Raw genomic sequence first — 56,966 nt, 5'->3', positions numbered from 1 at the left:
AAAATCATAAAACGGCAAAGCGCATCAGCAGACGAAACAGGGTGTTTTTCCCCAATCTGGGTAAAGCTTTCGAGAGCGGTTATTCTCCTGCCCGCAACGTCGGATTCTGGCCGCTTGTTAAGTGAGTTCAGGACATTCAATACTACTGTTTGTAAAATTGTCGGGCTTTAAGTTTTATAGAATCCTGCGGACGCGGGAGGAATCAGTTGTTATTTAAGAAATTTGCCAGCACGTTCCATGAGTTTCAGATTATCCGTGATCCTGAGCTGTGTATAGACTGCAAGGTCTGTATCAAACAGTGTTCTTACGAAGCCCATTTCTGGGATGAGGCTCGTGAGAAGGTTGCTCACGACAGTCGTAAGTGTATCGGGTGTCACCGCTGTTCTGCCCTGTGCCCGACCGCGGCATTGACCATTAAACTGAGTGAGGCTGATTTCAGGCCCAACGCTTCTTGGCAGCCCAATTACCTGAGGAACATTTTCAATCAGGCTGAATCCGGCGGGGTACTGCTTGCCGGAATGGGCAGTCCTTCAGATATACCTGTCTACTGGGACAGATTGCTGCTGGATGCCAGTCAGGTAACAAATCCCTCGATTGACCCCCTGCGTGAGCCGATGGAATTGAAGACCTTTCTCGGTGCCAAGCCGGACCGTGTGAAAGTCGACTTTGATTCAATGGGTGTTCCCTCCCTTGCTGAAGAAGGTTCTCCTCAAATAGAACTTGATATCCCTATAACTTTTGCCGGCATGTCCTTCGGTGCGATCAACTTCAACCTCCATGTAGCCATGGCCCGCGCGGCAAAAGAGCTGGGTACGGTTTACAATACCGGAGAAGGTGGTCTGCATAAGTCCCTTTATGAATATGGACAGTGGACAATTGTTCAGGTCGCGTCCGGAAGGTTCGGGGTTCACAGTGATTATCTGAATGCCGGGGTGGGTATAGAAATCAAGGTCGGGCAGGGAGCCAAGCCCGGCATCGGAGGTCATCTGCCCGGTGAAAAAATAAATGAGAAAATATCCGAAACAAGGATGATTCCGCCCGGTTCCGATGCAATTTCTCCTGCTCCACATCATGATATCTATTCCATAGAAGATCTGCTGCAGCTTATTTTTGCACTCAAGGAAGCCACTGAGTACCGGGTTCCGGTCGCGGTGAAAATTGCCGCGGTCAACAATGTGGCCGCAATTGCTTCAGGTGTAGTCAGGGCGGGAGCTGATATTCTGACAATAGATGGAATGAAGGGCGGAACAGGAGCTGCTCCGGCCATGACCCGCGATAACGTGGGGCTTCCGTTGGAGCTTGCTCTGGCAAGTGTTGATCAGCGGTTGCGTGATGAAGGCATACGCGCCAACGCCTCGATAATAGCAGGTGGTGGAATACGCTGCAGCGGTGATATCATCAAGGCTATCGCGCTCGGAGCGGACGCTGTGAATATCGGAACGGCGGCTTTGATTGCTGTCGGATGTACTCTTTGCGGTCGGTGTTACACCGGGAAATGTCCATGGGGAATTGCGACTAATGATAAGAAACTGTCCAAGAGGCAGAATCCGGAAATAGCGACTGAAAGGCTTGTTAATCTTGTTCGGGCATGGTCGCATGAGATTGAAGAAATGCTCGGCGGTATGGGGCTTAATTCCATAGAAAGCCTTCGTGGCAACAGGGATAAGCTTCGCGCGGTAGGCCTTTCTGAGATTGAAATGGACATTCTGGGTGTGAAGCATGCCGGACGTTAGGGGGCGGATCGGACTGCGGGATCAGCTTTTAACCTGAGGATGTTGTGCCGGAGCCTTCATAACTGGATAGATATGGTTAACAAATTCTTTGTGTTTTGATTTTTCTGTAAACCTGCAAGGTGGCAAAAGACCGGTTCCTGTGTTGCCGGAAGCAGTATTCAGTTCGATCATGGAGCAGGGTTTTAATATGATTTGTTTATGCGCCTGGATATTTGGAGATATTTGAATATGAAACGTGTTTACCCGAATAAAGAGTTCTGCATGGGATGCAGGCTGTGTGAACTTGCCTGTCTCGCTGCCCATTCGCAAAGCGAGGATATTATCCTTGCATACAGGCAGGAGCGGGCCAAAGGGTTATCTGCCTGCAAACGTGTTTTTGAGAACGCGGATGAATGTGTGTCCATCAGTTGCCGTCACTGTGAGGAACCGCTTTGTGTCCCCGTTTGTATTTCGGGGGCTTTGAGCAAGAATTCCGATACCGGTATAACAGTTTATGACGCAGATAAATGTGTGGGCTGCTGGGCCTGTTTAATGGCCTGCCCTTACGGGGCTATCCAGCGCAACGATCTGGAAAACAAAATTATCAAGTGTGATCTTTGTTCAGGTAGAGATAACGGTCCCGCATGTGTGGAAGTATGCCCCAACCGAGCTCTTAAATTCGAGGAGCGGTAGTTTATGAAGTACGTGATCATTGGAAACGGTATTGCTTCACTCGGAGCCATAGACGGGATCAGGAAGCATGATAAAAAAGGTTCCATCACAGTGATCGGAGCTGAAAATACTGCTGCTTACGGAAAACCACTCACTTCCTATCTTTTGGCCGGACGAATTACCCCGGAACGTTTGTCCATCCGTTCTGAAGATTATTACGAAGGAAAAAACGTCAAACTGCATCTTGGAACAACAGTGGTGGATATAGACACTGAAGGCCGTGAGATTCTTACTTCTACCGGGGAGAGAATCAGTTACGGCAGGCTCCTGATTGCTACAGGCGGCATTCCTTTTTCTCCCGAAGTCAAGGGTCTTGAGGGGGCGGATGTATATAATTTCACAGCGGTTAAAGATGCTTTCGTACTGATGGCAGTGCTGGAGAAGCTTAAAAAGGCAGTCGTTATCGGAGGGGGGCTTATAGGTCTTAAAGCTGCGGAAAGTCTTTATAATCGGGGTGTGCAGGTCGCCGTTGTTGAGGAGGCCCAACGCATCCTGCCTCTGGCTTATGACGAGGAGGCTGCCGGGCTTGTTGAAGCGCGCGTGAAAGAGGCCGGCATGCTGCTGAGGTGCGGGGTGCAGGCTAAAGAGATTATCCGTGACAAGGAAGGAAATCTGCGGGGTGTGCTTCTTGATGACAAGTCTTTTCTTGAGGCGGATGCGGTTGTTGTGGCCATCGGGGTCCTGTCTAATTCAGCACTCGCCCGGAATGCCGGAATCGATGTCGCTAAGGGTATAGTCGTCGATGAGAATATGCGTACCAGTGAGAAATTTATTTATGCGGCCGGCGACGTGGCTCAGGCAAAGGATATTGTGTTTGATAAAAATATGGTCGTCCCTATCTGGTCCAATGCTTATACTCAGGGGTACTATGCCGGGAAAAATATGTCCGGTAATGACTCCCGGTATCCCGGAACGCTGTCGATGAGTTCAATAAGCTTTTTCGGACTTCCGACAATATCTGTAGGGGAGGTAAACCCGCCTGAGGATTCGGGGGAGTACGAGTCATATACTTTTTTCAGCAAACCAAAGCAGAGTTACCGCAAGCTGGTTTTCAAAGGGGATCAAATGGTGGGATATGTGCTGGTCGGTGATATTGATTTTGCCGGAATGTATACCTCTTTTATCAAATTCAAGTTCAATGTTGATGCCCATACCCGTAGAAAACTCAGCGAAGGTGAGCCTGATGTACTGATGTGGCCGGACGATTTTTTCAACAAAGCATGGAATCCGGAATAATAGGTTCAGTCAGTCTGTAGTCCGCCGGAGGTGTATATATGAAGGCTCCTGAAAAATATTATGATTTCGAGAAAGATATCTCCGGTTGCGGAGTGTTCGGTGTAATCAACCGAAGACGTGAATGTATTCCGGGGGAAGTCCCGATCAAGGCTATGGCCTGTATGCATGACCGGGGAAATGGTCTGGGCGGGGGCTTCGCCGCTTATGGAATTTATCCGGATTTTGCAGATAAATACTGCTTCCAGCTTTTATGTGATGACCAGTACGGCCTTGATAAGGCTGAAGAGTTGATAAAGATCTTTTTTGATATCCACGAAGCCGAACCTGTTCAGACACGTAAAGTGCTGGCAATCCCTGACCCTCCGATTGTCTGGAGATTTTTTGTCAGTCCCAAGGAACTGCTGCCTCCGGCGCCTTTCAGCGGCGGAGATGAGGCGGACTATATCGTTGGTGTGGTAATGAAAATCAACAAGGAGATTCCGGGGGCATATGTTCTTTCATGCGGAAAAAACATGGGAGCTTTCAAAGGCGTAGGCTATCCAGAAGATATTGCAGATTTTTACAGGCTGGATGAATACAAGGCGTATATCTGGACCGGACACAACAGATTCCCCACAAATACTCCCGGCTGGTGGGGTGGGGCCCATCCGTTCACCATACTGGACTGGTCCATAGTTCATAACGGTGAAATTTCGTCTTATGGAATCAACAGAAGGTACTTATGTACTCACGGGTATGAATGTACCATGGGAACTGATACGGAAGTTGTTGCCTATTTAATAGATTTACTGGTACGTAAGCACGGTTTGAACAGAAGACTTGCATCATCGGTCTTTGCTCCCCCTTTCTGGGAAGAGATAGAGAGAATGGATGAGCGGGATAAAAAGCTTTACACCGCACTTAGAACCACATACGCAAGTGCGATGCTTAACGGTCCCTTCGCTATTCTTGTCGCGGACCGTAACAGCCTGTGGGGACTTAATGACCGGATCAAGCTGAGGCCCCTTGTTGTAGGGCGCAAAGGTGATGTGGTTTACATGTCCAGCGAAGAAAGTGCTGTCCGTCTGGTGTGTTCCGAACTTGATGAAGTATGGATGCCCAAGGCCGGGGAGCCGGTGATTATTGAGACTCTGGAGGCGGATAATGTCTGACAAAAGAGTTGTTATAGACGCTTCCGGGCTCGACTACCGCAGGCTGAATGAAATTGTAAGAGATAATGTGCGAAACGGTGTTGATGAATTCGTTCTCGACAATGTTATCGGACAAAGGTACATAGCTACAGCTTTGAAGGGTGAAATTGATTTCACCGTCAACGGCACGCCCGGACAGGACATGGCCGCGTTCATGAAGGGCCCCCGCATTGTTGTTAACGGCAATGCACAGGACGGGGTCGGAAACACCATGGACGAAGGCCGTATTATAATTAACGGTATGGCCGGTGACGTATTGGGATACGCCATGCGTGGCGGAACTATTTACGTCCGGGGCGATGTCGGGTATCGGGTAGGGATTCATATGAAATCGTATATGGATCAGCAGCCTGTAATCGTAATCGGTGGTAAAGCCGGAGATTTTCTGGGTGAATATATGGCCGGAGGCGTTATTTTGCTTCTGGGTATGTTTTCTGGTAAACCGGAAGCGCCCGTGGCCGGGATGTCCCTTGCTACGGGAATGCACGGCGGAGTCATATACGTTCGTGGTGAATTGCCGCAGGGATCTGTGGGAGCCGAAATAAGCTCCGGGCCTGCGGATGCGGGCGATATGGAGGCAATTGCCGATATCGTTCGTGATTATTCTGAGGAAATCGGTGCTGATGCGGAAGAAATTATGGCTTCGACATTTACGAGGCTGTCCCCCCGCTCGCACCGCCCGTACGGGAATATGTATGTTCCCGTGTAATAGGCGGATTGTTTTATTCGTACACAGTCTTTTCAGGAGGACGTAATGTTTTTTGCAGATATCGCTCACGCGATGGGTGCGGCCGGTCAGCAGGGCCAGGCAGGGCCCGCAGGCGCACTCGGTTCTTTTCTCCCCCTTATTTTGATGTTCGCAATTTTCTATTTTCTGCTTATCAGACCTCAGCAGAAAAAAGCCAAAGAGCATAAAGCAATGCTTGCCGGCATTCAGAGAGGGGACCGTATCCTCACCGCAGGTGGTCTTTATGGCCGCGTAATGGCAGTAGATGGCGATGAGCTCTCCGTAGAGCTTGCTGAAGGCATGCAGGTAAAAGTCGATAGATCCTACATTGCCGGACTTGCCAACCCTGCCAAGAAAGCTGAAAAAGAAGAAAAGAAAGACAAATAGATTTTTTTGTTAAGTGAAGCCTTACAAGGCAAGTCACTTTCCGGCCCGGTCCGGGGGTGCTTGCCTTTTTGGTGTTTTTGTAACCCATCCTATTTCTAATTATAAGGGAGAGGAGATGAACGGGAGTCTTCGTTGGAAAATTGTCCTGACCCTGCTTGTTGTTGCGTTTGGAGTTACCTACCTCCTTCCTTCACTGCCTGCGGTTCAGAATTCAGGCCTTGCTCGCATGCTGCCTGATGACAAAATCAGTCTGGGTCTTGACCTTAAAGGCGGAATCCACCTCACACTCGGTGTGGACATGGAAAAAGCCTTGGATAACAACCTTTCACGCATGGGGGATGATCTCAGAGCAATCGCCAGAGAGGACGGAATTATCGTTCTCAAACCCAAAGTGCTCAAAGGTGAAAGAGTTGAAGCAACTCTGCTCAAACAGGAGCAGAAAGATAAGCTTGAAGAACTGGTCAGGAAAAGTTTCAGCAATCTTACTATCATCAGCACCGCTGTTAAACCGGACGGAAAAGTCACTTACGTTTTTGCTCCTACCGCGGAATACAAAAAGTACCTGACCAAGCTGACCATGGATCAGGCCATCAAAACCATCCGTAACCGTATTGACCAGTTCGGCGTGGCTGAGCCGGATATCAGAAAGCAGCAGGGCAACCGCATTCAGGTGCAGCTCCCCGGCATGCAGGATCCGGAAAGAGCCATCAAAATCATCGGCAAGACAGCTCACCTTGAGTTCAAACTTGTTGACGAAGCCGCTGATCTGGAAAAAGCCCAGAAGGGTATTGTGGCTCCCGGTCGTGAAGTTACAGTTATCAGGCATAGACTTCCTGACGGAAGCTATGTTGAAAAGCCGATCGTTCTTATGCGTGAGGCCATGCTTACCGGTGAATACATCACTGATGCCCAGACCCGCTTTGACCAGTTCAACCAGCCTTACGTAACCCTGAACTTCAACAACAGGGGCGCGAGAATTTTTGAAAGGGTGACTGGCGAAAACATCAAAAAGCAGATGGCTATCGTTCTTGATGGAAAAGTTTATTCCGCTCCGACAATTCAGGACAAGATCTCCGGCGGTCGCGCTTCCATTACCGGCAGCTACACCACCGATGAAGCCCATGACCTTGCCATTGTGCTGCGTGCAGGTTCTCTGCCTGCTCCTGTTGAAATCCTTGAGCAGCGCACAGTAGGCCCTTCTCTTGGACAGGAGTCAATCGACAAAGGTATTACCGCTGCAATCGTGGGCAGTATCGCGGTTCTCGTTTTCATGCTTGCTTACTACGGTTTTGCAGGTGTGGTCGCAGATACCGTTCTGGTACTCAACATTGTGCTGATACTCGCCGGTCTGGCCGCTTTCGGTGCCACCCTTACTCTTCCCGGTATCGCGGGTATTATTCTGACCATCGGTATGGCTGTTGACGCGAACGTCATCATTTTCGAACGCATACGTGAAGAACTCAGAAGAGGGCTGACTGCAAGGGCTGCTATTGTTGAAGGTTACAGCAGGGCGACCCTGACCATTCTGGATGCAAACATCACCACCGTGATCGCAGCTATTATTCTTTACCAGTTCGGTACCGGGCCTGTGCGCGGATTCGCGGTTACTCTTACTCTGGGTATTATTACCTCGATGTTTACCGCTATTTTCGTTAGCCGCATCTTGTTTGAACTTTACACCTCCAAGCGTGACGCAGATGCGCCGCTTAGCATTTAAGGAGAGTGAATAATGGGATTACAGATAATCAAACCCGATACCAAGATTGATTTTATCGGATTCAAACGCACTGCGTTTCTTATTTCCGCAGTGCTGATTCTGCTTGGAATTGGCTCCCTTGTCATGAAGGGCGGACCCAAATACGGCATCGACTTTGCCGGTGGTATTGTGGTCCAGGTCAAGTTTGACAAGCAGATTGATGTTAAGGAAGTAAAAGGGGCTTTGAAAGCAACTGAACTTCCGGGATTAGTGGTTCAGAGTTTCGGTCATGAAGACGATCACGAAATTCTTATAAGAACTTCTTCATCAGAGATTAGTTCTTCTGATGTCCGTGACAGGATTTCAAGTGAGTTCAACGCCAATCTCAATGGGGCGCAGTTTGAAATTCAACGCCTAGAAATGGTCGGACCCAAAGTCGGTGCGGATTTGAGGACAAAAGCTCTTGAAGCTCTGTTCTATGCCGTACTGCTTATCGCCATTTACATCTCGGGACGTTTTGAGCAGCGCTGGTTCGCTGCGGCAATCATGGCCGGTGGACTTTTTGCAGGTATCACCGCTTTGCAGATGCTTGGGATGTCTACCGTGGTTCTGATCTTTGGAGCTCTGTTCATCACAGTGGGGCTATGCTGGTATCTTAAGCTCAACTACGCGCTTGGAGCCATTGTCGCTCTTATTCATGACCTGACTATAACTGTCGGTGTGTTCTCCCTGCTCGGCAAGGAGTTTGACCTGACCATTATTGCTGCACTGCTTACCATCATCGGTTACTCCCTGAACGATACCATCATCGTTTTTGACCGTATCCGTGAGAATATCAATGGCAAAATCAGTGACAGTCTTGCTGAGACCATTAACATCAGTATCAACCAGACCTTGAGCCGTACCATTCTGACTTCCGGAACCACCTTGCTGGTTGTGGCTGCTCTCTTTGCCCTCGGCGGCGGAGTTATCCATGACTTTGCATTGGCTCTGCTTGTCGGTGTCGGTGTCGGTACTTATTCCTCCATTTTTGTTGCCAGCCCCATCCTTCTCGGATTCGGCCCCAGCAAAATTGAAGAGGGTCCCGAAGGAGTTGAAGCGGCCTAAAACCGCATCTTCAAATTTGGCTATTCAGTGGCAGGAGCAGACATATGTCAGCTCCTGCCATTTTTTTATTCATGGACTCCACTGGAGCAGTGGTGGAATAAGTGTTATTGCAACTGTAATTAATAAGGATTAACAGTTGCTTCAGGAAGGTATAAACATTGCCTGCCGGTTTAGATGGCAGAAAATATCATGTTGTACGAATCTTAATTTGAATGTTAATTTGTCTTTGCCGGAATAGTAACCTGAAGAGCGTCATTGCTGAGTTGTAATCAATAAGGAGTATGTTTGCGTAATCCATTCTTTTTTCTGCATATTCCAAAAACTGCCGGAACAACGCTCAACCGTATTTTTTCAGCTAAATATTCTGAAAAAGAAATATGTTCCGTCTACTCAAGAGAAGAAAATGATTCTTTTGCAGCTCTTGTATCTGATGATCTTGAACAGATAAAACTAGTGCAAGGTCATATTTTTGTTCATGATTTTGATTCTTTTTTTACCGGTCCATTTGGGAAAAAAACTTTCACTTTTTTGCGTGATCCGGTTTCAAGAGTCGTTTCGGAGTATAATTTCCTGCTGAACTGGCCGAAAAGTCAACTTTATGCATATCTGAATGATTCAGAAATATCTTTGACGGATTATGTTACCAGCATGAGTCCTGAACTCGTATACAGAGGCAAGAATCAGATGACCAGATCACTTTGTGGTGATGGTGACAGCTCACCCGAGGCAATGCTTGAGAGGGCCAAGCACAATCTGCAGAGGATGCTCTTTTTCGGAATTACGGAAAAATTCGATGAAAGCCTTCTGATACTTAAAGACTTGATGGACCTCGAAAATATTTTTTATGAGAGAAGTAATGTCAGAAAGAAGAAAAGTAAGGTCACCGAGCAGGAACTTGTTGTTATAAGGGAGTACAACGAGCTGGATATAAAACTTTACAGCTTTGCCCGTGAGCTTTTTAAGCAGCGGGTTGATGACCTCGGTGATGATTTTAAACAGGTGGTCAGTCGTTTTAAAATAATGAATGACAGTTACCAGCGAATCGCGAAACTTCTTATGCAAAAAGAAGCTGATAACAATGTTGATTTTATAAACAGCAAATGATTAATGGGTAAAGTTTGTATTAGGTTTGCCTGGAAAGTCTAACACGGTATAATGTCATAAAATATCAAGATAGTCCGTGTTATTGGGTCTTAGTATAAAGCCTCCTTTAAATTATTTTTGGTTTCACTGTTTTTTTAAGCCGTTACATCAGGCTATCAAGCGAGATGACTCCTTGTTATGCAGTTTCTTGGCAGATGTTGTTTTATAAGCAATAAAGGGTGGACAGATTATTACCTGTCCACCCTTTATTGCTTTTCTCGGAATTAATATCTGAAAATCCAGGGTTGAATGAACACAGAAAAAAAAGTCCATACCGTGTAAACGGGTAGAAAATTACCTAACAATTTTTCGATGTCATTGAGAGATCCTTTATTAAGCCAATATCGTAAATAGCCATATCCCATCATTGCAAGGTTTCCGAACACTACTATATTTGAGCCTAGCACTGCGAAACGGTTGGAGGTGATCCCGAATTCGCTGATTCGCCAGCCGATAGCGTAAATGGCTATAAGGTCAAGGATCAGGGTTGATAGAATCATCAGGCTGATGACAGACGTTTGAAGCCGTCCCGACTCACGTTCTCCTCTACCTGTTAAAGTGAAAACCGCAGTTGCAAGTACGCAGAGCAGGAGTATGTTGTAAATCAGAAGTGTTGATCGCTCTTCAAGCAGTTCATGCGTATTCAGCGCCATTGCTCCCATGTAGAGTACTGTCAGTGTAAGCAGCAGTGGGGAAAAAATCTGTGCAAGCAGAGGCACGAGCTTTCTTGCAGCGGAATATGTGTCTGTGGACCATGCCGCAATAAGCGGAATAGAACCAAGCCCGTAAATTGCCATATACTCCAGAATCCATGCTTCTGACAGGTTAAGCATGGTGAAAACTCCCCCGGTGAGCAGCAGCAGAATGGAGCCTCCAATCATAAAGAGCCCGGAATGTATTATTAGTTCACCTGTGAACCTTAGGTATTCGATCCTGTCCTCATGCGAACGCCACTTCCCGCCTAGTCTTGCAACTCCATAGCCAGTCCAGAGAAGGAACGGGAGACTGAAACAGGCCAGCTCATAAACATCATCCCATTTGTCTGGAATAATCAGTATATTGGCTGTGCAAATGCCAATGAAAGCACAGCCCGCCAGAAGTCTTTTCCGAGGCCACTCACGCATATACATTGTAAATATAAACATTGCAGATAAGGGGATCAAAGCGGAAAACCTTGGATAAAAATCTGCTTCATTCACCGAGGTCCACTGGGGTATTTTTAGGAGACTACCAGCAATAAAGCAGATCAGAAGCATTATTGCTAAATCTTTGTAGCTGAGTTTCCGAACTTGATTCTTCGTATATTCCAGACGTGCTTTCCATGCGCGCAGCAGGATGGAGTCAGGATTGTCTTTCAGGACTTTAAGGTAGGTCTTTTGGAAGCTCCCGGAGTTATTTCTATATAAGAATTCCATTTCTTCCGGGTTATCAATGGCATCTTCAATTTTGGATTGGATTGTCATCTTCAGTTCCAAGAGGTTTTTAATAGGTTTAAAAGCTTAGTCCTCTTAATTATTATCCCCGGATGAATGAAAACGTCAATCATACTGATCAATTTATGCATCTACTATTGAGGGGGCATCTTTTCAAATAATGTGCTACCTGTAAAATGCCTAAAGAGAGTGTAATATTAGTGTTGTATTTTGAAATAGATAATAATTTGTATTGTAATTTGGTACTTTTGTATTTAAGTTCTGTGTATATTGGTCTTTTAAGGTAAAAATTTGCATCATATTTTTTAATATGTCTTAAATGATATAATTAATTTTGTTATGTGCTTACAGGGATATAATTTAAAATCTTTGACAATGTATTGGCTGCGTATATACTTGGCTCACTTATTAACAAAATTGCTTTATTGAACAGAAGGTTGGTTTTCTCTAATTTTTAAAAGTTCATGGAGGGTAAGATGCCCAGAATCCTCAGAATTAATACTCGTACCAAAGAGTTCAAATTTGAAGAGCTCGGTGACTATGCAGGCCTTGGTGGCCGCGCACTGACTTCTCGTATTGTAAATGATGAAGTGCCTGCTGATTGTCACGCACTTTCCGCTTCCAACAAGCTTGTGTGGGCTGCTGGTATCCTTGCAGGGTCCGGTGCTGCAAACTCAGGCAGAATTTCCTGTGGAGCTAAATCTCCGCTTACAGGTGGTATCAAGGAAAGTAACTCCGGTGGACAGTTTGCTCAGGTGATGCCCCGTCTGGACATTCTGGCTATCATTTTTGAAGATAAGCCCGAAGAAGGTGCAGGTTTCTCAATTGTTGAAATCTATGCGGACAAGGTTGAATTCAAGGATGCCGCTCCTATCGTAGGCAAGGATAACTATCCCGCACACGAAGAGCTGAAAAAAATGTATGGCGACAAAGCTGTAACCGCATTGGCCGGTCCTGCTGGCGAACAGTGCCTGGCAGCTTCAACCATTCAGTTTTCCGATCCCCATCTTAACCCTGCACGCTCCGCCGGACGTGGTGGAATGGGCGCAGTAATGGGGTCCAAAAAAATCAAGGCTGTCGTGCTTGATCCTGAAGCAAAAGGCCGTATGCAGCCTGCAGATCCCGAGAAGTTCAAAGCTGCCCGCAAGCGCTGGACTGAAATTCTCATGGGCCACCCTGTAACCAGTGAAGGTCTGCCCGCATTCGGTACTGCTATTCTCGTTAACATCATCAACGAAGCCGGTGCTCTGCCGACCAAGAACTTCCGTGATGGACGTTTTGAGCATGCAGCCGAGATTTCCGGTGAAAAGATTGCTGAAGTTATCGAGTCCCGTAATGGTAAGACCAAGGAAGGCTGCCACACCGGTTGTGTTATTCAGTGCTCTCAGCGTTATAACGACAAAGATGGCAACTACCTTACTTCCGGTTTTGAATATGAAACCGTTTGGGGTTTCGGTGCAAACTGCCTGGTCAAAGATATTGATGACATCGCCACAATGGACCGCATCTGTGACGAAAAGGGTATAGACACCATTGAAATGGGTTGTACCGTTGCTGTTGCAATGGATGGCGGAATCATTGAATGGGGTGATGGCAAGGCCGGAATCGAGCTTCTCAGTAAAGTTGGTACCAACGATCCCATGGGACGTATCATCGGTAACGGAACTGATATGGCAGGACGCGCTTTTGGTGTAGACCGCATTCCTACCGTTAAAGGCCAGGGACTGCCCGCATATGACCCCCGCTCCGTAAAGGGTATCGGCGTTACTTACGCAACCACCCCCATGGGCGGCGACCATACTGCTGGTTACGCTGTAGCTACCAACATCCTGAAAGTTGGTGGAGACGTGGATCCTCTTTCCAAGGAAGGCCAGATCGAGCTCTCCAAGAACCTGCAGATCGCTACCGCATCCATTGATGCTCTGGGCCTTTGTCTGTTTGTTGCTTTCGCAGTTCTGGATACTGAAGATGCAGTTCAGTGCATATGCGACCTTGTCGCCTCGGCACACGGTATCGAGTTCACCGCAGACGATTTCATCGCTCTGGGTGTGAACACCCTCAAGGATGAACTGGATTTCAACGCGAAAGCCGGATTCACCAAAAAGGATGACCAGTTGCCCCGCTTCTTCAGTGAAGAAAAGCTTGAGCCTCACGGTACTATCTGGGATTACTCTGTAGAAGATCTTCAGGCTGCTAAAGTATAGAGTTTGAAATGATTTGACGAAGGTTACCTGAGTATTTCATGAGCTGAATTCAGGGGTATGGAATTTATCCGGCTAACTTTCGTGGAGTTATAAGAATACGAAATTATTAAGCCCGGCTGAAAATTTTCAGCCGGGCTTGATTTTTTATTTGTTTTTTATGACGTGAACCGAAATAGGGGACTGTTTAATAACCTTGTCGGTAACACTGCCGATCACGTCCGATGCAGCTGTTTTCTTCTCCCGACCGAGTCCATGACTTGATAAAATAATCAGGTCAGCATTTTCCTTGTCAGCATGTTCCAGAATATTCTTTACCGGATCTCCAAGAGCAAGTCGGAGTTCAATAAGCGGACACTCCCGCAATTCTTCTTCACAAAGTTTATCCAAAGAGTTCCTTGCTTTCTCTATTTCCCAGTCCCTGAAGTCGTTCAGCCGGTCCTTATCAGGATAGTTCCCGTACGCCGGGAAGTAGGAGCAGAGATCAACAGCAGAGTAAAGAACTACAACTTTTGCTCCATACAGCTTCGAAAGGGAGACCACCTCGTCTATTGCTTCCTTAGAATAGCGGGATAGGTCTGTAGGCCAGAGAATTGTTTTAACTGACATGGTTTTCCTCCATGTTTGAATTTTGATTCATATTTAATGCTTATAATATCATTTTTAATTTAAAATACCAGACATAAAAAAAGCTGAACCGTTTCGGTTCAGCTTCATAATGATCACTTTTTTGAAATATAGATCTATTTACCCAGTTGCATGTAGTAATTTTTCAACATTTCAAGAGGGTAAGGTGAATCCCAGTGATTGGTTATCTTCGCCGCAAAGTAGTAAATCAGTAAAATCAGAAGGGAACCGACAGCAATTATGTACCACGGAAGTTTAATGCGGCTGAGCCGGTCGGTAACAGTGATACATCCATCAACCGGACAGGCCTCGATGCATTGTGTGCAGCCGACACATTCAGCGGAATTTATGGTTTCTTTCAGTTCAACTTCAATACCTCCGGGACAGGCCTTGTTGCATTTACCGCAATTGATGCAGCTCTCCTGATCGCGTTTGACTGCTACAGGGGAGGCTTTGGAAATTACACCAAGCAATGCTCCGTAAGGGCACAGGAAGCGGCACCAGAAGTAAGGAATAAATATTCCCAGTATGAGAATTGCACCGATCACCAGAGCGGCCGTTACGCTCAAATCTGAGAAAAAGAGCATCATCCTGGCTTCGGCTGTGAAGTTGTAAGGAGTGTGAATGAACGCGTCGATTTCCCGGCCGCCCATTTTTATGAAAACCGTATATACGAAAAAGGTCATCGCTACATATTTGGGAATGAGTAAGGCAAATTCAAGCTTACCTTTTACAGTTACGGTCTTTTTGATCTTACGGCCTATTTTATTGAGCAGATTGTGGATGAATCCAACAGGGCAAAGGTAGCCGCAAAATCCTTTACGAACGATGAGAGACATTACAATCACGGCAATAAAGATAGTCAGGCCGGCGGGATGAACTTCGTCAAAGATGCCCTGAGTTATAAGTTTCTTCAGTGATAACAGCGCGCTGATAGGCAGGAATCCTTCAACTGCACCGGGCTTAGTGACCGCAACTTCAGACTGCCCGGTCATGAATTCATAAAACAAATAGAAGCGGTAGCCAATCCAGATGCAGAAAAGAGTCATGCCAAGCTGAATGGTCTCCCGCAATTTTTTAGGAGATATCTTAATCATAGTGTTTTGGTATAATTTAAATATGTGGGTTCAGTCGCTTATGAAACTACTGGCGATGAACATAATTATTGTGCCGCTGGGGCAGCGTGATAACTTTTGGACTTGCTATTCTTCCAGAATATCACCGATGTCATTGTAGATGTAGTCCCTCAAAGCCTGTACCCACGGGCGGGGAGTAATTCCGGTGACATCAGTCAGTTTTGAAGTGTCCAGCACAGAGTAGGGCGGTCGTTGAGCTTTAGTGGGATATGCACTGCTCGGGACAGCGTCAACTCGGCAGTTTATTGCAGAGCAGGATATGGCTTCGGCGGCAAGTTCACACCACGAGGCCTTGCCCGAGTTCACCACATTGAAGATTCCATTGGCATCTTTTCCAAGCAATGCAATTGTGTATTCGGCAAGATCCGGAGTGTAGGTGGGGGAGCCTTTCTGGTCGTGAACAACGGTAAGAAATTCACGTTCCTTGGCCAGATTAAGAATTTTGAAAACAAAATTGGATTTGAAAGGTCCAAAGAGCCATGCTGTCCGGATAATCAGTACATTTTTGTACTTGAGATCAAGAAGTTTATTCTCTCCGGCAAGTTTTGTTTCTCCGTAGACTGATTGGGGATTGGTCCTGTCCTCTTCTGTATAAGGAGAGTCTTTTTTACCGTCAAAAACGAAATCGGTGCTGAAATGTATGAGTTTGCAGTTCCGCTGCTTGGCTATACGGCCAAGGCTTACAGGAAGCGTCGTGTTCAGCAGATGCGCCTGATTCTCTTCATCTTCAGCCTGATCAACCATGGTGTAAGCAATTGTATTGAAGATGAAATCAGGATTCTCACGGTCAAGCAGGCGGTTGAGGGCATCCTCATCAAGCGGATCGAAATCCGAGCGGGACAGGGGGATAGCGATCACATCGTGCTTTTTCAGCTTTTCAGTGAGGATCTGTCCCAACAGCCCGGTTTTACCACCGAGGATTACCGCTTTTTTGCCTTTGATTTCAATCATTTTCGTTCCCCATACCATTGGTCCATGAATTCGCGGTAAGCGCCGCTTCGTACATCTTCCAACCAGTCAGGATTATTTCTGTACCACTCAATGGTTTTCCGGATTCCCTGCTCAAAAGTCATGGCAGGACGGAACCCCAGCTCTTTTTCCGCAAGGGAGAAATCCATTGCATAGCGCATGTCATGTCCAGGACGGTCCTTAACATAGGTGATAAGGGATTCGTCTCTGCCCATGATGGACAGCAGTTCCCTGACAAGTTCAAGGTTGGTCTTTTCTGCTGCTCCTCCGAAGTTGTAAGCCTGTCCGGGGCGCCCTTTTAGTAGAGTGAGTTCGACTCCAGTACAATGGTCATCAACGTATATCCAGTCCCTGATGTTCGAACCATCGCCGTAAATAGGCAGCTGTTCACCAGCCAAAGCCTTGATGAACATCAAAGGGATCAATTTTTCGGGAAATTGATATGGGCCGTAGTTGTTGGAGCATCTGGTAATGGTTACGGGAAATTTGTATGTTTCGAAGTAAGCCCTCGCCATAAGGTCCGCTCCGGCTTTGGATGCGGAGTAGGGGCTGTTGGGCTCAAGGGGGTTAAGCTCTGTAAAAGCTGGATCTTCGGGGCCGAGAGTGCCATAGACTTCGTCCGTTGAGACATGGACAAACTTATCAATCTCAGCCTGACGGGCACATTCCAGAAGGTTTTGGGCTCCCAGTGTGTTCGTAGTAAGGAAGGGAGCCGGGTCATTGATGGAACGGTCTACATGAGACTCGGCAGCGAAATTGACAATTGCATCAATCTTATAGTCATTTAAAATTGAGGTCACAAATTCTTTATCGCAGATATCACCGTGAAGGAATGTGTAGCCGGACTCCTCGTCCTGTTCAAGCTCTATAAGATTTTTGCGGTTTCCGGCATATGTCAGCTTGTCCAGGTTGAAAATTTTCCAGTCCGGATGCCTTTCTTTCATGAGGTAGATGAAATTTGTTCCGATAAAACCGCATCCGCCGGTAATAAGAAGTCTCATATAATCTCCAGAATGAATTTTTATATCAGGGGCAACATACCCCTTGCAGAAAGGTTATGCAAGAAAGTGCATTGTGCAGCCTACAATTATTTCAGGGTGAGGTTATGCTTTTGAAATTAATTAATTCCAATGAAAATTTGTATTTTACCTTTCAAAAGCGACTTCAGTATCAAGGCAGGAAAGAGCCTGATAGAGAATGATCCCTGCTGAGGTAGAGAGATTGAGGCTGCGTATATTCCCGTTGATTGGAATATTTACAGCGTGCTCGAAATCCTTGAACATCCATTCAGGGAGTCCTCTTGTCTCCGGTCCGAGAACGAGGTGATCTCCGGGTAAAAAACTGAATTCAAAAAGAGGTGACCCGCGTTTGGCACTTGTTGTCACCAGACGTTTCGGCTGGGCATTATCTTTGTATTCCTGCCAGTTTTTCCAGACGGAAAGATTGACACTGGGCCAGTAGTCCAGTCCCGCGCGCTTAAGATGTTTGTCGGAAATGGAAAATCCCAGTGGTTCGATAAGATGGAGCGGAGTATCCGTTCCCGCACAAAGACGTGCAATGTTGCCTGTGTTCGGGGGGATCTCGGGCTCGAAGAGCACTATGCTGAAAGGATTAGTGAATTTTTCCTGCTTCATGGTTGGAATCGATAGCAGGAGATTTACAGTAGGGCAATCTGTTTGAGGGCATAAAAAAATGTCCGGATCAATCGCGGGAGGGAGGCAGAATCGCTTTTGGTATATTATTCTATTCTAAGCTGTTCGTTTCTGCCGTTTCCTGCACTCGCCTATTAGTCCAGAGCATTTTTTAAGACGATTTTAAGAAGGACTCTTATTTTTAGTGGCTTTCGCCTTAATTTATATTTTGTTTAGTCTCTTCTTTTTGTCGTCTTGAATGTTATAAAGCATTTTACATGCCATAATTTTAGTATGGTCTGTATGTGGCTGTTATTTTGATTGAAAAATTTTAATTGGACCCTTTGAATTGAATAAGGGGATTTGTTCTTAGAAAAGAAGACATGTTTTTGACCTTTATTTTGTCAAAACTCCTCGGAGTGTTTTTACTTAATTGTATAGGAGATGAGACTTGAAAGGGCTCACGGGCTGCTGATGAAGTTTTTTGCGATGGTATTAGTTATTTATCGAATGATCTTGGATCCCAAAGGATTATACGTGTGCAGTATCCAGCAAAAAAAATACTGAAACTTACGTATGTCTGACTACGCTTTGTTCCAGTATTTTCTTACGTCTACATCTGGTGCTGTTTTCAACAGGCTGGAGATTTTGACTTTGTCATCAAACTCGCTTTCTGGAAAACTATGACACGGTCAAGTGAGGCGGATGTTTTGATTACTGCTTTTAATTCTTGGATAAAGTTATCAGATAGCAGCAATACATTTAATTTCAACAAGCCCTCCTTTAGGGAGACCACTTACTTCAATGGCAGCGCGTGCCGGTTTGTGGCCGGAAAAGTATTCAGCGTAGATGGTGTTTACTTTTGCAAAGTCATTCATGTCAGTCAAAAAAACGTCAACGCAGACAACTTTGGTGAGAGCTGAACCACAGGCTACGATGATAGATTTCAGGTTCTCCAGAGCCTGACGTGTCTGCTCTTCCACTCCGCCCTCAACAAACTCACCGGTTTTAGGGTCAAGGCCGAGCTGTCCACTTACATAAGCCTGCCCGTTGCAGATGGTAGCCTGTGAATAGGGGCCGATTGCCGCGGGAGCATTTTCTGTGTTTACGGTAGTAACGATCATTTTATTATCCTTTTGGTGTCTCGAGATTTTTGGGGTTTCCCCACAAATATTTATCGGAGAATGACTCCGGAATTATTTTGGTCAGCTGAACAAGGGCTGCAACAATAAGAATCGAAAAAACAAGGCGGCCCCAGAAAAGTCCGGAGACATGCCCTCCGATCATCATAAGCAGCAGTGTGTCTTCAATTATGCTGTGGCACAGGCTCATCAAAGTCAGCGAATAGAAAACATCCTTTTTGTTTATACGGCCTGATTTTGTCTCATGGATTATCATTCCGCCGCCATAGGAAAGGCCCATTGTCAGCCCAACAACAGTAAGGGCAGAGGCTTTGGAACCTATTCCCATAAGCTTGAGCAGAGGACGAAGAAGGAAATCCATAGCCTGCAGAATACGCAGCTTGGTCAGGATTTTCATCACTACCAGCAAAGTCAGGATTATTCCGAAAATGGAAATGAGATTCTTGATTTCTCCAAAAGCCCATTGCGGAATTGTTTTTTCGATCGCCGAGCTGTCCGGGGTCAGCAGAATATTGGCGGGTTCCTGTAATAAATTGAAATTGTCATAAAGCAGATGCAGAACAAAGCCCATGAGCAGGGCCGCTCCCATTCTGATAAGCAGTTGAAAGCATAGCCTTGGTCCGGAGCTTTGTACTACGCGCAGTTCCACGGGCATGGAGTGGGCTACCAGTATCATGGTTCCGAGGACGGTTGCCTGTGCCGCGCTTATCGGCTGATCCTGTACCAGACTTAAAAAAACAATAAGTCCGCTGTAGATGTTGTTGATGAGTGCTGTAGCCCACACAAGTCCCATCTCTCCCGGTAAGCCGACAGTCTGCATTACCGGGCTGAGCGGAGCCGCGAGCCAGGAGATCAGTTCCAGTTCCTGAAGAATCTTGACTGCAATGACCACCGGGATCATTATTTTAAACAAATCAAGACTGATACGCGCAGCATCTTTAACTGTGGTGACAGCTGAGGAGAAAAGGGAAGTTTGGTCAGACATGGATTGCTGCCTTATTTGGATTGGGAATAAAAAAACCGGGCAAGGCTGAAAGAGCCGGCCCGGTTCGGGAGAAGCAAAAAGTTAGGACAGCATTTGCTGTTTAAGGCCTTCCACCGCTTCATCTTCTGTTTCGTAAAGTTCGAAAACCTTATGCAGCGCAGCGATATCAATGATCTTTTTTATACGGTCGCTGATGTTGAACATGGCGATCAAGCCTTTTTCCTTCATCAGCTTGTTGCGCAGGGTGATGAGCGTGCCGATTCCCATGCTGTCCATGAAGTCAACGGCTCCCATATCGAGGGCTATGATGAATTTTTTTTCATCGAAAACAGGACTGATCTGACGCTGGAAATCGTGACTGACCACGTGATTCAGTTCTTGTGACTTGATTTTGACAACAGTTATTTCATCAATCTGTTTAAAGCTGAGTTCCATTTTTCTTCCTTATTATGATTGAGTCTTCTGAAAGTATCACGAGCGAAAACTACACCGGGTTTTAATTTCAATCAAGTCTCCATTTGCAGGGGAAATCTTATTTTTATGGTGGCTCCGTTATTGTTGCTGAGTGAAATTTTTCCGTTAAGCTGCTGTGCTAAAGTCTCGACTAGTGTCATGCCCAGTGTTTTGGTGGAACCTATTGTGAACTTATCAGGCATTCCAATCCCGTTGTCAGACACAATGAGCTCAATATCCCCGTCGATTTTGTCCATTGTGACGGAAAGTGTTCCGTTGTCCGTTTCCGGATACGCATGGCGCAAAGCGTTGGAAACCAGCTCATTAATGATAAGCCCGCATGGTATTGCGGCGTCTATTCCTAAATGAATATCGCGTATGTCAAAACAGGGTGTGACTTTACCGTCAATTGAATATGAACGCATAAGAAAATTAATCAACGTAAGGGTATATTCGTTCATATCTATTCGTGAAAGGTCCGCTGAGCGGTAAAGTTTTTCATGAAGTATGGACATCGAGCGCACTCTGTGCTGGCACTCACGCAGGAGATTCCCAGCTTCAACGTCTTCGGTGTAACCGCTTTGCAGACTCAGCAGGCTGGATATGACTTGCAGGTTGTTTTTGACCCGGTGATGGATTTCCTTGAGCATCACTTCTTTTTCGGCAAGTGAAGCCCTGACAAGCTGTTCTGATTTTTTGCGCGCGTTAACTTCTTCGGAAAGGACTTTGTTAATTTCCTCCAGTTCTTCAGTGCGCTGGCTTATTTTGCGTTCAAGTTCTTCCTTGTATCTTTCGTTCTCAACAAGAAGTCTTGCCCGTTCACGGGTTCTTTCAATGGAATCTTCCAGCTCGGAGAGATCTGTTATAGGCTTTGGTATATAATCCCATGATCCCAGCCTCACCGTTGCAATGACGTCTTCAAATGACCCTGTGCCTGAAACTATAATGGTGGGAGTCTGTGGGGCTTCCTGCCCAAGGGTTTTCAGCACGGAAAGACCATCCATTTCAGGCATGCGTAGATCCAGGAGCACGACATCCGGATTTTCTTTCCGGAAAATGTCCAGTCCTTCTGAACCGTTGCAGGCCTGAAGAACTTCATAACCGCTATCTTCGAGGTAATGTGCTATGGAAAGTCTAACACTTTCGTCATCATCGATGGTCAATATTACAGGAGATTCTTCCATAGTATTTCAGTCCATTTGAAACTGGATATTAACCCGGATATTCGGGGAAGCAGACAGTTAATTTTAAGGAATAATTTTAAATAGCTTTAAAAAAATCTTTTGAGTTAGTCTATAATAATGCTTTTTTTCTTTTAATAAGTATATATGGTAATAGAAGGTTAGCCAAGTACAGATTTTTTTTGGAGGTCATCTCAAGAGTGGAAGAGCTAAGAGTTGTTCTGATTTCAGCTCCCGGGGCGGGGAGAGAGGCTTATGTTAAAGCCTTGAGGTCTGTTGGTATTCAATTTGATGTGTCTGAGTCTTTGACCGGGCTTTTGGATATGCATGGGCAGGTGAAGTATAACGGTTTTCTTATAGATGTGCCTACCCTGCTGAGGGCGGGGGCAGCTGATAAGACCGAAGCAAGTCTTCTGATTGATAACTTTCCTGTTCTGCGGCTGAACTATAAGTCTGCAACCGGTATAAGAGGCATACCTTCCGGAAGGTTTTCCGGTACTTCCGGTGATCTGGAAATTTTTTTAAAGGATAGCTGCAAGAATTTTCCCGGTCGGTCTCTTCGTGGAACCAAAAGGGCAAACAAGGTATTGAATGTTCTTCTGAGCAGAGACCTTAACTCTCCCGGCAGCCAGATTGAAAAAAGTGTAACTCTGAACTTTTCCATTGAGGGTGGGTTCTTCTATTCTGTTGCAAACTGGAAAAAGGGTGACTATGTCTGGATTGTGATTAAGGAGCTGGAGGATAAAACTCCGATCAAGTCCCAGGTCAACTGGGTTGTTCCATGGGGAAGGTCTGACCATTTTCCGGGAGTGGGAGTGCATTTCGTCAGCATTACGGATTCACAGGTTAACCAGATTGATGAACTGATACGAGGTAAGAAAAAATAAAATGAGTGAAGAGAAGATAGGAAAGAGCGCTGAGCGGATGCTTGAGAGTGTTGCGAGAGGTATTTTGGTTGGCGGCTCCATCGGGGCGATTGCGGGGTGGTTTTTCATGGATTTCCAGCGCGCGCTGTTTCTCGGGATGCTGGTTGGATGCATCGGCGGGATTACAATGAAGAATGTGAGAGATAAAAAAGAATCCGAAAAAGATAAGTGAATTTCTAAAAGAAAAATGCCGATCTGAATATTGTCAGATCGGCATTTTTTCTGGCGCGAAAGTTTGTCTTTTTAAAGAATCTGGTTCAGAAAGAGTTTCGTGCGGTCAGATTCAGGGTTGGTGAAGAAGTGCTCGGGAGTTCCTTTTTCAATTATCATTCCCTGATCCATGAAAAGAACTTCATCGGCCACTTCTCTGGCGAAGCCCATCTCATGGGTTACAACCACCATGGTCATTCCTTCTTTGGCCACAGTTTTCATAACATCCAGAACCTCTCCCACCATTTCGGGGTCAAGTGCTGAAGTCGGCTCATCAAAGAGCAGAACTTTCGGGTTCATTGCCAGAGAGCGGGCTATGGCTACACGCTGCTGCTGACCGCCGGAGAGTTGAGCCGGGTATACTCCTGCCTTGTCATGAATGCCGACTTTTTTGAGCAGGGACATGGCAACTTCGGTGGCTTCCTTTTTGCTGCGGTTACGTACCACTGTCTGGGCAATAGTAAGGTTTTCCAGAACTGTTTTATGGGGAAACAGGTTAAAGGACTGGAAGACCATTCCCACTTCTTCCCTTACCTTATTGATGTCGGTTTTAGGAGAAAGAATATCAACTCCATCGATGTAGATGTGTCCCGCATCAGCATATTCAAGCCTGTTAAGGCAGCGCAGAAATGTGGACTTACCAGATCCGGAAGGACCGATTACAACTACAACCTGTCCTTTTTCCACAGTGTGCGAGACATCTGAAAGAGCCTGCACTTCATGGGGGACGTAGAATGTCTTGTATATGTTTTTTACTTCAATCATTATCTCTGTACCATTCTCTTCTCAAGGTACTGAACAAACATCGAGAAGGTAAAAGTGAGCAGCAGGTAAAGCAGGGCGCAGAGGAACCAGAGCTCAAAAGGCTGCAGGCTGGTTGATACTGCTTCTCTGGTGCCCTTTGTCAATTCCCTGATCGCGATTACACCAAGCAGGGAGGAGTCTTTGATCATGCTGATGAACTGTCCGGCAAGGGGAGGGAGGATTCGTCTGAATGCCTGCGGGAGAATAATATGCACCATTGCCTTGGCTTTGTTCATGCCAAGGGATCTGGCCGCTTCCATCTGGCCTTTATGCACAGACTGGATGCCAGCCCGGACAATCTCGGCAACGTATGCACCTGCAAAAATGGCAAGGGAAAGAATACCGAACCATAAAGGTGGAATCTGTGAGATATTGTACTGGGCAAGGAGATTGTTTATCAGGGTTCCGAGTACGAAATACCAGATAAACATCTGAACCAGCAGCGGAGTTCCACGGATAAGCTCGATATAAGTGATAGCGGTAAGTCGTAATGCCGGGTTCTGGGAAATTCGTGCCAGCCCGGTAAAAAGTCCCAGAAGAATTCCGAAAACTATGGCTATGGCGCTGACCTTGAGGGTAACCATCAGTCCCTCGAGGATTACCCCCATTTTCCATTCTCTGTATACTCCAAGCGAGTCTCCAGCGAAAACGATATCGTCTTTATAAACTTGCAGGCCGTCAGCGGGAACTTCATATTGTTCGGAATCATGACTCTCACCTGTTACAGTGACAATGGCATTGTTTCCGTTCTGTTTGATGGAGGTTATATTTCCTTCTATCGTGGAGGTAATATCGATTTCATCCTGATAGTAGAAATAGTTGGGGATGCGCTCCCAGCGCCATACGTAGTCAACCTGCTGAGTTGCCCAGTAGAGACCGGCAATACTTAGAAAAAGGCCGACAACGAAGACCGCTTTCCAGAAAAGTTCGTAATTTCGGCCTTTGCCGGGAGCTCGTAAAGTTGTTCCATTCATAATAAAACTCAAGCCAATTTTTTAAATTTACTATTCATAATAAAAACCGAGGGGGCGGACATCTCCACCCCCTTGGTATGCTTATGCATTTTTTCAACTACTGGATGTTCTTGCGCCATGCGGAGCTTTCAAACCATTTATGATAGAGTTTGTCGTAGCGTCCGTCGTTTTTGATCTGGTGCAGGAAGTTGTTCAGGAAGTTGAGGAAGTCGGGATCACCTTTGCGGATACCCCAGCCCAGAGGTTCGTACGTGAAGGGCTTATCTATAAAATAAAGCTTACCCTTGCCTTGTTCTGCCATGAAAATAGCATTGAAGGGGAGGTCGTAAACCATTGCATCGGCCTTACCGTTCTGAACTTCGAGAGCTGCGTCTGTTTCGAGGTCAAAAGATTTGTAATTTGCCTTGGGCAGGAAGCGTTTTGCTGCCTGTTCGCCTGTGGTTCCGAGCTTGGATACAACAGTATACTCGGGCTTGTTCAGGTCTTTGTAGGACTTGATTTTACCCTCGTGTTTTTTGTTGACCAGAACAGTCTGTCCCACAACCATGAAAGGTTCTGCGAAGTTGATCTGCAGGTTGCGTTCCTGGTTGACGGTCATACCGGCGGTAATGATGTCAATTTTATTGGTCAGGAGAGCGGGAATAATTCCGTCAAATTCCATGTTGACGGGAACGAATTTAACGCCCATTGCCTTGGCCATCTGACGGGCGAGGTCAATTTCAAAACCTACAATACGACCCTTTTTGTCAGTCATCTGAAAAGGAATGTATCCGGATGCGATACCGCAACGCAGTTCTCCGTTTTTCAGGATGGAGTTGAGGGTTGATTTCCTGGCCAGGTCGATGTCTGAAGCGTTGGCACTCATGGCAAAACAGAGCACCAGCATGAGCATCATGCAAATTCTTTTCATAGCTTTCTCCTTTGATTTCTTCTGCGATTAAGTCATAACACCAATAACTGGGCAGGCTAACCGTATTTTCCTTCTGTGAGTACTTCCTTTACAATCATTTCAATCTTGCATACCGGACAGGTCGGCATGGATTCTCTGGGAAAGTACACAATGCGGGTTTCCCGACATTTGGGACAGATGACCTCTACGGCTTCCTGTCGCTCATTATTGACTTTGTTTTTCATGACTTCAGCCCCTTTGAAAAAATAATCTGGCAAGCTAACCTTATTGTGAATAAACTTCAAGAATTCATTTTTTTACACGCAAAATAACGTCTTGAAAACTAAAAATGTTCATTAAATGTCGCATTGACATACTTTGCTATTTGTATAATTTTCATCGATGTAATTTAAGGGTATTTTAACTTTTTTGGAGGAATATTATGTTGAAGAGGATTGTAGTTGTATTGATGCTTGCTATGCTTGTTGCCTGTTCCGCTGAAGACGGATCCAAAAAATCGGAGCCTGCTAAAGAGCAAAGCGCCAAAAAGGTGATTACTGTTGCTTCTGACTGCACCTGGCCTCCAATGGAGTTTGTCAATAAAGATAAACAGATTGTGGGTTTTTCTGTTGACCTCATGAAAGCAGCGGCAAAGGCCGGCGGTTATGAAGTTGATATCAAAAACGTTGCCTGGGACGGAATTTTCGCGGGTCTCGCTGCAGGTAAGTATGATTGTATCTGCTCATCTGTAACAATCAATGAGAAGCGCAAAAAAACAATGGATTTCTCCGCTCCTTACTTTGAAGTGAAGCAGGCCGTTGTTACCAATAAAGATTCTTCTGCAACTTCCCTTGACGCTTTCAAGGGCAAACCGGTCGGAGCGCAGATCGGTACTACCGGTTTTTTTGCCGTGAAAAAGATTGAGGGCATTGAATCCAAATCCTATGACGAGATCGGACTGGCTATGGAAGATCTTTTCAACGGACGCCTTGCCGCGGTTGTATGCGATGATCCCATTGCTGCTGACTTCGCTCTTCAGCAGGAAGAATACTCCAAAAAACTTAAGATCGCATTTACTGTTAAGAGTGATAAGCCCGAGTATCTCGGTGTTGCTGTAAAGAAAGGCAATACTGAAATTCTGAGTCTTATTGATAAAGGTCTCGAAGCAGTAAGAGCTGACGGCACTTACGATAAAATCAAGGCCAAATGGTTCGGCAGCAACTAAAGCTGAGTCAAAGCAGGCTTGAGTGAACATACAAAGGGCCGGGATCGGAATCGTTGACCGATCCCGGCCCCTTTCATGCAATCCGGGTGAAATAAATGAAGAAAGACAAAAAAGTAAAAATTGAAGTAACTGACGGTGCAAGCATCCCGGACAGTGAAGACAAAGGACTTCTTAATGCGTGGTGGGTCTCTTTCATCGGTGCATTGGGGATAATCGCTTATCTGGTAATTGTCAGGCCGGATCCTTACAGAGAGATTCTTCTTTTCATTCCTGACGGAATTATCGTGACTTTTGAGGTTACAGTCTGTTCCATTCTCGGGGCATTGGTGATCGGGCTGTTTACCGGGCTGGGCAGAATTTCCAGTAATAAGGTTATTAATCTTATTGCTTCGACTTATGTTGAGATAGTCAGGGGGATCCCTTTACTTGTCCAGTTATTTTATATTTACTATGCGATGGGCCGTGTGCTTCAGGTTCCGGATATGCTCTCAGCCGTGATAGCCATGAGTGTCTGCTACGGGGCGTACATGGGAGAAGTCTTCCGCGCCGGCATTGAATCCATTGATGACGGGCAGACTGAAGCAGCAAGATCCCTTGGTTTTGATAAAAGGCAGACCATGTTTCTGGTTATTCTGCCTCAGGCATGGAGGACCATTCTTCCTCCGGTAGGTAATGAATTTATTGCTTTGCTCAAGGATTCATCCCTTGTTTCCATTATTGCTGTAGCCGATATTCTCAGGCGCGGGCGCGAATTTGCAGCTGAGAGTTTTCAGTATTTTGAAACATACACCATGGTTGCTCTTGTTTATCTGGTGATTACCCTGATCCTTTCCAAAGCCGTGAGCCATATGGAAGAGAGGTTGAACCACTATGACCGCTGAACCGATTATTGAAATCAAAAATGTATATAAGTTTTTTGGAGATCTGGCCGCACTCAGTGATGTTTCACTGGATATCAGGCCGGGAGAGAAAGTTGTAATCATCGGTCCATCAGGGTCCGGTAAGAGCACACTCCTTCGCTCTATCAACCGCCTTGAAGAGATCAACAGAGGGTCAATCGTTGTAGATGGTCTTGATGTTCATGATAAAGACAACGATATCAATTCCATCAGACAGGAACTGGGCATGGTTTTCCAGTCTTTCAACCTTTTTCCGCACAAGACGGTTCTTGAAAACCTGACAATGGCTCCGATCAAACTGAAAGGGATGGATAAAGAGGAGGCAAGAGCTGTGGCGGTGGATCTTCTTAAGAAGGTTGGAATCCGTGAAAAGGCCAACGTTTACCCTTCAAAATTATCCGGCGGCCAGCAGCAACGTGTAGCTATAGCTCGTGCATTGGCTATGAATCCCAAAATTATGCTTTTTGACGAGCCCACTTCAGCTCTCGATCCCGAGATGATCGGTGAGGTCCTCGATGTAATGAAAAATCTTGCTCTTGAGGGAATGACTATGGTTGTAGTCACCCATGAGATGGGATTTGCCCGTGAAGTTGCTGACCGGATTGTGTTCATGGAAGAGGGCAGAATGATAGCATGTGCTCCTCCGGCAGAATTTTTCAATAATACGGACCATCCCCGTCTCCGGCAGTTTTTAGATCAGATTCTTTAATTTTTTACAGCAGCCTAAAGCCGGTTCTGATGTTTTCAGAGCCGGCTTTTTTTTATATAATTAATAAAGAAGCCCTTTGCTTTGTATGTTTTTTTACTATATCCAACAGTAGATAGTTAATTTAGATGGTATTAATGGAGTTCTCATGGCTGGGAAGCGTATTCTTGTTGTTGATGATGAAAAAATTGTGAACCTCGATATTCAGGCAACTCTGCGCCGACTGGGTTACCTTATTGTCGGTGATGCTGTTTCCGGGCAGGAGGCGATTGATAAAGCCACAGAATTCAAACCCGACCTTGTTTTAATGGACATTAAGCTCCGCGGGAGCATGGACGGTGTTGAAGCTGCCAACTATATAATCAAATCCTTTGATATACCTGTAGTTTTTCTTACTGCATATTCGGATGATCAGACCCTGAACCGGGCCAAACTTTCCGGACCGTTCGGTTATCTTTTGAAACCTTTTGAAGAGCGTGATCTGCGGTCCGCCATTGAGATTGCCCTTTATAAACACGCAATGGAGCAGGAGTACCGTCAGGCCGTGCAGGACGCGGAGGCTGCCAATGAGGCCAAAAGCTCTTTTCTGGCGACCATTAGTCATGAATTACGTACTCCCATGAACGGAATTCTCGGACTCAGCGAGATTCTGCTAAGCACTAAGCTGGAATCCGAGCAGCGGGAATATGTTGACCTTATAAAAGGCTCCGCAAACTCATTGCTTCGTGTTTTGAATGATCTTTTGGATTACTCCAAGATCGAGCGTAGAATTCTTGAGTTGAGAGAAGGTATCTTTGATATTTACAAGACTTTGGGGCTTGTCGTTAATACACATAATAACTCAGCCTTGAAGAAAGGGCTTAAAATAGAATGTTTCATTCACCCTGAAATTGCAGGCGAGCTGCAAGGTGATTCCGGGCGCCTGACTCAGATTTTGAATAATCTGGTCAGTAATGCGATCAAATATACTGACAATGGCGGGGTCTGTGTTGAAGTGATGCCCGATGATTATGATGAAGAGCCTTATCCGGAAGGGGCTGTAAGGCTTCTATTTATAGTCAGTGATACAGGAGTAGGAATTTCGAGGGATAAGGCTGATGCCATTTTTGACAGCTTTACCCAGGTTGAAGATTATATGACCAGGAAACACGGCGGACTTGGTCTCGGCTTGTCTATTTCCTACCGTCTTGTGAATTTGCTGCAGGGGGTCATGTGGCTTGAAACCAGACCTTCTTACGGCAGCAGTTTTCATTTTACGGCGGTATTTAAAACCACCGGTGAGCATCCTAAAGTTGAGGAAAGTGAAGACAGGGATTCTGAATGTTCTGTATTTTGTCAGGACAGAAAGATACTTCTTGCTGATGATAACATAATCACGCGCAGGGTTGTTTCAGCGTTTCTTGAGGATGCCAATTGTACACTGGATATTGTTGAGAATGGCCGTGATGCGCTTTATTTAATGCAGCAGAACGAATATGATCTTGTGATAATGGATGTTCAGATGCCTGTCATGGATGGTTTGGAAGCCACTATTTTGATCCGTGACGGTAAAGTGGATGGGGTTGATCCTGCTACTCCCATTCTAGCTTTAACAGCCCATGCCATGAAAGGAGACAGGGAGCGCTGTCTTAGAGCGGGTATGAACGGTTATCTTTCCAAGCCTTTCAGATCGAGTGAACTGCTTGATGCAATGAACAGTGTCCTTGATGGCTGCGGGGGGTCAACAAGCCTGGACGGTGAAGCTTCGGGGGCAGATGATGAAAGTGACTATCTTGACCTGCGTGGAACCATTGCCCGTTTGGATGGTAATGCCGCATTGGTTCGGGAAATATACAGTCATTTTCTGGAGTTGGTTCCCCGGCATATTAAACGGATAGAGGAATGTGTTTACAAATTTGATGTAGAAAGACTTAAGGATGAAGTTTTGGTTTTAAGAGGGCTGGCTTTAGACGTGGGTGCTTATAAAATTTGCGCGATGACTGATGAAATTGAGCGTAACCTGAATCGGGGCAATATCGCTTCAGTGGAAGACCTTGTTTTAAGGATGAGAAGTGAGGCTGACAAGACTCTGGCTGTAATGACAGACTACATTTTTAAATCTACCTGATTTTAATTGTGTTGCGGTAGATAATCTGAAAGTATGAACATTGATTTTTAATTAACTCAATACGCTATAAAGGCTACCGCCATGAACTCTCCGGAAAATGAGATTATAAAATCTCCGGCCATCTATACTTTTTTTCTAATTCTCCTTCTTGTTTCAGCAATTGCTCTGGGGTATTCAGTTGCAAAGCCTTTCCTGAATACTATTGCAATTTCAGTTGTCCTGACAGCTATTTTTTATCCTCTCACCAGCCGACTTAGCAGCCGCCTCGGCAACCGAAACGGTCTGGCGGCATTTTTGACCGTATGCATAATTGTATTTGCAATAATAATCCCAGCTGTCATCTTCGTTTTCGGACTTATCGGGCAGGGAGTCAATTCCGTAACCGCTATTAATGAGTGGATACGCTCAACTGATTTTTCTGCTCTTTTAAGCTCTGACCATTACAGCAGGTATCTTGAATGGTTTGAGAAGACTTTTCCATTCATAGAAATCAGCTCTCAGGATATACAGTCAAGGATTCTGGAAATCTCCAGAACTTTTGGACAGTCAATGCTGACTTCCGGAACCTGGCTTGCAGGAAACATGGCCAGTCTTGTTGCCCATTTTCTGATTATGACTTTTCTTGTTTTTACTTTTCTCAAGGACGGCAATCAGTTTTTTGCCCGACTCAGGTATCTGTCTCCGCTCAAGGTTGAGCAGGAGGATTTTATTTTGGACAGTCTGCGCAAAGTCTCAAAGTCTGTTCTTTTCGGAAGCCTGTTTATCGCTGTGCTGCAGGGAATTGTCGGCGGAATCGGGCTGGCAATTGCCGGAATACCGGCTCTTTTCTGGGGAACCATGATGAGCTTTACTTCTCTTATTCCCGTGCTTGGAACCGGTTTGATATGGGTTCCTGCTGCAGTTTATCTGATTATTGTCGGCAAGCTCAAAATGGCTGTTTTTCTTTTCATCTGGTGCGGTGTGTTGGTTACAGGCATTGATACGGTTTTGCGCCCTGTCATTGTGCGGGAGGCATCCCGGATATCTACAGTGTATGTCTTTCTGTCCATTCTGGGCGGGATCAACGCTTTTGGGCCTTTGGGTATTCTTTACGGACCGCTTATCCTGACTTTTCTGATGGTTATGTTGAATATCTATGGTCAGGAATTTCAGGATGTGCTGGGTAATAAAAAATAGTCTTATTTAAAATATATCTTCTGTCTGCCGCTGCAAATTTTTTGCAGCGGCTTTTTTTATAAAATGTGATTTTGTTCATGTCTTCAGGGGTATATATTTACTTTTACTGATTTTAATTAATGGCGATACATGGTCATTATTAATTGAAATAGGGCATGCCTTCACGGTTGAATATCACCGGTTTGCTGTCAATCTCTATCATTTTCATATCAAGCAGTCCAAATTTAATGACATCCCGGACTCTTATGAAAGTGTCAACCCTGCCGGAGGCTTCTTTTAGGCTAATGTAGCCGTCACCTCCGCTGGCAAGGTAGGAATTGGTTGTGACCGAGTATGTTTCTTTTTCCCGGATAGGCCGGAAGATTCCATTTCTATCCATAACTTTGATGCCGGAAATCCGGTTTCCGGCCTGTCTGATTCGTACCGGCTTTCCCAATTCATTGATCTCAAGCTCTTGTGGAGTGGCTGTGATATCCAATGTATATTGAAGCCCCGATGTCTGTAGAAAAGCTCCCGAAGGTGCTGGGAGTTTGTGCACCGAACGTTCCAATATCTGTTTAAGAGTTTTTCCACTGACTTTCAGAACGGTGATAGTATTTCCGAAAGGGAACATCTTGTTGATATCGCGTCCTGTAATCGGACCTGCCGGAATAACTTTATCTCCTCTGATTCCACCGCTGTTCTGAAATGCTATGTCTGTCTTAAACCTGTCCCGCATTATTGAACTTACCAGTCTACCTATGGGAGCTTCTCTGGTTCGGATAAGCGTTACACGCGTATCAAGTACCGCCGGAGATTCGGTGATTATTTCATTTGAGCTTCCTTTCAATACTCTGGAATCAAGATATTTTTGCAGGTCGGCATCAGTGCTTGTGTTATCCGTTACCGGTATAATGGTCCATTCGTGCTTTGAGGCGATACCGTTTTTCACACTGAGTTTCAGAACCCCCACAAACCTTCCCTGACTGCCGCATTGGACCAGGATCCCGGGGCTGTTTGCATTTCTTGCAACAATTTCCTGACCCGGCAGGATATCTTTATGATTCTGCCCGCCGCAGATCACATCTATCTCTGTTACTTCTTCGATTATTTTTTGTTGATCTTCATAGTCGAGGTGGCTGAGCAGGATGACGATATCGGCTCCTTTTTCGCGGAGTTCTTTTGCTGTTTCCCTAGCTGATTTTACAAGGTCAGATGATACGGAAATCCCCGGTCCCGGGTTGGATAGCATAGAAAGCTCAGGCAGAATCATGCCCATAAAGCCTACTTTTAAAAAGTTTATTTCAATTATTTTATAAGGTTGAATGAACTTTTTCAGTTTGTTCCCTCTTGAAGTCTTCAAGTTGCTTACTACAGTCGGAAAATTTTTGTAATTAAGGGATTTGATAAGAAAGTTTGTTCCGCGGTCAAATTCATGGTTCCCGAGAGTGGAAATATCAAAGCCCATTTTATTCATGGCTCCGAAAACTATTTTCCCCTGCTCATTTGTTAGGGATTCACCCATTAGATCATCACCTGTGGCAATGGTCAGGCATATGCCCGGATGTTGCTCTCTATATGACTTAAATATTGATTGAATTCTTGCAAATCCTCCGAAAGTCCGTACCATGCCATCAGAGTTATGCTCGTTTTTTTCTCTTGCAGGAAGCAACTGGCCGTTGAGCCCGGATGTAGTAAGAAGCACTAGATCCCATCTTGCGTAAGCGCTTGAAGTACAGGTGAAAATAATTATGATGATTGTGGTAGCGACTATGTATATACGCATGGAACTACTCTATTGATTTAGCGTTTTTATGATCCCGCAAACCGGAGCGGTTAATATAATATATTTAAACTTGATATAAGCCAGTTTGTGATAATTTTCCAGTATCTTTAAAATATCATGTTCGGAGTTTTTTATATGCTCAAAATGAATTGTTCTGTTCGTTTTGTCGTGGCTTTTATATTAATTTCAGTGTCCTCAATTGTAACAGGCTGTGCTACCAAGACTCCACCTGTGAGTTCTCCAAAAGGCTACATAAGAGTAGACAGCTCAAGGGTGGAAGGATTGGTAAACAGGCTTTATACTCAGGCTGATCCCGAGTTCACATGGCTCAGTCTCAGAAAAGGTATTGAGCATAATCTGAAGTATATTAATCGCAGAGCTGGCAAAAAGATCGCGGCGAGATACGGCGGGTTTGATATTACCTGGGAGATGTTGCGTAGGACAAATGAAGAATTTCTTGAGATTTTGCCCCGGTTGGAAGATTCCCCGGAATTATTGAAAGAAAATTTCGTCTGGTTTGAGCTTTCCCCGAGAACTCTGCTCACCGGATACTACGAGCCATACCTGGAGGCTTCCCTTACACCGGATCCGGAGTACCCGTATCCATTGTACAGTGTTCCTTCGGATATAAAAAAACTTGATCTCGGAAAATTTCATCATCGCTGGAAAGGGCAGACCCTTCTTTATCGCACCGAGAATGGTGAAGTCCTCCCGTATCATGACCGCAGGGATATAGACTTCGAGGGGGCTCTTGATGGAAAGGGGCTTGAAATAGCCTGGGTGAAGGACAGAGTTGATATCTTCATGCTTCAGGTGCAGGGGTCGGGAAGGCTCGTTCTTCCTGATGGAAGCGTCAAACATGTTCTCTATGCAGGAAAAAATGGCCTTAAGTATGTCTCTCTTGGTAAGGAACTTATTAAACGGGGGCTGTTGCCGAGGGAAGGCATGAGTATGCAGAAAATAAAGGCCTTTCTTAAGGAAAATCCTGATATGATAGAGGAAATGCTTACCACGAACCCGAGTTACGTGTTTTTTAAACTGGACGATGAAGGACCGTTCGGTTCCATGGCAGCACCCTTGACACCGATGGCAAGCGTGGCAACAGATACCAGAGTGATTCCTCATGGGGCTCTCGGATTATTGACCACCCGTCTTCCCATGCAGGGCCAGGATATCAAAAGGGCGGTCGCCAAGATTGTGATGGCTCAGGACCGTGGCGGAGCCATTAAGGGAACCCGTGTCGACTTGTTCTGCGGCTCCGGTAAGGATGCTGAATTTCTGGCCGGACATCTTACTTCGTGGTCACATGTATATTTTCCCGTCAGCCGGGCATATATAGAGGAAATAGAAGCTCAGTAGGTTCTCATGCAGGTCTGTATTACTCATATTTTTCATAATTGTTTTGTTCTGGATATTGGCGATATCAGCTATGTTTTTGATATTCCTGCGGAGCGTTTCAGAACTTCAAAAGCTTTGGATTCTCTCAGAAATGCAGTGCTAGGGCGGGATGTAATCGCTTTTTTTACTCATAGCCATTTTGATCATTTTGCCCCGGATTATGCCGAAGTATGCAATACTGCAAACTCTTTGAAGTCTGTTATTTCTGATGACATAGAAGAGATGTATCCGGATATCCCATATAAAGATGCCCTGATTGTTGAACCGGATGCAAAGTATGAATATGCCGGACTTGAAGTCGAGACATTGATGTCAAATGATCTGGGGGTTGCTTATATTTTCAAGACCCCGGAAAATATCAAAGTATATAACGGCGGAGATCTGGCTTGCTGGGATTGGGATAACGCGTCACTTGCCGAGCGCAATTTCACCAGAAATTTTTTTAACGACGCGGTGAGTAAAGTCGCAAGGGAAAAAGTTCAGGTGACATTTTCCAATTTGGACAAACGGCTTAAAAATCTGGCAGGCGGGCCCCAGTTCATTGAAAAAGTTAAACCCCAGATTTTTGTGCCTACCCATGCATTCGGAAGAACTGAATGGCTTGAGGGGATTCACAAAAAGCTGGGGATCGACTCTTCTAAATGTTTTTCTTACAGACGTGCGGGGGACAGGGCCTGCTTTGAAGTAAGTCCTTAGATTTTTTAACTGAGCTTTAGGTCCTTTTTTAACAGCGTAATTTCTTTCTTGCTTAATTCACGCCACAGTCCGCGTTTGAGATTACCAAGTTCAACGCGGCCCTGGCGGACTCTCTGTAGTCTGAGTATCGTTTTGTCGAAATCATCAAACATTCGCCTTATCTGACGGTTGATTCCCTGATGGAGAACCATTTCATACTTAGTGGTTTTCCCGACACTTTCAATTGCTTTTATCTCAACAGGTGCCAGCGGATCTCCACCATCAAGAACCATTCCTGACTTCATAATTGATAACTGCTGTTGGTTAAGGCTGTCTCTGATCGTCACATGATACACTTTGGGCAGGTGCCAGCGAGGATGTGTCATGCGGTTGCAAAGTTCTCCGTCCGTAGTCAGGAGCAGGAGACCTTCGGAATAAAAATCAAGCCTTCCGACAGGGAATACCCGGCGTTTGATAATTTCCGGTGAAAGCAGATCCATAACGGTTTTTCGGCCCTGAGGATCTTTGGCGGTTGTTACAACTTCAATGGGCTTGTGAAGCATTATATAAAGATCTTCCGCTTTTCGATCGGATTTAACTGGCTTATTTTCAACTATGACCTCATCATTCTCCGGATCAACCTGTATGCCGGGTGAATCGGCAACTGAGCCGTTTATTTGGACTTTACCCTGCTTAACCAGCTCATCGGCTCCCCGGCGGGAAGTTATGCCTGCTGAAGCTATAAATTTATTTAATCTGACGGTTTTATTTTCACTCATATTATTTAGAAGAATTAATGTTCCAGAGTTTACGGGTTTATTTATCAGTTCCATGATGGCAATAAGGCCGCAAGATAATAGTCTCATAATCCCGGCTAGTCCGCAGCAGGAAAAAGGCGTAATTTTTTGAAGCCGCCCCGGCATCAGTAGAGCCGGGCGTGTTTTACAGCAGGTAATAATGTGGATGGAGATTTGTCATAAATCTCCATCCACAGGCTGCCGATGGCAACCTTTATGCTTTTATTACTTTGGTGGCAAGTTGAAGGGAGGTTACGACATCGAGCATGTTAGTGGTGTCACCCACATCTTTCAGCTCAAGCAGGCTGAAGTGGTCAAGGCAGGTTCCGCACACAAGAATGGAAACACCCGACTTTTCAAGCTCCTGAAGTTTTTCAAGGCATGGATGGCCCTTAGCGGATAGCTTTACCGCGCTGTTGACCATGATAATCCGCCAGAGGGAATCTCCCAGCTCAGGTAGAGTGGAGATAAAATTGAACATCAGTTTTTCGCCCAGGTCATCATCACCCTTGCCGAGAAATTCATTATCCAGAAAAACAAGCGTTTTGCTGCCAATTTTATCAAGCTCTTCATCACTCATTATTGTACATTCGGTACATTCTGCGGAGTCTTCGTCGACGGATTTTTTCCCGCCAACTATGAAAAGAGCTCCGTCCTGCCTGATCTCAACTTCATATCCTTTTGTGGTCATGAACCGGGATACATTCTCTTTGGCCGGTTCGTTGTCAACGACAGCTTCTATGTATTGGGGATTTTCAGACTCTATAGCATTCTTGCACAATATTACAGGCTGCGGGCATGGCAGACCCTGACATTCCAGTTTTACTGACATTTTATGTCCTCCTTTTGATTTTCAACCACAGGGATAAGGCTCTGGTCAAATTGATAGAAGTTATCTGAAGCATACACAAGTATTGAAATTGCCTATTGCAATGCAATCGACACTTGCGATGAAACCAAATGAGAAGTAAGGAAAAGACGCAATCGGCATAACGCCACAAATAAGGAGTCTGAATTGCCTAAAGGCGAAAAGTATAACTATCTGAAAAATAAGCATCTTATTAGAAGATGCATGGCTTATTTTTTACCCTACAAATTCAAGATTTTTATTTCTTTCATCTCCATGGGGTTTGTTGCTGCAGCGACAGCAGGTACTGCCTACCTCATTCAGCCGGCCATGGATGATATTTTCATCAATAAAGATCGTGAAGCCCTGATGCTGGTTCCCATAGCTTTTGTTGTGGTGATGCTGATCAAAGGTTTCTTTCGATTTCTTCAGACATATCTCATGAATACAACCGGTCTCCTGGTTCTTGAGCGGTTGAGAAATGATCTATTTGAAAAGATTGTCTGCCTTCCCATGGATTTTTTCGAAGAAAGCCAGGTGGGCATGCTTATGTCCAGAATTCTTAATGATGTGATGGAGATACGTCAAAGCCTGCCATCATTCATTATGATGATCAGAGAGGTTGTAACCATTGTAGCTCTTATCGGGCTGGTTTTCTACCGTGATCCATATCTGGCCTTCTTTTCTGTGCTGGTGCTTCCTCTTGCGATCTATCCTTTCTTCTTTTTCGGCAGGAAGTTGCGCAAACTGGGACGTAAGAATCAGGTTAAAATTTCTGACATAAACGCCCTGCTTCAGGAAGCATTCAGCGGTGTTAAGGTTATTAAAGCTTTTGCGAATGAAAAGCTCGAATCTACGCGGTTTGAAGGCGAAAACAACCGTCTGGTCAGGATAGCCATTAAACAGGTTCTGCATTCAGAGCTTTCTTCAAGAGTTATGGAGATTGTTGGAGCTTTCGGAATCGGACTTGTGCTCTGGTATGGCGGTAAAGAAGTTATTGAAGGTAACTCCACCCCGGGTACTTTCTTTTCCTTTATTGCTGCTCTTATTATGCTTTATGAGCCTGTGAAGAAAATCAACAGTTCCAACCTGACCATTCAGCGGGCTCTCGCAGGAGCTGAGAGGGTCTTTGAGATTCTTGATTCTCCTGAAATAAACACTGAGAAGGGTGGTAATCGAGATCTTGATCTTCCATTTGAGAAACTTGAAATCAAAGGTTTGAGTTTCAGTTATTCATCATCCGAAAGCCCGGTTCTTAAAGATATCAATCTTGATGTCAAAGCAGGACAGAAAGTGGCTATTGTCGGCCCGAGCGGCTCTGGTAAGACCACATTAGTCAATCTTATTCCCAGATTTTATGACTCTCAGGAGGGCAGTATAAAGCTCAATGGCAGAAATCTTGATGATTATACTCTGAAGTCCCTTCGCTTGAATATCGGCATGGTCTCTCAGGAGACTTTCCTTTTCAATGCAAGTGTACGCGATAACATCGCTTATGTTGACAGCAGCTCTTCAATGGAAAGTATTATCACCTCCGCTAAAACTGCCTTTGCGCATGAGTTTATCGAGAAACTCCCCGAAGGCTATGATACCATGATAGGCGAGCGGGGAGTAAGGCTCTCCGGTGGGCAGAAACAGCGTCTGACAATTGCCAGGGCGTTGCTTAAGAATCCGCCTCTGCTGATTCTTGATGAAGCGACAAGTGCTCTTGATACCGAAGCTGAGCGTATAGTCCAGCTTGCGCTTGAAAATCTTATGAAAGATCGAACCAGTATTGTTATTGCTCACAGGCTTTCCACTGTACTTTCCGCAGATATTATTGTTGTTATGGAAAGAGGAAAAATTGTTGCCAGAGGTTCTCATAAAGAGCTTCTTGAAAGCTCTCCTTTATACCAGAAACTTTACAATATGCAGTTTCAAGACAATCAGAAGTGATGAAGATCAGAGTTAATACTGACAAATTGGCACCTGTCATTGCTTTTCTGTTTCGATGGTGGGTCCGGTCCATGCGATTTGAAGTGCATGGCTATGAGAATATCACCCGGCTTGTAGATCAGGGTAAGCCTGTAATGCTTGCTTTATGGCATAATGAACTGTTCAGTCTGATCGGTTTGGGATATCTTCGCAAGCTGCCGCTTGTAACCATGGCAAGTGACAGTAAGGACGGTCAGATCATAACTGATATTCTTGAGTCGATCGGCTATGAAGTTGCCCGTGGTTCTTCCACTCGCGGAGGGCTGAAGGCCATGCTGGGTGTTGGCAGGGCTATGCGCAAAAAGAAGAAAATAGGTGCAATTACCATGGATGGTCCTAAAGGTCCGCGCCATGTAATCAAGCCCGGGATTCTGGCAATTGCCCAGAAAACCGGAGCGGCGATAATTCCTATGCGTGCGACTCCGGTAAAGCCGTTTGTTTTCAAAAAGTCCTGGGACCGTTTTGAACTTCCCAGACCGTTCGGTAAATGCAGAGTGGATTTAGGTGAGCCTATTGATGTAACTGCCCTTAAACTGGATGACAAGGTTCTGGAAAGTGAAGCCAGACGTTTTGAAAAGATTATGAAAGAGATGAAACTGTAATCTTTTTTAGCATAGATATTAAAGCGGTCCGTAACATTTTATGTGTTACGGACCGCTTTTTTGTTTCTGTATTGTTTATAGTCGTATCTAAAGTTAAAATTCAGCGATTAATAGTTTTTTCCCGTTTAAAGAAGCATGAAATGCGGACAAAAAAACACTGAAGTGTACGTTTTTTTAGAATACGCAACACTCCAGTGCTTTTTCTGTAATTCGGGAATTATCTAAATTCTGCTTAACCCAGCTTGTCTTTCAAATAAATTAGTCAAGCTTGTTGGTTATGTTGTTTTTGATCCAGCTTCCGTCCCACCATTCTACAGGGTTTACCGGGATACCGGAGCAGATGACTCCATAGTGAAGATGATCTCCGCCAGCCATACCTGTTGCGCCGGTTTTACCTATGATCTGTCCTTTTTCCACCATGTCACCGGGAGCGACATCAATCTGGCTCAGATGTGAGTAGAGTGTCTGAAGACCTAGTCCGTGATCAATAATTACTGCGTTTCCGTATATTCCGAAGTCAGAGGCAGCAAGAACAACCCGTCCACTGTTAGCAGCAGGGACAGGGGCATTACGCACGCTGGCAAGGTCTATGCCCAGGTGGGTCTGTTTATCAATTGCTTTTCCATTGTGGTAGTAAGTTCTTTTGTCTCCGAAGCCCGCCCGGGTAGCGGAGTTGGGTAGCCTGAGAAATCTTCCTTCAAACAGAAAGGTCGGGGATGTTTCCTCTGCTACACGATGCAACTCAGCTCTGTTTTTGACCCTCAGTTCTCTGTTGACTTTCAGGAAAAGAGCCACCTGACTGGGAATTCCTGGGAATTCAGTTTCAAACTGAGGCATTTTCCTGTTCAGAAATCTACTGGAAATGTTGATTTTATCGTGGCGGTAATTGCGCCCGTTGGCATGAAACCAAAAGGTGCGGTTACGCTTATTGGAGGCTTCGTCTTCGGCAATCAGAACCGGATTGAAATCTTTTTCATCGGTATAGTAGGGCATAGCAAAGAGACACGCGTAACTGCCGTCAGGCTGTTTGAATCCTGGAAAGAAATCTTCTCCCACTTCCACGCCGGTTTTGCTGGGCTCTTCACTGACGTTGTAAATGACAAGTCCGCATCCACCCTGATTGAGGTTATGGGTGCTGGTCTGCACCGTTACCTTAGGTGCTATTGTGTCCAGAGTGTAGTTGCCGCGGGCGATAAAGGCATTTCCGCTTCCAAAGCCGGCCAGCGATGTGTCAACGGCCCATGCGGCGATTTCAAAAGGCCCCTGCTTGATCTGCTTTTCCTTGATCTGGATGTCCTTATTGAAGTCAAATGAGCCTTTAGGCAGTTTTTCCTCAACCAAGGTAAGTTTCTTTTTACCCTGCGTGAGAACAACTTTGACAGCCTTAATACCGGACTGGGTGTCGCTTATATTGATGTTTATAGGCGTCTCATACGTTATATAGCCTTGCTCTGGTGTGAGGTTAATCTGAGGAGCGGTGGTATCCTTGTAAAGGATATATGCTCCCCCTGCGATTATTCCGGTGATTAAGAGTAATATAATTATTTGTCCGATTCTGCTTTTCTTTCGTGCCATTACAATTCCTTGAACTTGTTCGGGGTGGTCCCGGTTATATGCGTTGTTAAGCAGGGCGACCATAACAACAAAAAAGGGCAGGATTCAATATACAACATTGTGAAACTTGTTTTTATCTATGGGTGCTATCAGTTCTATCTATCTATGTGCCTGTTTTCCATCACTTATTGTTGACGTAAAACTACGTAATGTGTATGTCGAAGGGAAAATATCGTCGCCGTGGCGGTTTTTTTTCTCGTGTAAGGACAGTGCCTTACAACGCCGGCAACCACCAAGGAGGTAGGGATGAGTTTGACCAGGCGAGATTTCGTGAAAATGTGCACAGGAACTGTGGCTGGATTTGGGGTTTCCCAGATGTTCAACCCCAGTGTTGTGCACGCACTGAAGAAGTTTGTACCGCATGTATTCTGGCTGCAGGGACAGGGCTGCACCGGATGTTCGGTTTCCATTCTCAACTCAGTGCACCCCTCTATCGCAGAGGTTCTTCTTGATGTAATTACTCTCGATTATCACCCGACTATTATGGGATCCGAAGGAGCCGAAGCCTGGGATCACATGATGGATGTGGCTAAAGATCAGCAGGGCAAGTACATTCTTATTGTTGAAGGTTCCGTTCCGACTGCTGAGAACGGACATTACTGTATTGTTGGCGCAGGTGCCGACCATAAAGAATACACCATGAGCGAAGCCACCCTTGAGATGGCCAAGAACGCTGCTGTTGTGGTGAATGTGGGAACCTGCTCCGCATTTGGCGGTATACCCGCTGCTGAAGGAAACCTCACCGGCTCCATGTCCGTGACAAATTTCCTCGCAGAAAGTGGAGTGAAGACTCCCGTTGTTAACATTCCGGGCTGTCCTCCCCATCCTGACTGGATGGTTGGAACACTCGTTGTTGCGATTAACGCTATTGAAGAGAAAGGTCTGCAGGGTGGACTGGCTGAAGTTCTCACCATTCTTGATGATGATGGACGCCCGACTCCTTTCTTTGGCGAAAATATCCATGACAACTGCCCCTACCTGGAGGCATTTGATAACGACGAGTACTCTGAGATTTTCACCGATCCTAAAAAATGTCGCTATGAGCTGGGCTGTAAAGGTCCCAACGCATATTCCGATTGCTTCAAACGCAAATGGAACGGCGGTGTTAACTGGTGTGTTGAAAACTCAGTATGCCTTGGCTGTGTAGAACCGGGATTCCCGGATGAAATGTCCCCATTCTACGAAGCCGGTTAACCGGAAGGAGGAGTATTAATCCTTATGTCTTCAAAATCTCATGCACCCGCCGCAGGCAAGGACGGGAAACTTAAGATTGCCATTGATCCGGTAACCCGTATCGAAGGTCACCTCAAAGCAGAGGTTGTTGTTAAAGATGGTAAAGTAGTGGACGCATGGCTTTCCGGCGGTATGTACCGCGGATTCGAGAATATCCTGATCGGGCGCGATCCCCGTGATGCAGCTCAGCTTACCCAGCGTCTGTGCGGTGTTTGCCCCACAGCTCATTCCACTGCTTCCACCCGCGCACTTGATGACGCTTTCGGTGTAAAACTCACCACTAACGGCAGAGTTACCAAAAACCTCATTTTCGGTGCTAACTATCTGCAGTCTCATATTCTGCATTTCTATCATCTTGCAGCTCTGGATTTCGTACGCGGTCCCGGCAAAGGTCCCTTTGTCCCCCGTTTTGCACAGCCTGACCTGCGTCTTGACGAAAAAACAAATGCCGTTGCTGTTGACCAGTATGTGAAGGCTCTTGAAATCCGCCGCATCTGCCATGAAATGGTAGCTCTGTTCGGTGGTAAGATGCCGCACATTTCCGGTCAGGTTGTCGGTGGCGCCACTGAAATTCCCACCAAGGAAAAACTGGCTGAGTACGCAAGCCGTTTCAAGCAGGTTCAGAAGTTTATTGCTGAGACCTACGTACCCACCGTTTACCTTATCGGTTCCGTATACAAAGATCTGTTCAAGATCGGTGGCGGATATAAAAATGCCATGGCTTATGGCGTATTCCCCATGGATGATGCTGAAAGCGAATTCCTCCTCAAGCCCGGTGTTTACATCGATGGCAAAGATGAAGGATTCGACCAGAAGCTCATCAAGGAATACACCAAGTACGCATGGTACACTGATGAGTGCTCCGATCTGCATCCGAGCAAGGGTAAAACCATCCCCGATGTGCATAAAAAAGATGCTTACAGCTTCTGTAAGGCTTCTCGCTACAACGGTAAGGCCGTGGAAGTTGGACCTCTCGCACGTATGTGGATTCACAACCCCGAGCTCAGCCCCATGGGTCAGAAGCAGCTTAAGGACCTCTACGGTATCGAAGCCAAGATGTTCCGCGATCTGGGCGAAGATATGGCTTTCTCTCTCATGGGACGCCATGTTGCCCGCGCAGAGGAAGCCTACATGGTCGCCAACGCTATTCAGGATTTCTGGCTCAAGGAAATCAAGCCCGGCGAGGAAACCTACGTCAAGTCCGAGATTCCCCAGTCTGCTGAGGGTCTTGGCCTCACCGAAGCTCCCCGCGGATCTCTGCTGCACTACATCAACATCAAGGATTCAGTAACAGCGAATTACCAGATGATTCCTGCTACTCTCTGGAACAGCACCCCGCGTGATGACGCCGGTCATCGTGGTACCATTGAGGAAGCTCTCATCGGTACTCCGGTTCCTGATCCGAAAAGCCCCGTAGACATATCAAGGATCATCAGATCCTTTGACCCGTGACTGGGCTGTGCCGTGCACGTGCTGCACGCAGAGACTGGCGAAGAACACGTTGTTCACGTAGGAGAAGGCTGCTAGGTTGTATCTGGAAACCTGCACTGAAGACCGCAAGGTCCAGCTCCTGAACGTGTATACGTTCTGATTCACACATAAAACTCCCGGGCGCAGGATTCATTTCCAGTGCCCGGGAGTCTTTTTTGTAACCTTGCGGGGCGCCTTTGGGGAGCCTCCCGGCGGGCCCTCCGGGGCCAAAGAAACTTTTTTATTCACCACGTCCTGTGGCTCACCCCTTCGGGGCGTTGCAGAAATAACGCTCAAATCCTTTTTCCTGCGGATTTGTGAAAAAAGTTTCTCTGGACTCTTCAAAAACTTTCAATAAGCTTGGCCGGTTATGATTATAAATTTTTTTAGGGTATTCTTCTTGACGGCTTAGGTGAGTGGTTGGAATTGAATTTTATTAGATACTATCGCTCCCTAAGAGCGAAAGCCCGTTAGGGAGTCCAGAGGGGCTTAGCCCTTCTGGTCCCGCTGAAAGCGCCCCCGGAGGGACCCGCGGTAGCGTTCTCCGCCGGAGGCAATGCACGCACTGGTTGCGTAAAGGACCGAAAATGAAAAAACTGCTGGTATTAGGAATCGGAAATATCCTGCTCGGCGATGAGGGCGTCGGGGTACATGCTGTAGAAGAACTTAAGAAAGATGAATGGCCGGAATATGTCCATCTGGTTGACGGCGGTACATTCACCCACGATATTTTTCATATTCTGGAAGGATATGACGGCTTGCTGGTGCTTGATATTGTCCACGGCAGCAAAGATGCCGGGACAGTTTATTATCTTGAGGAAAAAGATATCATCCAGAATGAAAAGCAGCGCTTGTCCCTGCATGATATCGATCTGGTGGATTCTCTTAACATGGCCGGAGCTGTTGGAAAGCGTCCAGAAATGCGCATACTCGGCATGGAACCGGAAAACTATACAGACTGGTCCATGGAAATGACCGATACCTGCAAGGAAGTTTTTCCTGCGTTTGTTGAAAGAGCGCGTCAGGAGATCAACCGGTTCATTAAGGAGTTTGATCAGTAGTAAGCTGTTCGGAATATTGTAAAATTTGTATCAGGCGGCATCTTTCGGTGCTGCCTTTTTTTGTATATTTTATAACTTTTACTATATTGACGATGTCATAAATATACGGCTAGTGTTAGCCTTGTCTGTAACTTTCAGTGTGGAGTTAAAACTGTGAAGACGGGGCTCAAACATAAATTTCTGGCTATACCTGAAAGGGCATGGATTGGAATTACAGCGATCGCAACGGTCTGTACGGTGGCTTTAGGTGTTGTCTCATTGATGATTGGCCTTCCGCTTGGGGCTGGTAGAAAAAACAACGAAATCATTAGGCCAAGATATGATTTCTCAGAAAGAGAAGTTTTTTATCTTTCAAATGAAGACATATATGGGATTGTTGATAAATTAAAAGAAGATAACTCAGTTTACAGTCTCAGAGTCAGAGAAGAATTGAAGAAAGGGAATATTGAAAAGGCCCGAAAGTTATTAACAAGAAGTGCTCTGTTTAGAGAAAAGTCTTTTAATGGGGATCGGGAAGGAATAGTCCGTGATTATCTTTTGTTGGGGAAGTTGGCATTTTACAATGATACTTTGCAAGCATTCAGTGCCTATAAAAAAGTGACTGAATATGATTCCGACAATTATGAGGCATGGCTTCATTTGGGACATTTGAACAGGCGTCTAGGCAAAATGACCGAGGCCGGAAAATCTTATAATAAGGTTTTGAAAATAGCGGAGAGCACCGGGAATCGGGTAGTTGCGGCTTTGGCTTATAATCAGTTAGGAGTCGTTTTTCTCAAGCTTGATGATCGGGAAAAGGCCTTGGCTCTTTGCCTGAAAGCTTTGGATCTGAATCATTCAGAAGGATGTGAAGCCGGGATTGGAATGAGTTATGGAATTTTGGGTATTTTGTCGGAAAAGGACGCGGATTTCAAAAAGGCTGAAAAGTATTATCGTGAAGCGTTGGAAATTAATCGCAGACTTGGAAACAAGTCCGAAATGATAGCAGATTATCGTAATCTTGGAATATGTTACACGAATACAGGGGATTATGATAAATCAAGAGATTGCCATGAAAGAGCTTTGTTACTTGCCGAGGAGTTGGGGCACAAGCCGGCTATCGGAACAGAGTATACCAGTCTGGGGATACTTTGTTTTGTGACGAAAGACTACGAGGAAGCGGATAAATGGTATTCAAAGTCTTTGCGTCTGCATAGTGAACTGCGAAATAAAGAAGGTCTAGCGGCTGTTTATGCCAACAAAGGGAGTCTTGCTGAACACCAGGGTAATTATGTACTGTGCAGTTTATACTGGAAAAAGGCTTTGAGTCTTTATACGGAGATAGGAGCAGTTTCTAAAAAAGAAAAAGTTCAGAAGTGGATCAATAATCTCAATCGGGAAAAAGGGGTTTGAATCTCTTTGCCTCGTCTTGATTTTGACAAAATATTATATGCTTTTTAGCAGCAATTCATTATGAATGATTTCGATGGTCGCAGCACTAGTCGAAGCCCGGCAACTGCCGGGAGTTGCCGGGGAAGATCGTTAACCGGATTTCTAACCGTTTTCCAAAGCTTCCATCAGGCTTATTGTCAGTTTGAGAAAATCTGCTTCGGTCAGGATTCCTTCAAGCCCGTTCTGTTCGTTTACCACAGGCAGACAGCCGTATTTGTGGTTGAGAAGAAGATATGCGGCGTCTTTGAGGAGGGCTTCTTTATCAACCGTTTTTATGCCGGTCCGCATTATTTCGCCAACAGGTATTCCGGAATCTATTTCGCCCTGAGTTTCAGGATCTATATCAGCCAATTGGGAAATTGTAGCCCTCAAGATATCCCGGTGGGTTACAAGTCCAATGAATTCTCTGTTTTCATTAACTATCGGGATATGTCTTATTCTTTGCAGGTCCATAAGTGACCGTGCCATTTTGAGATTGTCATCCTCATTTAGCGTGAACAGTTCTTTTGTCATCAGGTCGTCAACTTTCAGCATGTGCTCCTCCTTATTCCTTACCTATAATCTCTCTTTATGATGCTTTCATGTCAAGTAAAGAGGCGTAAAAAACAAGTTTAATGCTTATTTTGAGCCATTCAGGTTGACTTGACCGCTAAAATCTGATTTGCAACTGCAAACACTGAATTAAAGTGGGGAATTTCCCGCCTTATGTTTTCTGTTAATTTTATTTCAGAACCGCAATCTGTTCAGCAGTGGTTCTGACGGGGGATAAGTGCGCATAGATCCAAAACGTTCACGTTCAAAAATGGTTGATGAACAGATAGTGGCCCGTGGGGTCTCTGATAAAGCTGTTCTTGATGCCATGAGAAAAATACCCAGACATCTTTTTGTGCAGGACGCTCTCGCTTCACGCGCTTATTCCGACAGTGCCCTGCCCATAGGTGAGGGGCAGACTATTTCTCAGCCGTATATCGTTGCTTTCATGTCTGAGCTTCTTCATATTGAGTCGGGGCATAAAGTTCTGGAAATCGGGACCGGTTCCGGGTATCAGGCGGCAGTCCTCGCAGAGATGGGGGCGGATGTCTTTACTGTGGAACGCATCCGCAAACTTTTTCTTGCCGCACGCAAGCTGCTTTTTGATATGCGGTATTTCAACATTCAACTAAAGTTGGATGACGGTACAATGGGCTGGCCGGAACATGCTCCGTATGACCGGATTATTGTTACAGCCGGTGGACCGGAAATACCCCAGTATCTCATTGATCAACTGGCAGACGGTGGACGTCTGGTTATTCCGGTGGGAGGACAGAAAAGGGTTCAGCGGCTGATGCTTGTAACCAAGACTGACGGTAAAGTTGATACTGTCGATATGGGCGGCTGCGCTTTTGTCGATCTGGTCGGTAAACAGGGCTGGTAGCCTTAAAGCTCCGCGGAGAATTTGATGAATATTTTTCAGGCGTGGAACCATGGGCCCGGACCGACATCTATTAAGGATTATATAATTCTGGTGCTTAAAGGCGTCTGCATGGGAATCGCGGATATTATCCCCGGTGTTTCCGGCGGAACAATGGCTTTTATAACCGGTATTTATGATAATCTTATCGATTCAATCCGCTCATTCAACCTTGCCTTCTTTAAAAAAGTCATGCGGCTGGATATTATCGGAGCCGTTGCCGAAGCGCATCTTAAATTTCTTCTCCCTCTTCTTTTTGGTATTGTCGCGGCCATGGTTTCCGTTGCCAACGTGATCCACCATCTTTTAAGAGACTATCCTGTACAGGTCTGGTCGCTTTTTTTCGGTCTGATCGCAGCGTCAATTCTTGTTGTCGGCAGGCGGGTGGGGGATTTCAATTTCAAAAATCTTGCTGCCGGAGTGGCCGGGGCAGTATTCAGTTTTGTGCTGGTAGGTTTGATACCGGTAACTACTCCGGATACTCTCTGGTTTGTTTTTTTCTGCGCCAGTATTTCTATTTGTGCCATGATTTTGCCCGGAATAAGCGGAGCCTTTATTCTGCTGCTGCTTGGCAAATATGAATTTATAACCGGGGCATTGCGTAATCCGGCTGTGCCTGAAAATGCTGCCGTGCTTGTGGCGTTTGTTTGCGGCTGCGCGGTTGGTATTTCGCTGTTTTCCCGTGTTCTGCATTTCTTTCTTGAAAAGTACCATGCTCTGACTGTAAGTGTTCTTACCGGATTTATGGCCGGGGCGATGAGAAAGATATGGCCCTGGAAGGAAGTCCTTGACTCTGTTGTTATCAGAGGAAAGACTCACGTTCTGAGTGAGGCCAACGTGCTTCCTCCTGCTGTTGATACAGAATTGCTTACGGCGGTTCTGCTGATGCTTGCAGGTTTCGCAGCAGTGATTATTTTGGAATGGGTATCTTCAGCCAGAGAGAGCTGAGGTCGAGCGGGGTGTTTCATCCCCTTTTTTTAAATATACAACAAAGGCATAGATATGAGTTCATCATGCGGTTCCTGTTCTTCCGGGGGCAAAGGCGGAGATAAAAAAGCAAGCGCTGCACAGGAGTTGCAGAACGAGCTGATTTCTTCGACCCTCCAGAAGATCAAGTACAAAATTTTTGTTATGAGCGGTAAAGGCGGTGTCGGTAAGAGCTCCGTTGCGGTCAATATCGCGGCTGCCCTCGCAGACAAGGGCTTCAAAGTCGGCATACTTGATGTCGATATTCATGGCCCCAGCGTTCCCCATCTGCTCGGTATTACCGGCCAGCTTGATGTAGAGCGCGGCAACCTTGTTGTTCCCAAGAAGGTGAATGACAATCTTCATGTGGTTTCCATGGAATCCCTGCTCAAGGACCCTGATCAGGCGGTTCTTTGGCGTGGACCTATGAAAACTTCTGCAATCAGACAGTTCATCTCGGATGTAACCTGGGGTGAGCTGGATTTTCTGGTTGTTGATTCGCCTCCGGGAACCGGTGATGAGCCCATGACCGTTCTCAAAACAATTCCCGAGTCTCTGGCGGTGGTTGTTACCACTCCTCAGGAAGTTTCCCTGGCGGATGTCCGCAAGGCGATTAACTTCCTGCAGTATGCCAAGGCGAACATCATGGGAGTTGTCGAGAATATGAGCGGTCTTATCTGTCCTCATTGTTCCGAGCACATTGATCTTTTCAAGAAAGGTGGCGGCGAGGAACTAGCAGGAAAATACGGCCTTCCTTTCCTTGGCGCGGTTCCTCTTGATCCCACCACCGTTGTGGCGGGAGACCTTGGAAAACCGGTTGTTCTTCTTGAAGAAGATTCTCCGGCCAAGCTGGCCTTCAGAGAAGTGGCTGACCGTATTGCTGAAGCGGCTGAAAGCAGTCTTGAAGTTGCTTCCAGTACACACACTTAATAGCTGCCTTTGCATTTACGCAACGGTTTTGAAATGCCGGGTTGACATCCTGTCCACCTGAGCAGAGAATCAAGCTGCATTTCCGGGGGGCAGTCAGCTGCCTCCCGGTTAAAAAACTAAGCACAGGTTACAGGATGGCTTCATCCTGACAGAACGAATTTTTCGACCCCGGGATACTCAATGTTCAATCTTGCCAATTCGCTGACCCTTGGCCGCATTTTTGCCGCTCCTGTAATTGTTGTTCTTCTTTATTATCCGAACAAGTTCACAATGTTTCTTGCGGCACTGGTTTTCTTTTTAGCTTCCCTCACTGATTTTTTTGACGGTTATATCGCAAGACGCAGTAATCAGGTTACCAATCTGGGAAAATTTCTTGATCCTCTCGCAGATAAGCTGCTGATTTGTTCTACTCTGATAATGCTTAGTTATATGGGGTACGTAAGTGGCTGGATTACTATAGTAATTGTCTGTCGGGAGCTGGCTGTGACCGGTTTGAGGGCGATTGCGGTTGATATGGGCCTGGTCCTTGCCGCGGACAAATTCGGCAAACTGAAAACGGTCATGCAGAGCTTTGCGCTTGGTCCTTTGCTGCTTCACTTCCCGTATTTCGGGTTGGATATGCACCAGATCGGTACGGTTATTCTTTACATCGCGCTCTTTTTAACTGTATTTTCAGGTGCTAATTATATGTACAATTTGCACAAAGTCTGGTTAACTAACGAATAAATTTTAATTTTGTAATAAAACCAGCACGGATAGATTATGAACGGCCAAGAAAAACAAAACCTTATGTTCAGGCTAAATAATTGTCTCGAGACCATTCTCGAACTTGAACAGGAGCTGGAGAAACTGGATTTGAGCCGCAATTTCGTCGCAGAACTTGAGGTGCTGAAAGGTTTCATGAGTAAAATGGAGAAAATTCAGGTGAGCGAGGATGAGGTCAAAAGGATCGAGTCCGCTACCGGTAATTTCCTGCAGGAACTCAAGCTGCCGTTGGCACAGGCTGATTCTGACCGAAAAATGTTTATGCGGCTGCAATAGGGTATTTCATGCTGCGTCGCAGAGTTTTGTTGGGACTTCTGGTTGTTATCAACCTCGTGCTGATTATTCGTCTCGGACTGAGTGAGCAGGGTTTTTTCGGGTATATGGAACTTGATGACAAGGTTAAGGAGCTCGAAAGGAAAATCGACGCTGCAGATAACCGGACCATTGAGCTCAGCCGAGAGATCCGCCGCCTTAAATCAGACCGTGCGTATCAGGAAAAAATCATCCGCAGCCGGATGAATTACGTTAAAGAAAACGAAGTTTTGTACATCTTCCCGGAGACCGGGAAGGATAAATCCCAGGGAGCAGCCTCAGATGCAAAGCAAGATTGAGTGGTATCAGGAAGTTCTGGCACTTGAACCGAGCTCTAAAGTCTTTTTTCCCCTCGCCCGCCTCTATGTGGAGATGGGGAATCATGAAAAGGCTGTTACCACTTTGAGGATGGGACTGGATCGCCATCCGGACTATCTTGAGGCTCGGCTGCTGCTGGTGGAAACCCTTGCCAAACTCGGCAGGGATTCTGAAGCCAAGGCAGCGGTTACTCCACTTACCAGAATGTTCTCGTCATATCCGTCCTTCTGGAGGATGTGGGGAGATTCTGTTTCTGACGGTAATGCTGATGTCGCAGGCGCGATGGCCTTTCTGTTTTCAGCCCTTCACGGCTCTCCCATGTCCTGGTCCGATGTTATGGCTGAGGGTATAAAGCAGCTTACCGGCACAGCTCCCGCAGCCGATCATAAAAGAGAGGCTCCGGGCGGTGAGAAGTATGATGACTCAGACGTCAGTGAAATTTCCAATGAGCAGGCTGCGTTTGCCCGACCCGAGCCTGCAGCGGATGGTGAGGCCCTTACCCGTGAGATAGCCGAGGCTGTGGCGCGGTCCGAGAGTGACAGCGGGGGGGATGACGATCTTACCAGCCCGGTTGTGATGAAGAGTCTGAAGACCAGAACAATGGCGGACGTTCTTGCCGCTCAGGGCGACCTTGAAGGTGCTCTGGATATTTATCGCGACCTGTTATGTAAAGCCGATGATGTTGAAAGAGAAGAGTTGATGAAATTTATGGCTGATATTTCTGAAAAGATCAGTCACGCTCATAGTGCTTCCGATGCAGGTGTTGTTGAAGAAAGGGTTGACCCTTACCACAAGCACGCTAAGAGCAAATTGATGAGCACCCTTGAGATTCTGGCCGGGCGCCTTGAAGCCCGTGCCAACCGTTAAATCTGGCCTTTGAACATAAATCATTCACTGATATGGAATGCTGTGGTTTACACACGGCGTCCGGGTTTTTATATGAAACTAAAAAATGTTGTGCGCTCTGTCGCACTTTTTTCTGTTGCGGCTCTGCTGTCTCTTGCATCAGGATGTGAATACGGTAGTAAAGTCTGGCATGATACCCAGAACTATGTCGATCCAAACCCCGAAATCAACCTCAAGGGTGGAGGAATTGAAAATCCGGATGAGAACAAGCTTGCGCTTCTATTTACTCCTGTAGATGGAAAGATCCTTTCACTGATCAACCGGCTTTCGACTGTTGATACACACCCTGATGAGAACTGGTTCAAGCTTCTTTTCATGCGCTATCCCTGGATCAGCGGCGTCCTAACTGTTGATGATGAAGCAAGCATTCTGGTCAAGCTCCCTGAAACAAGCATTAAGCCTTTCAAGCCCGGCCCTCTGGTTGAATATGAAGGGGACTGGACAGAAATCAAACTGAAGTCATTCGTAAGTTATTCCGAATTCGGCCCCGAGATGTATCTTTGTACTCCATTTTTCAAGGATGCGGATTTTCGCGGTCTGGTTGTTGTCCATTTTGATCCTCGAATTCTTTTGAATTTTTGTCCTGATCCTGAAAAGCTCATAATCATGCAGCCTGACGGTGGAGGGATCTGGACAGGATCGGATCAGGTCGACAAGGAAGCCCTCCTCAAGATCGACTGGGATTCCCTGCTTGATCAAAACGTGCGTGGCGTGGTTACTGCTGGCGATGTTCGTTATGTGTGGCTGTCCCGTTATATTGGTGATACACAGATTGTCTATCTTACCAGAGCTGTTTCGAAAGCTGATGAAGATGACGGCTTTCTCTTTTTCTGAATTTAAAGTTAGTCCTCAATTTGAATTTCTGGTATTAGAGCCGTATACTTCATGATAATTGCGCAGCAGGGACATTCCTAAGGAGGATCGATGACCCAGCAGATTACTGTTACTGAGCACCTGTTACTACATCAAAAGCAAATACCCGGTGCAACTGGCCAATTCACACACCTGTTCAATGAACTTGTCCTTTCTGCAAAGATCATCTCGAGAGAGGTGAACAAAGCCGGACTGGTTGATGTGCTCGGATTCACCGGCGAGGTTAATGTTCAGGGTGAAGAAGTTAAGAAGCTTGACGAATATGCAAACCGGATACTGATCCACCGGATGGCACGCTCAGGTGTGCTGTGCGCCATGGCCTCTGAGGAAAATGCAGATGTCATCGAGATACCGCATGGGCTCCCTCAGGGGAACTACATAATTATTTTCGATCCGCTGGATGGTTCTTCCAATATTGACGTCAATGTCAATATTGGTACTATTTTTTCCATTCACCGCCGCAAAAGTAAGCTCGGGACTCCTGTGCAGTCCTCTGATGTACTTCAGCCGGGGGATGAACAGGTTGCGGCCGGATATATTCTTTACGGCTCCTCAACCATGCTTGTCTTTACTACCGGGGACGGGGTGCACGGTTTTACTCTTGACCCCGGTGTCGGTGAGTTTCTTCTTTCACACCCAAACATGAAAGTTCCTGAGCAGGGCAAAATATATTCAGTAAATGAGGGATACTGGCCCTACTGGAGTGATGCCACCAAAAAAGTAATCAGCCATTTTAAATCCCATGAAAATATCCATGGAAAGCCTTACAGCCTTCGGTACATAGGTTCACTAGTGGCTGATTTCCACCGTAATCTCATCTATGGCGGGGTATTCATGTATCCTGCTGACCATCGTGACCCTGAGAAACCACGCGGCAAGCTCAGACTGATGTGTGAAGCCGCCCCTATGGCTATGCTGATTGAACAGGCCGGTGGATGTGCGACAGATGGAACTCAAAGGATTTTGGACATTATACCTGATGATCTTCATCAGAGGGTTCCCCTGTTTATCGGGTCAAAACACGAAGTGGATACCATCAGCGAAATATACAAGGAGCATGACGGTTAATGCTCTGCCTTGGTATTGAGAGTTCCTGTGATGAAACAGGGCTCGCGTTGGTTCGTAACGGTAAGCTTATTGCTGAAAAGCTGGCATCACAGGTTGATGTTCATGCTTTGTTCGGTGGTGTCGTGCCGGAAATTGCCTCCCGTGAGCATTTAAGAGTTCTTCCTGCTTTACTGAATGATTTGCTGACCGAACAGAATCTTTCCATGAGTGATATTGATGTCGTCTCGGTGGCCAGAGGGCCGGGATTGCAGGGTTGCCTCCTTATGGGGCTTAATTTCGCCAAGGGGCTTGTCCTTTCCTCAGGAGCAAAGCTGATCGGTGTGAATCATCTATGGGCGCATTTGACTGCGGCAGGTCTTGAACAGGATTTGGTCTTTCCTTCTCTTGGATTGCTGGTTTCCGGTGGCCATACACATATTTACCTGATTGAAAGCCCCACACAGTTTACTCTGCTTGGCAGAACTCTTGATGATGCCGCCGGAGAAGCTTTTGATAAGACAGCTAAATCTCTCAATCTGCCATATCCAGGAGGCAAGCTTGTTGATGACCTCGGGCAGTTGGGTACAGTGGACAAGAAATTATTTCCGGTTCCATATATAAATAATGATAATCTGGATTTCAGTTTCAGCGGTCTTAAAACTGCGGTTGCCAACTATGTGAATAAGCACCCTGAATTGCGTATGGATGTAATGGGTATGCCTGATCCGGATTCGGAAAAGGACAGTGTGACGCAATTACGCAATAATATGCTTGCTTCATTTAACTATACTGTGGCCCGAACACTCGAAACCAAAATTGTCAGAGCTCTTGAGCGCAATAACGGGGTCCATTCCCTGATCGTGGCGGGCGGGGTGGCTGCCAATTCGGTTGTAAGGTCTGTGATGTCCGGAGTGGCGGACCGCTTTTCCATTCCTCTTGTGCTTCCATCACTGCATATGTGTACTGATAATGGAGCGATGATAGCTTATGCAGGATACCTGATGGCAAAATCAGGTTGCAGGCATGACCTAGATCTGGAGGCAATCCCCAGGGGAAGAATTGTCCCTTCTGACTGGATTTGTGACTGTTGATTGTTGCAAGTAGGTATTGCCATTGCGACAAAGGACAGTTACTATTTAAATATACTGGACCTAATATAATTGTCGGTCCTCTTGACACAAAAGGACGCGGCAATTATTTTCTGAAACTGAAATGCTGCAGGCTGCAGCAATTTGTTTGAAGAGATAACAATGTGTCTTTCAGGCACAGCTACCTGAATACTGTAACAAGGAGAAAATCATGGCTTTGCAGGTATCCGATTCCAATTTTCAAGAAGAAGTTCTCAATAGCGACAAGCCTGTTCTGGTTGATTTCTGGGCACCTTGGTGTGGCCCCTGCCGTGCAATGGGACCTGTTATTGACGAACTCTCCGAAGAGTTTGCAGGTCAGGTTAAGATCTGCAAAATGAATGTTGATGACAACCCTACTTCCCCCGGTAAGTATGGTATCCGTGCTATTCCCACTCTTATTCTTTTTAAAGACGGTGAAGTCGTAGACCAGACCACCGGTGCAGTTTCCAAAAGCAGCATTAAGGAAATGATCAGCAGTAAGGCTCTGTAAAAGATGAATTCTTATGACGCCGTAGTCATCGGGGGCGGCCCTGCCGGAATGGCGGCCGCCCTTTATCTTGCAAGGGCAGGAGTTGATTTTCTTGTCGTTGAAAAGCTATCTCACGGCGGACAGATGCTCCTTACTGACGAGCTGGAGAATTACCCCGGATTTCCTAAAGGAATTAGAGGTTATGAACTGGCAGACAGAATGGCGGAGCATGTTAAACTTTATGAATTCGAGCACCGTCTCGGTCAGGTGGATCAGATAATAACCGGTGAAGAATTTCATGAGGTTGTTATTGAAGGTGAGCATATCCGGACAAGAGTGATAATTATTGCTTCCGGTGTTACATTCAGAAAATTGAAAGTTCCTAATGAAGAAAAGCTGTTGGGACGCGGCGTTTCATATTGCGCACTTTGTGATGGCAATTTCTTCAGAGATAAAGTTGTTGCCGTAATCGGGGGGGGGAACTCCGCCCTTGAGGAATCTATCTATCTTTCCAAGCTGGTTAAGAAGCTGTATCTTGTGCATCGCAGGGATCAGTTCCGGGCTGATAAAGTTTTTCGAGATAAATGTCTCGACAACCCGGTCATTGAACCTGTACTGAATTCCGTGGTTTCCCGGATTGTTGGGGATAACGAAGTTAAGGGTGTCGAACTTAAAAGCACCCTGACCGGGGATTATTCAGTGCTGGATGTTGACGGTGTTTTTATCTTTGTAGGTTTTGATGCCGTCTGTAAATTTTTTCCTGAAGAACTTGAACTTGATAAGTTCGGGTTTATTAAAACAACCTGCGAAATGGAATCCTCTATTCCGGGCATTTACGCCGCCGGAGATATCAGATCCAAAAAATGCAGACAGATTGTTACCGCAGTAGGTGACGGCGCGACAGCAGCCACTGCTGCCTATGCGTATCTGGAACATAAATAATGCGAATCAGAATTTTATCATTTGTTTTAGTTTCCTTTCTCCTTTTAAGTGTCAGTGGTTGCGGTGTCATTGACTACTACTTTGTTCCAAAGCCGGAAGACACAGCACAGGAGCTTTATGAAGCCGGTGTTGAGGCGATGAAGGAAAAGGATTATTATGATGCCGCCGAGTATTTTTCCAAACTTAAGGATCGTTATCCTTTCAGTCCGTACACCGTAAAGGCTGAAGTAAGCCTTGGTGATGCGTATTTTCTCGATAAGAAATATTTTGATGCTTCAGAGGCTTACAAGGAATTTGCCGCTCTTCATCCGGGGAGTGAGGAAATCCCATATGTCCTTTTCCAGATAGGTCTGAGCAATTTCAATATTTTCAGTTCCATCGATCGTC

General features: G+C 45.9%; 58 protein-coding genes (2 of these 58 running past the window's edge). 39 read left to right on the top strand and 19 right to left on the bottom strand.

From position 1 onward, the window contains the following. The 10 genes from ACZ5PW_RS13550 to ACZ5PW_RS13505 all read left to right on the top strand — a co-directional run. Nucleotides 1–125, top strand: the 3' end of a protein-coding gene (locus ACZ5PW_RS13550; protein WP_464554524.1) for a thermonuclease family protein. Its footprint begins 553 nt before the window's first position; the window shows 125 of its 678 coding nt (coding positions 554–678); its start codon lies off the left edge, out of view; the stop codon is at nt 123–125. 81 nt (nt 126–206) lie between these two features. Continuing rightward, on the top strand, nt 207–1,733 hold the full coding sequence (locus tag ACZ5PW_RS13545) for a glutamate synthase-related protein (protein WP_464554523.1): 1,527 nt from the start codon (nt 207–209) through the stop codon (nt 1,731–1,733). Between the two features lie 228 nt (nt 1,734–1,961). Beyond that, nucleotides 1,962–2,405 carry a 4Fe-4S dicluster domain-containing protein gene (locus ACZ5PW_RS13540; RefSeq protein ID WP_464554522.1) on the top strand — a complete coding sequence of 148 codons (444 nt, stop codon included), beginning with the start codon at nt 1,962–1,964 and terminating at the stop codon, nt 2,403–2,405. Between the two features lie 3 nt (nt 2,406–2,408). Further along, nucleotides 2,409–3,680 (top strand): NAD(P)/FAD-dependent oxidoreductase, encoded by a 1,272-nt coding sequence (locus ACZ5PW_RS13535; protein WP_464554521.1) that lies wholly within the window; start codon nt 2,409–2,411, stop codon nt 3,678–3,680. Between the two features lie 38 nt (nt 3,681–3,718). Further along, complete coding sequence (locus ACZ5PW_RS13530; RefSeq protein ID WP_464554520.1) at nt 3,719–4,831, top strand: class II glutamine amidotransferase; 1,113 nt, start codon at nt 3,719–3,721, stop codon at nt 4,829–4,831. Continuing rightward, nucleotides 4,824–5,579 (top strand): GltB/FmdC/FwdC-like GXGXG domain-containing protein, encoded by a 756-nt coding sequence (locus ACZ5PW_RS13525; protein WP_464554519.1) that lies wholly within the window; start codon nt 4,824–4,826, stop codon nt 5,577–5,579. Before ACZ5PW_RS13530 ends, ACZ5PW_RS13525 begins: the two co-directional genes overlap by 8 nt. 45 nt (nt 5,580–5,624) lie before the next feature. Next, entirely contained in the window at nt 5,625–5,984 is a 360-nt protein-coding gene (yajC, locus tag ACZ5PW_RS13520; protein WP_464554518.1) for a preprotein translocase subunit YajC, read from the top strand. Nucleotides 5,985–6,099: 115 nt separating this feature from the next. After that, nucleotides 6,100–7,701 (top strand): protein translocase subunit SecD, encoded by a 1,602-nt coding sequence (secD, locus tag ACZ5PW_RS13515; RefSeq protein ID WP_464554517.1) that lies wholly within the window; start codon nt 6,100–6,102, stop codon nt 7,699–7,701. Nucleotides 7,702–7,713: 12 nt separating this feature from the next. After that, nucleotides 7,714–8,787 carry a protein translocase subunit SecF gene (gene secF / locus ACZ5PW_RS13510; protein ID WP_464554516.1) on the top strand — a complete coding sequence of 358 codons (1,074 nt, stop codon included), beginning with the start codon at nt 7,714–7,716 and terminating at the stop codon, nt 8,785–8,787. A gap of 285 nt (nt 8,788–9,072) precedes the next feature. Next, nucleotides 9,073–9,891, top strand: coding sequence for a sulfotransferase family 2 domain-containing protein (locus tag ACZ5PW_RS13505; protein WP_464554515.1), 819 nt, complete (start codon nt 9,073–9,075; stop codon nt 9,889–9,891). 263 nt (nt 9,892–10,154) lie between these two features. Here the strand turns inward: ACZ5PW_RS13505 and ACZ5PW_RS13500 are convergent, their stop codons facing one another. Continuing rightward, nucleotides 10,155–11,393, bottom strand: coding sequence for a hypothetical protein (locus ACZ5PW_RS13500; protein WP_464554514.1), 1,239 nt, complete (start codon nt 11,391–11,393; stop codon nt 10,155–10,157). 446 nt (nt 11,394–11,839) lie between these two features. Between ACZ5PW_RS13500 and ACZ5PW_RS13495 the strand changes: the two genes are divergently transcribed. Beyond that, nucleotides 11,840–13,567: an aldehyde ferredoxin oxidoreductase family protein gene (locus ACZ5PW_RS13495; protein ID WP_464554513.1), complete on the top strand. Its 1,728-nt coding sequence runs from the start codon at nt 11,840–11,842 to the stop codon at nt 13,565–13,567. Nucleotides 13,568–13,711: 144 nt separating this feature from the next. Here ACZ5PW_RS13495 and ACZ5PW_RS13490 read toward each other — a convergent pair whose 3' ends face one another. The 9 genes from ACZ5PW_RS13490 to ACZ5PW_RS13450 form a co-directional block, all read right to left on the bottom strand. Then, nucleotides 13,712–14,173, bottom strand: a complete 462-nt coding sequence (locus ACZ5PW_RS13490) for a universal stress protein (protein ID WP_464554512.1) — start codon at nt 14,171–14,173, stop codon at nt 13,712–13,714. 134 nt (nt 14,174–14,307) lie between these two features. Further along, the gene (locus tag ACZ5PW_RS13485; RefSeq protein ID WP_464554511.1) at nt 14,308–15,288 is read right to left on the bottom strand and encodes a 4Fe-4S binding protein; all 981 of its coding nucleotides are present in this window, start codon (nt 15,286–15,288) and stop codon (nt 14,308–14,310) included. Between the two features lie 105 nt (nt 15,289–15,393). Then, on the bottom strand, nt 15,394–16,278 hold the full coding sequence (gene rfbD, locus ACZ5PW_RS13480; RefSeq protein WP_464554510.1) for a dTDP-4-dehydrorhamnose reductase: 885 nt from the start codon (nt 16,276–16,278) through the stop codon (nt 15,394–15,396). Then, nucleotides 16,275–17,297: a dTDP-glucose 4,6-dehydratase gene (gene rfbB, locus ACZ5PW_RS13475; RefSeq protein WP_464554509.1), complete on the bottom strand. Its 1,023-nt coding sequence runs from the start codon at nt 17,295–17,297 to the stop codon at nt 16,275–16,277. The genes rfbD and rfbB overlap by 4 nt, the downstream gene beginning before the upstream one ends. Before the next feature lie 144 nt (nt 17,298–17,441). Next, nucleotides 17,442–17,930 carry a tRNA (cytidine(34)-2'-O)-methyltransferase gene (locus tag ACZ5PW_RS13470; protein WP_464554508.1) on the bottom strand — a complete coding sequence of 163 codons (489 nt, stop codon included), beginning with the start codon at nt 17,928–17,930 and terminating at the stop codon, nt 17,442–17,444. A gap of 740 nt (nt 17,931–18,670) precedes the next feature. Next, nucleotides 18,671–19,051 (bottom strand): RidA family protein, encoded by a 381-nt coding sequence (locus tag ACZ5PW_RS13465; RefSeq protein WP_464554507.1) that lies wholly within the window; start codon nt 19,049–19,051, stop codon nt 18,671–18,673. Between the two features lie 4 nt (nt 19,052–19,055). Further along, complete coding sequence (locus ACZ5PW_RS13460; RefSeq protein WP_464554506.1) at nt 19,056–20,054, bottom strand: nucleoside recognition domain-containing protein; 999 nt, start codon at nt 20,052–20,054, stop codon at nt 19,056–19,058. A gap of 81 nt (nt 20,055–20,135) precedes the next feature. Further along, nucleotides 20,136–20,489 (bottom strand): STAS domain-containing protein, encoded by a 354-nt coding sequence (locus ACZ5PW_RS13455; protein WP_464554505.1) that lies wholly within the window; start codon nt 20,487–20,489, stop codon nt 20,136–20,138. A gap of 71 nt (nt 20,490–20,560) precedes the next feature. Continuing rightward, complete coding sequence (locus ACZ5PW_RS13450; protein ID WP_464554504.1) at nt 20,561–21,691, bottom strand: histidine kinase dimerization/phosphoacceptor domain -containing protein; 1,131 nt, start codon at nt 21,689–21,691, stop codon at nt 20,561–20,563. A 197-nt stretch (nt 21,692–21,888) separates the two neighbouring features. On the opposite strand from ACZ5PW_RS13450, the gene ACZ5PW_RS13445 reads away from it, so the two are divergent. Both ACZ5PW_RS13445 and ACZ5PW_RS13440 read left to right on the top strand, forming a co-directional pair. Then, on the top strand, nt 21,889–22,575 hold the full coding sequence (locus tag ACZ5PW_RS13445; protein WP_464554503.1) for a PilZ domain-containing protein: 687 nt from the start codon (nt 21,889–21,891) through the stop codon (nt 22,573–22,575). Nucleotide 22,576: 1 nt separating this feature from the next. After that, nucleotides 22,577–22,786 carry a hypothetical protein gene (locus ACZ5PW_RS13440; RefSeq protein ID WP_464554502.1) on the top strand — a complete coding sequence of 70 codons (210 nt, stop codon included), beginning with the start codon at nt 22,577–22,579 and terminating at the stop codon, nt 22,784–22,786. 71 nt (nt 22,787–22,857) lie between these two features. On the opposite strand, the gene ACZ5PW_RS13435 is transcribed toward ACZ5PW_RS13440, so the two are convergent. The 4 genes from ACZ5PW_RS13435 to ACZ5PW_RS13420 form a co-directional block, all read right to left on the bottom strand. Then, entirely contained in the window at nt 22,858–23,589 is a 732-nt protein-coding gene (locus ACZ5PW_RS13435; protein WP_464554501.1) for an amino acid ABC transporter ATP-binding protein, read from the bottom strand. Continuing rightward, a complete protein-coding gene (locus ACZ5PW_RS13430) occupies nt 23,589–24,602 on the bottom strand; it encodes an amino acid ABC transporter permease (protein WP_464554500.1) in 1,014 nt (337 codons plus the stop codon). The genes ACZ5PW_RS13435 and ACZ5PW_RS13430 overlap by 1 nt, the downstream gene beginning before the upstream one ends. A 97-nt stretch (nt 24,603–24,699) precedes the next feature. After that, nucleotides 24,700–25,512, bottom strand: coding sequence for a transporter substrate-binding domain-containing protein (locus tag ACZ5PW_RS13425; RefSeq protein WP_464554499.1), 813 nt, complete (start codon nt 25,510–25,512; stop codon nt 24,700–24,702). Nucleotides 25,513–25,568: 56 nt separating this feature from the next. Beyond that, entirely contained in the window at nt 25,569–25,736 is a 168-nt protein-coding gene (locus ACZ5PW_RS13420) for a hypothetical protein (protein WP_464554498.1), read from the bottom strand. A 197-nt stretch (nt 25,737–25,933) separates the two neighbouring features. On the opposite strand from ACZ5PW_RS13420, the gene ACZ5PW_RS13415 reads away from it, so the two are divergent. From ACZ5PW_RS13415 to ACZ5PW_RS13395, 5 genes are all read left to right on the top strand, one after another. Continuing rightward, nucleotides 25,934–26,716 (top strand): basic amino acid ABC transporter substrate-binding protein, encoded by a 783-nt coding sequence (locus ACZ5PW_RS13415; protein ID WP_464554497.1) that lies wholly within the window; start codon nt 25,934–25,936, stop codon nt 26,714–26,716. Between the two features lie 95 nt (nt 26,717–26,811). Next, nucleotides 26,812–27,597, top strand: coding sequence for an amino acid ABC transporter permease (locus ACZ5PW_RS13410; RefSeq protein WP_464554496.1), 786 nt, complete (start codon nt 26,812–26,814; stop codon nt 27,595–27,597). Continuing rightward, on the top strand, nt 27,587–28,324 hold the full coding sequence (locus tag ACZ5PW_RS13405; RefSeq protein WP_464554495.1) for an amino acid ABC transporter ATP-binding protein: 738 nt from the start codon (nt 27,587–27,589) through the stop codon (nt 28,322–28,324). The genes ACZ5PW_RS13410 and ACZ5PW_RS13405 overlap by 11 nt, the downstream gene beginning before the upstream one ends. A gap of 145 nt (nt 28,325–28,469) precedes the next feature. Next, a complete protein-coding gene (locus tag ACZ5PW_RS13400) occupies nt 28,470–30,428 on the top strand; it encodes a response regulator (protein ID WP_464554494.1) in 1,959 nt (652 codons plus the stop codon). Between the two features lie 81 nt (nt 30,429–30,509). Then, nucleotides 30,510–31,604, top strand: coding sequence for an AI-2E family transporter (locus tag ACZ5PW_RS13395; protein ID WP_464554493.1), 1,095 nt, complete (start codon nt 30,510–30,512; stop codon nt 31,602–31,604). A gap of 139 nt (nt 31,605–31,743) precedes the next feature. Here ACZ5PW_RS13395 and ACZ5PW_RS13390 read toward each other — a convergent pair whose 3' ends face one another. Further along, entirely contained in the window at nt 31,744–33,369 is a 1,626-nt protein-coding gene (locus ACZ5PW_RS13390) for a bifunctional metallophosphatase/5'-nucleotidase (protein ID WP_464554492.1), read from the bottom strand. A gap of 135 nt (nt 33,370–33,504) precedes the next feature. On the opposite strand from ACZ5PW_RS13390, the gene mltA reads away from it, so the two are divergent. Together mltA and ACZ5PW_RS13380 are read left to right on the top strand one after the other, a co-directional pair. Then, nucleotides 33,505–34,728, top strand: coding sequence for a murein transglycosylase A (mltA, locus tag ACZ5PW_RS13385; protein WP_464554491.1), 1,224 nt, complete (start codon nt 33,505–33,507; stop codon nt 34,726–34,728). Between the two features lie 6 nt (nt 34,729–34,734). Beyond that, nucleotides 34,735–35,463: an MBL fold metallo-hydrolase gene (locus ACZ5PW_RS13380; RefSeq protein ID WP_464554490.1), complete on the top strand. Its 729-nt coding sequence runs from the start codon at nt 34,735–34,737 to the stop codon at nt 35,461–35,463. Between the two features lie 5 nt (nt 35,464–35,468). On the opposite strand, the gene ACZ5PW_RS13375 is transcribed toward ACZ5PW_RS13380, so the two are convergent. Both ACZ5PW_RS13375 and yedF read right to left on the bottom strand, forming a co-directional pair. After that, the gene (locus ACZ5PW_RS13375; RefSeq protein ID WP_464560411.1) at nt 35,469–36,221 is read right to left on the bottom strand and encodes a pseudouridine synthase; all 753 of its coding nucleotides are present in this window, start codon (nt 36,219–36,221) and stop codon (nt 35,469–35,471) included. A gap of 232 nt (nt 36,222–36,453) precedes the next feature. After that, nucleotides 36,454–37,071: a sulfurtransferase-like selenium metabolism protein YedF gene (gene yedF, locus ACZ5PW_RS13370; RefSeq protein ID WP_464554489.1), complete on the bottom strand. Its 618-nt coding sequence runs from the start codon at nt 37,069–37,071 to the stop codon at nt 36,454–36,456. Between the two features lie 240 nt (nt 37,072–37,311). Between yedF and ACZ5PW_RS13365 the strand changes: the two genes are divergently transcribed. Next, nucleotides 37,312–39,021 carry an ABC transporter ATP-binding protein gene (locus tag ACZ5PW_RS13365; protein WP_464560409.1) on the top strand — a complete coding sequence of 570 codons (1,710 nt, stop codon included), beginning with the start codon at nt 37,312–37,314 and terminating at the stop codon, nt 39,019–39,021. Nucleotides 39,022–39,092: 71 nt separating this feature from the next. Then, nucleotides 39,093–39,662, top strand: a complete 570-nt coding sequence (locus ACZ5PW_RS13360) for a lysophospholipid acyltransferase family protein (RefSeq protein WP_464554488.1) — start codon at nt 39,093–39,095, stop codon at nt 39,660–39,662. A gap of 258 nt (nt 39,663–39,920) precedes the next feature. On the opposite strand, the gene ACZ5PW_RS13355 is transcribed toward ACZ5PW_RS13360, so the two are convergent. After that, nucleotides 39,921–41,237, bottom strand: coding sequence for a M23 family metallopeptidase (locus ACZ5PW_RS13355; protein WP_464554487.1), 1,317 nt, complete (start codon nt 41,235–41,237; stop codon nt 39,921–39,923). Between the two features lie 285 nt (nt 41,238–41,522). On the opposite strand from ACZ5PW_RS13355, the gene hysB reads away from it, so the two are divergent. The 4 genes from hysB (at nt 41,523) to ACZ5PW_RS13335 (ending at nt 46,432) form a co-directional block, all read left to right on the top strand. Beyond that, the gene (gene hysB, locus ACZ5PW_RS13350) at nt 41,523–42,470 is read left to right on the top strand and encodes a NiFeSe hydrogenase small subunit (RefSeq protein WP_464554486.1); all 948 of its coding nucleotides are present in this window, start codon (nt 41,523–41,525) and stop codon (nt 42,468–42,470) included. 24 nt (nt 42,471–42,494) lie between these two features. Beyond that, on the top strand, nt 42,495–44,036 hold the full coding sequence (hysA, locus tag ACZ5PW_RS13345) for a NiFeSe hydrogenase large subunit HysA (RefSeq protein ID WP_464554485.1): 1,542 nt from the start codon (nt 42,495–42,497) through the stop codon (nt 44,034–44,036). 530 nt (nt 44,037–44,566) lie between these two features. Beyond that, nucleotides 44,567–45,040 (top strand): NiFeSe hydrogenase maturation protease, encoded by a 474-nt coding sequence (hysD, locus tag ACZ5PW_RS13340; protein ID WP_464554484.1) that lies wholly within the window; start codon nt 44,567–44,569, stop codon nt 45,038–45,040. A 153-nt stretch (nt 45,041–45,193) separates the two neighbouring features. Next, nucleotides 45,194–46,432, top strand: coding sequence for a tetratricopeptide repeat protein (locus ACZ5PW_RS13335; RefSeq protein ID WP_464554483.1), 1,239 nt, complete (start codon nt 45,194–45,196; stop codon nt 46,430–46,432). Nucleotides 46,433–46,573: 141 nt separating this feature from the next. Here the strand turns inward: ACZ5PW_RS13335 and ACZ5PW_RS13330 are convergent, their stop codons facing one another. After that, on the bottom strand, nt 46,574–47,005 hold the full coding sequence (locus tag ACZ5PW_RS13330; RefSeq protein ID WP_464554482.1) for a CBS domain-containing protein: 432 nt from the start codon (nt 47,003–47,005) through the stop codon (nt 46,574–46,576). Between the two features lie 235 nt (nt 47,006–47,240). Between ACZ5PW_RS13330 and ACZ5PW_RS13325 the strand changes: the two genes are divergently transcribed. From ACZ5PW_RS13325 to ACZ5PW_RS13265, 13 genes are all read left to right on the top strand, one after another. Further along, entirely contained in the window at nt 47,241–47,885 is a 645-nt protein-coding gene (locus ACZ5PW_RS13325; protein WP_464554481.1) for a protein-L-isoaspartate(D-aspartate) O-methyltransferase, read from the top strand. 24 nt (nt 47,886–47,909) lie between these two features. Then, nucleotides 47,910–48,869 carry a DUF368 domain-containing protein gene (locus tag ACZ5PW_RS13320; RefSeq protein ID WP_464554480.1) on the top strand — a complete coding sequence of 320 codons (960 nt, stop codon included), beginning with the start codon at nt 47,910–47,912 and terminating at the stop codon, nt 48,867–48,869. A gap of 54 nt (nt 48,870–48,923) precedes the next feature. Then, nucleotides 48,924–49,817, top strand: a complete 894-nt coding sequence (locus tag ACZ5PW_RS13315) for a P-loop NTPase (protein ID WP_464554479.1) — start codon at nt 48,924–48,926, stop codon at nt 49,815–49,817. Nucleotides 49,818–49,997: 180 nt separating this feature from the next. After that, nucleotides 49,998–50,543: a CDP-diacylglycerol--glycerol-3-phosphate 3-phosphatidyltransferase gene (gene pgsA, locus ACZ5PW_RS13310; RefSeq protein WP_464554478.1), complete on the top strand. Its 546-nt coding sequence runs from the start codon at nt 49,998–50,000 to the stop codon at nt 50,541–50,543. Nucleotides 50,544–50,579: 36 nt separating this feature from the next. Next, nucleotides 50,580–50,858: a hypothetical protein gene (locus tag ACZ5PW_RS13305; RefSeq protein WP_464554477.1), complete on the top strand. Its 279-nt coding sequence runs from the start codon at nt 50,580–50,582 to the stop codon at nt 50,856–50,858. A gap of 8 nt (nt 50,859–50,866) precedes the next feature. Continuing rightward, entirely contained in the window at nt 50,867–51,193 is a 327-nt protein-coding gene (locus tag ACZ5PW_RS13300; RefSeq protein WP_464554476.1) for an FtsB family cell division protein, read from the top strand. Then, nucleotides 51,177–52,079: a tetratricopeptide repeat protein gene (locus ACZ5PW_RS13295; RefSeq protein ID WP_464554475.1), complete on the top strand. Its 903-nt coding sequence runs from the start codon at nt 51,177–51,179 to the stop codon at nt 52,077–52,079. The genes ACZ5PW_RS13300 and ACZ5PW_RS13295 overlap by 17 nt, the downstream gene beginning before the upstream one ends. 72 nt (nt 52,080–52,151) lie before the next feature. Continuing rightward, nucleotides 52,152–52,952: a hypothetical protein gene (locus tag ACZ5PW_RS13290; RefSeq protein ID WP_464554474.1), complete on the top strand. Its 801-nt coding sequence runs from the start codon at nt 52,152–52,154 to the stop codon at nt 52,950–52,952. Nucleotides 52,953–53,042: 90 nt separating this feature from the next. Then, entirely contained in the window at nt 53,043–54,059 is a 1,017-nt protein-coding gene (gene fbp / locus ACZ5PW_RS13285) for a class 1 fructose-bisphosphatase (protein WP_464554473.1), read from the top strand. Further along, nucleotides 54,059–55,129, top strand: coding sequence for a tRNA (adenosine(37)-N6)-threonylcarbamoyltransferase complex transferase subunit TsaD (gene tsaD / locus ACZ5PW_RS13280; protein WP_464554472.1), 1,071 nt, complete (start codon nt 54,059–54,061; stop codon nt 55,127–55,129). The genes fbp and tsaD overlap by 1 nt, the downstream gene beginning before the upstream one ends. Before the next feature lie 208 nt (nt 55,130–55,337). After that, a complete protein-coding gene (gene trxA / locus ACZ5PW_RS13275; RefSeq protein ID WP_464554471.1) occupies nt 55,338–55,658 on the top strand; it encodes a thioredoxin in 321 nt (106 codons plus the stop codon). A gap of 3 nt (nt 55,659–55,661) precedes the next feature. Then, nucleotides 55,662–56,579, top strand: coding sequence for a thioredoxin-disulfide reductase (gene trxB / locus ACZ5PW_RS13270; RefSeq protein WP_464554470.1), 918 nt, complete (start codon nt 55,662–55,664; stop codon nt 56,577–56,579). Further along, nucleotides 56,579–56,966, top strand: partial view of an outer membrane protein assembly factor BamD gene (locus ACZ5PW_RS13265; protein ID WP_464554469.1) — the 5' portion only. It continues 344 nt past the right edge of the window; the window shows 388 of its 732 coding nt (coding positions 1–388); the start codon lies at nt 56,579–56,581; the stop codon falls past the right edge of the window. Before trxB ends, ACZ5PW_RS13265 begins: the two co-directional genes overlap by 1 nt.

It is taken from the genome of Maridesulfovibrio salinus, assembly GCF_055394525.1.
This window is presented reverse-complemented; position numbering and strand designations above follow the sequence as displayed.

Bases quoted from the DNA above. Each gene is read 5' to 3' on its own strand.
- ACZ5PW_RS13435 (WP_464554501.1), bottom strand. From the start codon at position 23,589: ATGATTGAAGTAAAAAACATATACAAGACATTCTACGTCCCCCATGAA.
- ACZ5PW_RS13420 (WP_464554498.1), bottom strand. From the start codon at position 25,736: ATGAAAAACAAAGTCAATAATGAGCGACAGGAAGCCGTAGAGGTCATC.
- ACZ5PW_RS13470 (WP_464554508.1), bottom strand. From the start codon at position 17,930: ATGAAGCAGGAAAAATTCACTAATCCTTTCAGCATAGTGCTCTTCGAG.
- yedF (WP_464554489.1), bottom strand. From the start codon at position 37,071: ATGTCAGTAAAACTGGAATGTCAGGGTCTGCCATGCCCGCAGCCTGTA.
- ACZ5PW_RS13425 (WP_464554499.1), bottom strand. From the start codon at position 25,512: ATGAAAAGAATTTGCATGATGCTCATGCTGGTGCTCTGTTTTGCCATG.
- rfbB (WP_464554509.1), bottom strand. From the start codon at position 17,297: ATGAGACTTCTTATTACCGGCGGATGCGGTTTTATCGGAACAAATTTC.
- ACZ5PW_RS13415 (WP_464554497.1), top strand. From the start codon at position 25,934: ATGTTGAAGAGGATTGTAGTTGTATTGATGCTTGCTATGCTTGTTGCC.
- ACZ5PW_RS13450 (WP_464554504.1), bottom strand. From the start codon at position 21,691: ATGGAAGAATCTCCTGTAATATTGACCATCGATGATGACGAAAGTGTT.
- pgsA (WP_464554478.1), top strand. From the start codon at position 49,998: ATGTTCAATCTTGCCAATTCGCTGACCCTTGGCCGCATTTTTGCCGCT.
- ACZ5PW_RS13380 (WP_464554490.1), top strand. From the start codon at position 34,735: ATGCAGGTCTGTATTACTCATATTTTTCATAATTGTTTTGTTCTGGAT.
- yajC (WP_464554518.1), top strand. From the start codon at position 5,625: ATGTTTTTTGCAGATATCGCTCACGCGATGGGTGCGGCCGGTCAGCAG.
- ACZ5PW_RS13465 (WP_464554507.1), bottom strand. From the start codon at position 19,051: ATGATCGTTACTACCGTAAACACAGAAAATGCTCCCGCGGCAATCGGC.
- ACZ5PW_RS13535 (WP_464554521.1), top strand. From the start codon at position 2,409: ATGAAGTACGTGATCATTGGAAACGGTATTGCTTCACTCGGAGCCATA.
- ACZ5PW_RS13295 (WP_464554475.1), top strand. From the start codon at position 51,177: ATGCAAAGCAAGATTGAGTGGTATCAGGAAGTTCTGGCACTTGAACCG.
- trxA (WP_464554471.1), top strand. From the start codon at position 55,338: ATGGCTTTGCAGGTATCCGATTCCAATTTTCAAGAAGAAGTTCTCAAT.
- secD (WP_464554517.1), top strand. From the start codon at position 6,100: ATGAACGGGAGTCTTCGTTGGAAAATTGTCCTGACCCTGCTTGTTGTT.
- ACZ5PW_RS13320 (WP_464554480.1), top strand. From the start codon at position 47,910: ATGAATATTTTTCAGGCGTGGAACCATGGGCCCGGACCGACATCTATT.
- ACZ5PW_RS13300 (WP_464554476.1), top strand. From the start codon at position 50,867: ATGCTGCGTCGCAGAGTTTTGTTGGGACTTCTGGTTGTTATCAACCTC.
- ACZ5PW_RS13495 (WP_464554513.1), top strand. From the start codon at position 11,840: ATGCCCAGAATCCTCAGAATTAATACTCGTACCAAAGAGTTCAAATTT.
- ACZ5PW_RS13405 (WP_464554495.1), top strand. From the start codon at position 27,587: ATGACCGCTGAACCGATTATTGAAATCAAAAATGTATATAAGTTTTTT.
- ACZ5PW_RS13460 (WP_464554506.1), bottom strand. From the start codon at position 20,054: ATGTCTGACCAAACTTCCCTTTTCTCCTCAGCTGTCACCACAGTTAAA.
- ACZ5PW_RS13410 (WP_464554496.1), top strand. From the start codon at position 26,812: ATGAAGAAAGACAAAAAAGTAAAAATTGAAGTAACTGACGGTGCAAGC.
- ACZ5PW_RS13355 (WP_464554487.1), bottom strand. From the start codon at position 41,237: ATGGCACGAAAGAAAAGCAGAATCGGACAAATAATTATATTACTCTTA.
- ACZ5PW_RS13430 (WP_464554500.1), bottom strand. From the start codon at position 24,602: ATGAATGGAACAACTTTACGAGCTCCCGGCAAAGGCCGAAATTACGAA.
- trxB (WP_464554470.1), top strand. From the start codon at position 55,662: ATGAATTCTTATGACGCCGTAGTCATCGGGGGCGGCCCTGCCGGAATG.
- ACZ5PW_RS13390 (WP_464554492.1), bottom strand. From the start codon at position 33,369: ATGCGTATATACATAGTCGCTACCACAATCATCATAATTATTTTCACC.
- ACZ5PW_RS13315 (WP_464554479.1), top strand. From the start codon at position 48,924: ATGAGTTCATCATGCGGTTCCTGTTCTTCCGGGGGCAAAGGCGGAGAT.
- fbp (WP_464554473.1), top strand. From the start codon at position 53,043: ATGACCCAGCAGATTACTGTTACTGAGCACCTGTTACTACATCAAAAG.
- ACZ5PW_RS13395 (WP_464554493.1), top strand. From the start codon at position 30,510: ATGAACTCTCCGGAAAATGAGATTATAAAATCTCCGGCCATCTATACT.
- tsaD (WP_464554472.1), top strand. From the start codon at position 54,059: ATGCTCTGCCTTGGTATTGAGAGTTCCTGTGATGAAACAGGGCTCGCG.
- ACZ5PW_RS13490 (WP_464554512.1), bottom strand. From the start codon at position 14,173: ATGTCAGTTAAAACAATTCTCTGGCCTACAGACCTATCCCGCTATTCT.
- ACZ5PW_RS13440 (WP_464554502.1), top strand. From the start codon at position 22,577: ATGAGTGAAGAGAAGATAGGAAAGAGCGCTGAGCGGATGCTTGAGAGT.
- secF (WP_464554516.1), top strand. From the start codon at position 7,714: ATGGGATTACAGATAATCAAACCCGATACCAAGATTGATTTTATCGGA.
- ACZ5PW_RS13485 (WP_464554511.1), bottom strand. From the start codon at position 15,288: ATGATTAAGATATCTCCTAAAAAATTGCGGGAGACCATTCAGCTTGGC.
- mltA (WP_464554491.1), top strand. From the start codon at position 33,505: ATGCTCAAAATGAATTGTTCTGTTCGTTTTGTCGTGGCTTTTATATTA.
- rfbD (WP_464554510.1), bottom strand. From the start codon at position 16,278: ATGATTGAAATCAAAGGCAAAAAAGCGGTAATCCTCGGTGGTAAAACC.
- ACZ5PW_RS13290 (WP_464554474.1), top strand. From the start codon at position 52,152: ATGAAACTAAAAAATGTTGTGCGCTCTGTCGCACTTTTTTCTGTTGCG.
- ACZ5PW_RS13360 (WP_464554488.1), top strand. From the start codon at position 39,093: ATGCGATTTGAAGTGCATGGCTATGAGAATATCACCCGGCTTGTAGAT.
- ACZ5PW_RS13330 (WP_464554482.1), bottom strand. From the start codon at position 47,005: ATGCTGAAAGTTGACGACCTGATGACAAAAGAACTGTTCACGCTAAAT.
- ACZ5PW_RS13400 (WP_464554494.1), top strand. From the start codon at position 28,470: ATGGCTGGGAAGCGTATTCTTGTTGTTGATGATGAAAAAATTGTGAAC.
- ACZ5PW_RS13455 (WP_464554505.1), bottom strand. From the start codon at position 20,489: ATGGAACTCAGCTTTAAACAGATTGATGAAATAACTGTTGTCAAAATC.
- hysD (WP_464554484.1), top strand. From the start codon at position 44,567: ATGAAAAAACTGCTGGTATTAGGAATCGGAAATATCCTGCTCGGCGAT.
- ACZ5PW_RS13305 (WP_464554477.1), top strand. From the start codon at position 50,580: ATGAACGGCCAAGAAAAACAAAACCTTATGTTCAGGCTAAATAATTGT.
- ACZ5PW_RS13525 (WP_464554519.1), top strand. From the start codon at position 4,824: ATGTCTGACAAAAGAGTTGTTATAGACGCTTCCGGGCTCGACTACCGC.
- ACZ5PW_RS13540 (WP_464554522.1), top strand. From the start codon at position 1,962: ATGAAACGTGTTTACCCGAATAAAGAGTTCTGCATGGGATGCAGGCTG.
- hysB (WP_464554486.1), top strand. From the start codon at position 41,523: ATGAGTTTGACCAGGCGAGATTTCGTGAAAATGTGCACAGGAACTGTG.
- ACZ5PW_RS13500 (WP_464554514.1), bottom strand. From the start codon at position 11,393: ATGACAATCCAATCCAAAATTGAAGATGCCATTGATAACCCGGAAGAA.
- ACZ5PW_RS13365 (WP_464560409.1), top strand. From the start codon at position 37,312: ATGGCTTATTTTTTACCCTACAAATTCAAGATTTTTATTTCTTTCATC.
- ACZ5PW_RS13375 (WP_464560411.1), bottom strand. From the start codon at position 36,221: ATGAGTGAAAATAAAACCGTCAGATTAAATAAATTTATAGCTTCAGCA.
- ACZ5PW_RS13530 (WP_464554520.1), top strand. From the start codon at position 3,719: ATGAAGGCTCCTGAAAAATATTATGATTTCGAGAAAGATATCTCCGGT.